The sequence below is a fragment of the Devosia sp. genome (assembly GCF_014860165.1).
In the GTDB taxonomy this organism is placed as follows: Bacteria; Pseudomonadota; Alphaproteobacteria; order Rhizobiales; family Devosiaceae; genus Devosia.
Genome location: NZ_JACZKG010000009.1, coordinates 55086 through 105716, shown reverse-complemented (window position 1 = coordinate 105716; position 50631 = coordinate 55086). Strand labels below are relative to the sequence as shown.

Annotated in this window: 52 protein-coding genes and 1 riboswitch (1 of these 53 cut by a window edge); of the genes, 28 read left to right on the top strand and 24 right to left on the bottom strand. The window is 64.6% G+C overall.

Annotation, left to right across the window (positions count from 1 at the left end):
• Positions 1-1841, bottom strand: a 1841-nt coding sequence (locus IH615_RS02225) for a DUF2207 domain-containing protein (RefSeq protein ID WP_291359451.1), incomplete at its 3' end; no start/stop codon positions are given.
• A 180-nt stretch (positions 1842-2021) separates the two neighbouring features.
• Positions 2022-2582 carry a LemA family protein gene (locus tag IH615_RS02220; RefSeq protein WP_291359449.1) on the bottom strand — a complete coding sequence of 187 codons (561 nt, stop codon included), beginning with the start codon at positions 2580-2582 and terminating at the stop codon, positions 2022-2024.
• 306 nt (positions 2583-2888) lie between these two features.
• Between IH615_RS02220 and rnk the strand changes: the two genes are divergently transcribed.
• Positions 2889-3296 carry a nucleoside diphosphate kinase regulator gene (gene rnk, locus IH615_RS02215; RefSeq protein WP_291359447.1) on the top strand — a complete coding sequence of 136 codons (408 nt, stop codon included), beginning with the start codon at positions 2889-2891 and terminating at the stop codon, positions 3294-3296.
• Between the two features lie 18 nt (positions 3297-3314).
• Here rnk and IH615_RS02210 read toward each other — a convergent pair whose 3' ends face one another.
• Genes IH615_RS02210 through IH615_RS02195 form a run of 4 tightly spaced genes read right to left on the bottom strand, consistent with a single transcriptional unit; the run spans position 3315 to position 6198 of the window.
• Complete coding sequence (locus IH615_RS02210; RefSeq protein WP_291359446.1) at positions 3315-4238, bottom strand: glycine--tRNA ligase subunit alpha; 924 nt, start codon at positions 4236-4238, stop codon at positions 3315-3317.
• Between the two features lie 53 nt (positions 4239-4291).
• Positions 4292-4525 (bottom strand): hypothetical protein, encoded by a 234-nt coding sequence (locus tag IH615_RS02205; protein ID WP_291359445.1) that lies wholly within the window; start codon positions 4523-4525, stop codon positions 4292-4294.
• Entirely contained in the window at positions 4522-5364 is an 843-nt protein-coding gene (locus IH615_RS02200) for a S49 family peptidase (protein WP_291359444.1), read from the bottom strand. The genes IH615_RS02205 and IH615_RS02200 overlap by 4 nt, the downstream gene beginning before the upstream one ends.
• A 48-nt stretch (positions 5365-5412) precedes the next feature.
• The gene (locus IH615_RS02195; protein WP_291359443.1) at positions 5413-6198 is read right to left on the bottom strand and encodes a methyltransferase; all 786 of its coding nucleotides are present in this window, start codon (positions 6196-6198) and stop codon (positions 5413-5415) included.
• Between the two features lie 113 nt (positions 6199-6311).
• Here IH615_RS02195 and IH615_RS02190 point away from each other — a divergent pair, with 113 nt between their 5' ends.
• On the top strand, positions 6312-7307 hold the full coding sequence (locus tag IH615_RS02190; RefSeq protein WP_291359462.1) for a polyprenyl synthetase family protein: 996 nt from the start codon (positions 6312-6314) through the stop codon (positions 7305-7307).
• A 178-nt stretch (positions 7308-7485) separates the two neighbouring features.
• Here IH615_RS02190 and IH615_RS02185 read toward each other — a convergent pair whose 3' ends face one another.
• The 3 genes from IH615_RS02185 to IH615_RS02175 form a co-directional block, all read right to left on the bottom strand.
• A complete protein-coding gene (locus IH615_RS02185) occupies positions 7486-8361 on the bottom strand; it encodes a 4-(cytidine 5'-diphospho)-2-C-methyl-D-erythritol kinase (protein ID WP_291359442.1) in 876 nt (291 codons plus the stop codon).
• Between the two features lie 4 nt (positions 8362-8365).
• Positions 8366-10108 carry a tetratricopeptide repeat protein gene (locus tag IH615_RS02180; RefSeq protein ID WP_291359441.1) on the bottom strand — a complete coding sequence of 581 codons (1743 nt, stop codon included), beginning with the start codon at positions 10106-10108 and terminating at the stop codon, positions 8366-8368.
• 104 nt (positions 10109-10212) lie between these two features.
• On the bottom strand, positions 10213-11874 hold the full coding sequence (locus tag IH615_RS02175; protein ID WP_366484670.1) for an electron transfer flavoprotein-ubiquinone oxidoreductase: 1662 nt from the start codon (positions 11872-11874) through the stop codon (positions 10213-10215).
• Between the two features lie 115 nt (positions 11875-11989).
• Here IH615_RS02175 and IH615_RS02170 point away from each other — a divergent pair, with 115 nt between their 5' ends.
• From IH615_RS02170 to IH615_RS02145, 6 genes are all read left to right on the top strand, one after another.
• Positions 11990-12796, top strand: coding sequence for a uracil-DNA glycosylase (locus IH615_RS02170; RefSeq protein WP_291359440.1), 807 nt, complete (start codon positions 11990-11992; stop codon positions 12794-12796).
• A gap of 181 nt (positions 12797-12977) precedes the next feature.
• Positions 12978-14303, top strand: coding sequence for an MFS transporter (locus IH615_RS02165; RefSeq protein WP_291359438.1), 1326 nt, complete (start codon positions 12978-12980; stop codon positions 14301-14303).
• Positions 14281-14817, top strand: coding sequence for a molybdenum cofactor biosynthesis protein B (moaB, locus tag IH615_RS02160; RefSeq protein ID WP_291359436.1), 537 nt, complete (start codon positions 14281-14283; stop codon positions 14815-14817). The genes IH615_RS02165 and moaB overlap by 23 nt, the downstream gene beginning before the upstream one ends.
• Positions 14818-14940: 123 nt before the next feature.
• Positions 14941-15405: a hypothetical protein gene (locus IH615_RS02155; protein ID WP_291359435.1), complete on the top strand. Its 465-nt coding sequence runs from the start codon at positions 14941-14943 to the stop codon at positions 15403-15405.
• Entirely contained in the window at positions 15405-15629 is a 225-nt protein-coding gene (locus IH615_RS02150) for a helix-turn-helix transcriptional regulator (protein WP_291359434.1), read from the top strand. The genes IH615_RS02155 and IH615_RS02150 overlap by 1 nt, the downstream gene beginning before the upstream one ends.
• 87 nt (positions 15630-15716) lie before the next feature.
• The gene (locus tag IH615_RS02145) at positions 15717-16706 is read left to right on the top strand and encodes an NAD(P)-dependent alcohol dehydrogenase (protein WP_291359433.1); all 990 of its coding nucleotides are present in this window, start codon (positions 15717-15719) and stop codon (positions 16704-16706) included.
• A gap of 36 nt (positions 16707-16742) precedes the next feature.
• Here IH615_RS02145 and IH615_RS02140 read toward each other — a convergent pair whose 3' ends face one another.
• Positions 16743-18224 (bottom strand): MDR family MFS transporter, encoded by a 1482-nt coding sequence (locus tag IH615_RS02140; RefSeq protein WP_291359432.1) that lies wholly within the window; start codon positions 18222-18224, stop codon positions 16743-16745.
• Between the two features lie 448 nt (positions 18225-18672).
• On the opposite strand from IH615_RS02140, the gene IH615_RS02135 reads away from it, so the two are divergent.
• A complete protein-coding gene (locus IH615_RS02135; protein ID WP_291359430.1) occupies positions 18673-19821 on the top strand; it encodes a PA0069 family radical SAM protein in 1149 nt (382 codons plus the stop codon).
• 63 nt (positions 19822-19884) lie between these two features.
• Here IH615_RS02135 and IH615_RS02130 read toward each other — a convergent pair whose 3' ends face one another.
• Together IH615_RS02130 and IH615_RS02125 are read right to left on the bottom strand one after the other, a co-directional pair.
• Positions 19885-20586 (bottom strand): HAD-IA family hydrolase, encoded by a 702-nt coding sequence (locus IH615_RS02130; protein ID WP_291359429.1) that lies wholly within the window; start codon positions 20584-20586, stop codon positions 19885-19887.
• A gap of 59 nt (positions 20587-20645) precedes the next feature.
• Positions 20646-21248 (bottom strand): hypothetical protein, encoded by a 603-nt coding sequence (locus tag IH615_RS02125; RefSeq protein WP_291359427.1) that lies wholly within the window; start codon positions 21246-21248, stop codon positions 20646-20648.
• 100 nt (positions 21249-21348) lie between these two features.
• Between IH615_RS02125 and IH615_RS02120 the strand changes: the two genes are divergently transcribed.
• The 3 genes from IH615_RS02120 to IH615_RS02110 all read left to right on the top strand — a co-directional run bounded on the left by IH615_RS02120 (position 21349) and on the right by IH615_RS02110 (position 23725).
• Positions 21349-21702 (top strand): DUF4180 domain-containing protein, encoded by a 354-nt coding sequence (locus IH615_RS02120; RefSeq protein WP_291359426.1) that lies wholly within the window; start codon positions 21349-21351, stop codon positions 21700-21702.
• Between the two features lie 45 nt (positions 21703-21747).
• On the top strand, positions 21748-22410 hold the full coding sequence (locus IH615_RS02115; protein ID WP_291359425.1) for a ribonuclease HII: 663 nt from the start codon (positions 21748-21750) through the stop codon (positions 22408-22410).
• A gap of 181 nt (positions 22411-22591) precedes the next feature.
• Complete coding sequence (locus IH615_RS02110) at positions 22592-23725, top strand: site-specific DNA-methyltransferase (protein WP_291359424.1); 1134 nt, start codon at positions 22592-22594, stop codon at positions 23723-23725.
• A 96-nt stretch (positions 23726-23821) separates the two neighbouring features.
• Here IH615_RS02110 and IH615_RS02105 read toward each other — a convergent pair whose 3' ends face one another.
• Together IH615_RS02105 and IH615_RS02100 are read right to left on the bottom strand one after the other, a co-directional pair.
• The gene (locus IH615_RS02105) at positions 23822-24283 is read right to left on the bottom strand and encodes a GyrI-like domain-containing protein (protein ID WP_291359422.1); all 462 of its coding nucleotides are present in this window, start codon (positions 24281-24283) and stop codon (positions 23822-23824) included.
• 138 nt (positions 24284-24421) lie between these two features.
• A complete protein-coding gene (locus IH615_RS02100; protein WP_291359460.1) occupies positions 24422-24895 on the bottom strand; it encodes a VOC family protein in 474 nt (157 codons plus the stop codon).
• A gap of 236 nt (positions 24896-25131) precedes the next feature.
• Between IH615_RS02100 and IH615_RS02095 the strand changes: the two genes are divergently transcribed.
• A complete protein-coding gene (locus IH615_RS02095; protein WP_291359421.1) occupies positions 25132-26301 on the top strand; it encodes a GGDEF domain-containing protein in 1170 nt (389 codons plus the stop codon).
• Between the two features lie 4 nt (positions 26302-26305).
• Here the strand turns inward: IH615_RS02095 and dapA are convergent, their stop codons facing one another.
• Positions 26306-27205 (bottom strand): 4-hydroxy-tetrahydrodipicolinate synthase, encoded by a 900-nt coding sequence (dapA, locus tag IH615_RS02090; protein WP_291359420.1) that lies wholly within the window; start codon positions 27203-27205, stop codon positions 26306-26308.
• Positions 27206-27404: 199 nt separating this feature from the next.
• On the bottom strand, positions 27405-28460 hold the full coding sequence (mutY, locus tag IH615_RS02085; protein WP_291359419.1) for an A/G-specific adenine glycosylase: 1056 nt from the start codon (positions 28458-28460) through the stop codon (positions 27405-27407).
• A 213-nt stretch (positions 28461-28673) separates the two neighbouring features.
• Between mutY and IH615_RS02080 the strand changes: the two genes are divergently transcribed.
• The 14 genes from IH615_RS02080 (at position 28674) to gcvPB (ending at position 42786) form a co-directional block, all read left to right on the top strand.
• Positions 28674-29183, top strand: a complete 510-nt coding sequence (locus tag IH615_RS02080) for a DciA family protein (protein ID WP_291359418.1) — start codon at positions 28674-28676, stop codon at positions 29181-29183.
• Between the two features lie 113 nt (positions 29184-29296).
• Complete coding sequence (locus tag IH615_RS02075) at positions 29297-30076, top strand: thioredoxin domain-containing protein (RefSeq protein ID WP_291359417.1); 780 nt, start codon at positions 29297-29299, stop codon at positions 30074-30076.
• A 36-nt stretch (positions 30077-30112) separates the two neighbouring features.
• Entirely contained in the window at positions 30113-33568 is a 3456-nt protein-coding gene (locus IH615_RS02070; protein WP_291359416.1) for an AAA family ATPase, read from the top strand.
• Positions 33569-33669: 101 nt separating this feature from the next.
• Positions 33670-34668: an HWE histidine kinase domain-containing protein gene (locus IH615_RS02065; protein WP_291359415.1), complete on the top strand. Its 999-nt coding sequence runs from the start codon at positions 33670-33672 to the stop codon at positions 34666-34668.
• 258 nt (positions 34669-34926) lie between these two features.
• Positions 34927-35316: an AtpZ/AtpI family protein gene (locus tag IH615_RS02060; RefSeq protein ID WP_291359414.1), complete on the top strand. Its 390-nt coding sequence runs from the start codon at positions 34927-34929 to the stop codon at positions 35314-35316.
• 21 nt (positions 35317-35337) lie between these two features.
• Positions 35338-36114, top strand: a complete 777-nt coding sequence (locus tag IH615_RS02055) for a F0F1 ATP synthase subunit A (RefSeq protein ID WP_291359413.1) — start codon at positions 35338-35340, stop codon at positions 36112-36114.
• Positions 36115-36180: 66 nt separating this feature from the next.
• Entirely contained in the window at positions 36181-36408 is a 228-nt protein-coding gene (locus tag IH615_RS02050; protein WP_035087599.1) for a F0F1 ATP synthase subunit C, read from the top strand.
• 98 nt (positions 36409-36506) lie between these two features.
• Positions 36507-37136 (top strand): F0F1 ATP synthase subunit B, encoded by a 630-nt coding sequence (locus IH615_RS02045; protein WP_291359411.1) that lies wholly within the window; start codon positions 36507-36509, stop codon positions 37134-37136.
• Between the two features lie 6 nt (positions 37137-37142).
• Positions 37143-37628, top strand: coding sequence for an ATP F0F1 synthase subunit B (locus IH615_RS02040; RefSeq protein WP_291359410.1), 486 nt, complete (start codon positions 37143-37145; stop codon positions 37626-37628).
• Between the two features lie 125 nt (positions 37629-37753).
• Positions 37754-37996, top strand: coding sequence for a hypothetical protein (locus IH615_RS02035; protein ID WP_291359409.1), 243 nt, complete (start codon positions 37754-37756; stop codon positions 37994-37996).
• Positions 37997-38093: 97 nt separating this feature from the next.
• A riboswitch (glycine riboswitch) is annotated at positions 38094-38181 on the top strand.
• Between the two features lie 155 nt (positions 38182-38336).
• Positions 38337-39506: a glycine cleavage system aminomethyltransferase GcvT gene (gene gcvT, locus IH615_RS02030; protein WP_291359408.1), complete on the top strand. Its 1170-nt coding sequence runs from the start codon at positions 38337-38339 to the stop codon at positions 39504-39506.
• A gap of 11 nt (positions 39507-39517) precedes the next feature.
• Positions 39518-39883, top strand: a complete 366-nt coding sequence (gene gcvH, locus IH615_RS02025; protein WP_291359407.1) for a glycine cleavage system protein GcvH — start codon at positions 39518-39520, stop codon at positions 39881-39883.
• 9 nt (positions 39884-39892) lie between these two features.
• The gene (gene gcvPA, locus IH615_RS02020; RefSeq protein WP_291359406.1) at positions 39893-41236 is read left to right on the top strand and encodes an aminomethyl-transferring glycine dehydrogenase subunit GcvPA; all 1344 of its coding nucleotides are present in this window, start codon (positions 39893-39895) and stop codon (positions 41234-41236) included.
• Positions 41233-42786, top strand: a complete 1554-nt coding sequence (gene gcvPB, locus IH615_RS02015) for an aminomethyl-transferring glycine dehydrogenase subunit GcvPB (RefSeq protein ID WP_291359405.1) — start codon at positions 41233-41235, stop codon at positions 42784-42786. The genes gcvPA and gcvPB overlap by 4 nt, the downstream gene beginning before the upstream one ends.
• Before the next feature lie 115 nt (positions 42787-42901).
• Here the strand turns inward: gcvPB and IH615_RS02010 are convergent, their stop codons facing one another.
• From IH615_RS02010 to IH615_RS02000, 3 genes are all read right to left on the bottom strand, one after another.
• Positions 42902-43489, bottom strand: a complete 588-nt coding sequence (locus IH615_RS02010; RefSeq protein WP_291359404.1) for a hypothetical protein — start codon at positions 43487-43489, stop codon at positions 42902-42904.
• Positions 43486-44007 carry a peroxiredoxin gene (locus IH615_RS02005; RefSeq protein ID WP_291359459.1) on the bottom strand — a complete coding sequence of 174 codons (522 nt, stop codon included), beginning with the start codon at positions 44005-44007 and terminating at the stop codon, positions 43486-43488. The genes IH615_RS02010 and IH615_RS02005 overlap by 4 nt, the downstream gene beginning before the upstream one ends.
• 122 nt (positions 44008-44129) lie before the next feature.
• A complete protein-coding gene (locus IH615_RS02000; RefSeq protein WP_291359403.1) occupies positions 44130-44945 on the bottom strand; it encodes a protein-disulfide reductase DsbD domain-containing protein in 816 nt (271 codons plus the stop codon).
• Between the two features lie 121 nt (positions 44946-45066).
• On the opposite strand from IH615_RS02000, the gene IH615_RS01995 reads away from it, so the two are divergent.
• A complete protein-coding gene (locus IH615_RS01995) occupies positions 45067-45642 on the top strand; it encodes a YqgE/AlgH family protein (protein WP_291359402.1) in 576 nt (191 codons plus the stop codon).
• Positions 45643-45751: 109 nt separating this feature from the next.
• On the opposite strand, the gene IH615_RS01990 is transcribed toward IH615_RS01995, so the two are convergent.
• From IH615_RS01990 to IH615_RS01970, 5 genes are all read right to left on the bottom strand, one after another.
• The gene (locus IH615_RS01990; RefSeq protein ID WP_291359401.1) at positions 45752-48631 is read right to left on the bottom strand and encodes an EAL domain-containing protein; all 2880 of its coding nucleotides are present in this window, start codon (positions 48629-48631) and stop codon (positions 45752-45754) included.
• Between the two features lie 174 nt (positions 48632-48805).
• Positions 48806-49237 carry a DUF1284 domain-containing protein gene (locus IH615_RS01985; RefSeq protein ID WP_291359400.1) on the bottom strand — a complete coding sequence of 144 codons (432 nt, stop codon included), beginning with the start codon at positions 49235-49237 and terminating at the stop codon, positions 48806-48808.
• Positions 49234-49806, bottom strand: coding sequence for a biotin transporter BioY (locus tag IH615_RS01980; protein ID WP_291359399.1), 573 nt, complete (start codon positions 49804-49806; stop codon positions 49234-49236). The genes IH615_RS01985 and IH615_RS01980 overlap by 4 nt, the downstream gene beginning before the upstream one ends.
• Positions 49807-49880: 74 nt before the next feature.
• Complete coding sequence (locus IH615_RS01975) at positions 49881-50549, bottom strand: GntR family transcriptional regulator (RefSeq protein WP_291359398.1); 669 nt, start codon at positions 50547-50549, stop codon at positions 49881-49883.
• A gap of 40 nt (positions 50550-50589) precedes the next feature.
• Positions 50590-50631, bottom strand: the 3' portion of a protein-coding gene (locus IH615_RS01970; RefSeq protein WP_291359397.1) for a GNAT family protein. 567 nt of this gene lie beyond the right edge of the window; 42 of the gene's 609 nt are visible here — the last part of the coding sequence; its start codon lies off the right edge, out of view; its stop codon occupies positions 50590-50592.

The window sequence follows — 50631 nt, the reverse complement described above, 5'->3', positions numbered from 1 at the left end:
GAACTGGCCTGCACCGGTTGAGCCGCCACCATGGCAGCCGTCATGCTTGCCGCGGCAGCGCTGACAGCGGTGGTCATGTTCGACGCAACCCGGCCGGCCGAGGCCGTCGAGCCTCGATACCAGCTCGGGGAATAGGTGTCGCCCGTGACATCGCTCACCGCATGGCGGGCCAATTCGGCCTCGAAATGCTGGCTCCACGGCTTTTCGACACCCAGAGCGATGGCATAGGGCAGCAGCCGCTCGAAGCGCGTTGCCGTCATCGGCGGCGCCTCGGTCATGTTCATGCGATTCTTCTCGGCGGTCTCGAGATAGAGTTTCAGCCCATCGATCTGGTCCATCACCTTGCGCCCCTGCAGGGTCGGGGCGCGCATCAATACGGCGAAAACGATGGTCACGACGACAATGGAGACCGCCGCGATGGAAGCCACGTTGATCGAAATCGCGGTGAGGCTGTCGAGGACGAAGCCGAGAAGGTTGAAGCTGAGGACGGCGACCCAGATGGCCCCGACGATGCCCGGCACGAAGCGCCCCTTGAGGCCCTTGCTGGCCACGCCACTCAGCGTGGCCAGGACGATGCCGACCGCGATGGAGCCGATGAGCCAGATGGGGTCGAGGATTTCGGTGAAGCCCATGCCGCCCAGCAGCAGGATGGCCAGGGCGAAGCCCAGCACCGAGTAGCCGGTATTGTTCTTGAACCAGAGCGCCCGGTTCTCGGTTTCGATGGCGCTGGTAAACTCAGCGCGCCGCTTCTGCAAGGCCGGTCCATTGGTCTTGTCGATGACCGTGGTTTTCTTGGTCTGCAGATAGCTGAAGATGATGTTTTCGCTGCTCGACAGTGGCTCGTCGGGCTGCTTGCCTGTCGTCTTGATGCGAAGCGAGCCCGAGCTGTTGTCGATGGTCACCAGACCCTTGACGCCAAGATCGAAAATCGCCGCCGTCAGGGCTGTCCAGCCCAGGTCGCCAAAACCCCATTTGTGGATGTAGTGGGTCAGCGGCGGGGAGAAACCCTTGGGCGCGTGGAACAGGGGAATGATGGTGCCCTTTTCCGGATCGCGGCCGACGCGAAACCAGGCCAGGGCATTGTAGGCCACAGCCAGCAGTGCCGCGAGGAGCGGGATGATCGTCTCGCGCAGGTCCGACATCTGCTGCATGATCGCGGCAAAGCCGGTGGGATAGGCAATCACGCCCTTGTTGAAGGCCACCGCGATGGTCATGCCCTCGCCCGCGCCCAGCGCCCGACTGGCGCGAAAGGTCGCCGATGTCTCCGATGTCCGCTTGATCGAAACGGCCTGTTCGGTCGAGCCGGCCGCGCCGGTATAGCCGACAAGGTCGGAAATCACGGCGCCATCGGGCAACTTGACGGTGGCACGAGCCGCCAGGATCGGGAACACCCAGTAATTGCCGGTGGCGTTCCAGTAGAGTTCGTCGTGGTCTTCGAATGCCCGCGCCATGCGCGTCATGGTGTAGCGGATGATGTAGCGATGGACGCCGTAGTCGAGGAAGTAATCGGGGTTGCCGATCCAGATGCGCTGGAAATTGCCCATGCGCTCGACGCGGTACATCTCCTGGTCGCCATCGCGGGTGACGCCGGCCACGTCGAGGCCCGGGCGCACCTTGCCGCCATCGCTGCCCAGCATCACCACCGGGATGTCCCGATAGATGCCGCGACGGATCTCGCTCCCCTCGGCATTGACCTCAATGGTCTCGGTGACCTGCACGGAGCCATCGGTGTTGAGGATGACATCGGAGGTGAAGGAGCGGATTTCCTCGCGCGCGGTGGCGGGGAAAGCGAGCACGAGACCGACAAGGACGCCAAGGAGAATTGCGAATGTGCGTTTCATGGCCAGTTGCCCTGCATCGGGGCTCCCATCACCCCCTCCCAGCCTCCCCCATCAAGGGGGAGGTGCGACGCAGTGGGTGTGGCTGGATGGTGCCCAAAACTCTGAACGACACCTCCCCCTTGACGGGGGAGGCTGGGAAGGGGTGGGGCAACAGGCTCGATGCCTGCCGCGTTCGCCCCGCTAGTTGAACTTCACGCTCGGCACGGCGCGGTCGGCTTCGTTCTCGAGCTCGAAATACTGCGCCTTCTGGAAGCCGAAGGGGCCGGCGATGAAGTTGGACGGGACCGATTCGACCATGACGTTAAGGTTGCGCACCGCGCCATTGTAGTAGCGGCGCGCCATCTGGATTTCCTCTTCCACGGTCTGCAGGGCAGCCTGGAATTCGAGGAAGGTCGTGTTGGCCTTGAGGTCCGGATAGGCCTCAGCGGTGGCGATCAGCCGGCCCAGGGCGGACGAGAGCTGGCCTTCGGCCGCGGCGCGCTGCTCGGGGGTGCCGTTGGCGGCGGCGGTGGCGGCAGCGCGGGCATTGGTCACCGCTTCGAGCGTCTCGCGCTCGTGGCTCATATAGCCCTTCACGGTTTCCATGAGGTTGGGAATCAGATCGGTGCGGCGCTTGAGCTGCACGTCGATGCCCGACCAGCCCTCCTCTACCATCTGCCGGTTCTTGACCAGCCCGTTATAGAGCGCGACGGCATAGAAGGCGGCCACGACGACAAGGCCAAGGATGATCCAACCGATCATGTGCGTTTACTCCCCGAGCGCACCAGAATTGGGCGGACATTGGCACTGTCGCGATTGGCGCGCAATGGGCGGTGACTTGCGTTGGCGTGCTTCCATCACTACGTTCACAGCCATGAGCAGAACCGTCGCACTTTGGCTGGAAAACCCCCTGTCGGGATCGCAGCCCTAAGCATGCCCGCCGCGCCGGCGCCTGCTTAGGGTAGGCGCGCCGCAATCTGCCGCGCAATTTGGCGCATCATCCAACATCATTCATTCGCCGACCCGGCGCGCATGAGGCGCGACGACGGCCATACGAGAACACACATCATGACCAATACCATTCACAACGACCTCAATCCCGAGATCGTGCTGGGCGCGGCGGATCACCGCCAGCTCAACGTCCTGGCCATGGCCGGGCTTACCCACACGCCGGACCAGTCCGATGACCTGCTCTACGAACTCGAGCGTGCCCGCGTCGTCGAGGACGGCCATGTGCCAGACGACATAGTACGCATGGGCTCTACCGTCCACTATCGGACCGATAGCGGCCAGGAGCCCGTGGTTACGCTGGTCTATCCTGTCGACGCCGACATTGCCCAGGGTCGCATCTCGGTGCTGACGCCCGTGGGCACGGCGCTGATCGGCCTGCGCGTCGGCCAATCCATCACCTGGCGCGACCGGGCGCATAAGCGGCACATGCTGACCGTGCTGGCCGTGACACAGCCAGGCAACTGACCTGGGAGACGGGGCGAGTTACTCCGCCCCGCCGCCTGCGGTCTGCAGCCAGGCTTCGCCGCAGCTCTTGGCGAGTTCGCGGATGCGCAGGATGTAGCTCTGCCGCTCGGTGACCGAGATGACGCCGCGGGCGTCGAGCAGGTTGAAGTTGTGGCTGGCCTTGACGACCTGCTCATAGGCGGGAATGGCCATGGTCTGGCGATTGCCTTCGGCGCCCTTGGCGAGGATGGCCCGGCATTCCTTCTCGGCATCGGCAAAGTGCCGGAACAGGATTTCGGTGTCCGCGGCCTCGAAATTGTACTTGGACTGCTCCTGCTCGTTCTGCAGAAACACGTCGCCATAGGTGACCTTGTCGTCGCCGTCGCGGCCGTTGAAGTTGAGGTCGTAGACGTTCTCGACGCCCTGCACATACATGGCGAGGCGTTCGAGCCCGTAGGTGATTTCACCGGGCACGGGGGAGCATTCGAAGCCGGCCACCTGCTGGAAATAGGTGAACTGGCTGACTTCCATGCCGTCGCACCAGCATTCCCAGCCCAGGCCCCAGGCGCCCAGCGTCGGGCTTTCCCAGTCGTCTTCGACGAAGCGGATATCGTGCACGCTGGCATCGAGCCCGATCGCGGCGAGCGACTGGAGGTAGAGGTCCTGGATGTTGTCGGGCGATGGCTTGAGGATCACCTGGAACTGGTAATAGTGCTGCAGGCGATTAGGGTTCTCGCCATAGCGGCCGTCCTTGGGCCGGCGGCTGGGCTGCACATAGGCGGCCTTCCACGGCTTGGGTCCCAGGGCGCGCAGGGTGGTGGCGGTGTGAAACGTGCCGGCGCCCATCTGCATGTCATAGGGCTGCAGGATGACGCAACCCTGCTCCGCCCAGAAATTCTGCAGCGTCAGGATCAGACCCTGGAAGGAATTCCTGGGGTCCATGTGGGCGGGGCGATTGGTCATCTGGCAGTCCCTGATATCAGGGGACAATCCTCTAGTTTGGCCGCCCCTTGGGGTCAACGGCGTTTGTCGTCGTCTCCGGGGCGGTAGGTGCCGTCCTCGTCGCGCTTGAGGTCGATGACGCCGGGCTGAGCGCGTTCGCGCAGGTCGCGCTCCCGGCGCAGGCGCCTGGCCTCTTCGTCGTCGGCCTTGAACTGGCCAGTCCAGTCGCGCCAGATCTTGCGTACCCCCAGCCAGATGGCGATGCCGATGATGGCGAAGACCAGGACCCTGAGGAGAATGCCGGTCACAGCCCAAACCTCGCCCAGAGCGCACGATCCTCGATGGTGGCGCTGATGTCGCTGCCGAGGGAGGCGGCAAAGCCGAGGCGCGGCAGGCCGAACCAGCTGCGCCTGGGCTCGATCACCTTGAGGTTCAGATGCGGGCCGTAGCGGGTGTGGAGGGTCTCGTGCAGATCGCCGACGGCGTCAGCAAGGCCGAGCTCGACGCCGCGCATGCCGGTCCACCATTCGCCGGTAAACAGGGTTTCGTCCGCACCATTGAGACGTTCCCCACGCCGCTTTTTCACCACGTCGATGAACACGTTATGAATGTCGGTTTCGACCTGCTTGATGCGTTCGATATCGCTCTTTTTTTCGGGCAGGAAGGGGTCAAGCGTCGACTTGTTGTTGCCGGCGGTGTGCACGCGCCGCTCGATGCCGAGTTTCTCCAGCGCACCGACGAAGCCGAAGCCGGCCATGATGACGCCGATGGAGCCAATGATGGAAGATGGGTCGACGATGATCTCGTCACCGGCCACGGCGATGAAGTAGCCACCCGAGGCGGCGGCGTCCTCGACAAAGACCAGTACGGGCTTGTGATGCTCCTCGGCCAGGTCGCGGATGCGCTTGGCGATGAGGCGGCTCTGCACCGGCGAGCCGCCGGGCGAATTGACGATGATGGCGACAACCGGCGCGGCCTTGATTGCGAAGGCGCGCTGCAGCAGCGGGGCGACGGTGGCGATATTGAGCCGGCCCTGGCGCTGTTCGGCGGCGATGACGCCATGCAGGCGCACCACGGGAATGGTGGTCCTGCCGAGGCCCGTCAGGCGCTGCAGCCAGTTTCGCTTCGGCGTGGTCAGGTCGGCCATACCAGATCCTTGTTGTTGCGCGCCAGATTTAGGGCGGTCCGGCGCCGATTACCAGACGAGCCGCGCGGTCCCACGAAAGATTGCGTCGAACTCCGATCGGAAGGCGCGACCCTCGGCCTCGTGCAGGGCGCGACTGGCCAGCAGCGTCAGTGGTGCGCGCGAGCCCTTGATGCCGCGCACCAGCACGCGGTTTGCCGCTTCGCCCGGCCGCGGGGTCAGCGGCAGCACGGTGATGGCGCCGAAGCGTTTGACGAAACCCGCCAGCAAGGGCGCGAGGCTGGGCGCCGGATAGATGAAGATCACCTCGCTGCCTGCGGCGGCAGCGCCGGCCGCTGTCTTGATCCACAGGTCCAGGGCCGATGCGTCCATGTGCCGGGCACCGGCCCGACCAGCATCGGCTGCCAGCGTACCGCCGCCATCAGCGAAGAAGGGCGGATTGGCAATGACGCTGTCGAAACCATTATCGACGATGCCCGCCGCTCGCCGCTCGGCGGCGGGACCGACGACATCAGCGGTGACGACATTGGCGCGACCGGCGAGGCCATTGTGGTCGACGTTGGCCTTGGCGAGCTCGACCATTTCCGCATTCTGCTCGGCCAAGGTGGCCGTTCGGCCGGGATTCTGAACCAGGGCAACCAGGGCGGCGGTGCCCACGCCAGAGCCCAGGTCGAGCAGCGAGTTGCGGGTCTCCGCCACGGCGGCGCCGAGTAGCACGCTATCGAGGCCGGCGCGAAAACCCTGGGCGGGCTGCGACAGAGTGAGCCGCCCGCCCAAAAAGGCATCGCGCGTTACCGATTGGTGTTTTACAAAGGCTTTTGGCTGGTCTAGGGACATCGCACCCCGAAGGCCGGTTCGGCGCGACCATACATGGCCAGGTGCCGCAGGCTCAACCAGATTTGCCCGAGGCGGCAAACGAGGACGGAATAGCAGTGTCAGTTCTGACGCAGATGAAAGAAGCGCCGGCGGCCAATCCGATCGAGCGGCTGCTTGAGGCGACCGCGCCTGATATGGCCAAGGTCAATGAGCTGATCCTGAGCCGCGCCGATTCCCATGTCGAAATGGTGCCCGAACTCGCCCGCTACCTCATCGAGAGCGGCGGCAAGCGCTTGCGGCCCATGCTGACCGTGGCGGCCGCCCAACTCTTCGGGCGGGGCAAGGGCAGCGCCATCAATTTCGCCGCCGCCGTCGAATTCATGCACAATGCAACCCTGCTCCACGACGACGTGGTCGATGAGAGCGACATGCGCCGGGGCAAACCGGCTGCCCGCATGGTCTGGGGCAACAAGGCCTCCATCCTGGTGGGCGATTTCCTGCTAGGCCAGGCCTTCATGATGATGGTGGAAACCGGCGATATCGGCGCGCTGGGCGTATTGTCCGCCGCCTCTGCCGTGATGGCGGAAGGCGAAGTGTTCCAGTTGGCCAAGACCGGCGACCTAACCACGACGCCGGCCGACTATGCCGAAGTCATCCGCGCCAAGACCGCCGTGCTGTTCGAGGCGGCCTGCGAAGTCGGCGCCATGTCTGGCGGCGCTGATGCCAATGGCCGTGCGGCGCTGGCGCGGTATGGGCTTGAACTTGGCAATGCGTTCCAGCTGGTGGACGATGCCCTGGATTATGGTGGGCAGGCCGGCACGCTGGGCAAGAATACCGGCGACGACCTGCGCGAAGGCAAGATGACCCTGCCGGTGATCCTGGCGCTGTCCGACGGCACAGAGGCCGAGCGCGCCACGATCACGGCGGCGTTGGGCGATGCCGAGGCGAGCGCCGAGCAGGTGGCCGCGGTGGTCGCCATCATGGAGCGCCACAAGACGCTGGCGCGCACGCTCGATCAGGCGCATGCCCATGCCCGCGCGGCCCAGCAGGCGCTTGAAGCGCTGCCGGTTTCGGACATGCGGGCGCTGCTGGCCGATGTGGTCGAATTCAGCGTGCTGCGGGCTTACTAGCGCCGGGCGGGAACACCAGGTCAACCAAGTACTGGATCGTCACCCTCGGGCTCTGTACTGACCGAACGATCCTCAAGTGAAGAGCCCTCGGGTCAAGCCCGAGGGTGACCGGCGGTGGGCGGGGCAAGGCCCCCTCACCCGGCGCTACGCGCCGACCTTTCCCCCGTGTAGAAGCACGCTAGGGCAAAATCAGTGGCGCCGCGGCCACCCAGTGGTCGGGATGCCCGGCACGCATCACCTGCGCGGCCTGATGGGCCTGACCGGCTGAGCCGAAGAGGCCGAACACCGTCGCACCCGAGCCCGACATGCGTGCGAGCATGCAGCCCTGCGTTTCGGCCAGTTGTGCGACGATGTCGCCGATGATGGGCACCAGTTTCACCGCTGGCGGCTGCAGGTCGTTGCGGGTTTCGGCGAGCCAGAGCCCCAGTTGCGCCGGCCGGGTCAGCGGCGAGGGCAATTCGGGCAAGGGGTAATTGTCGTGGGCGCGCAGGCGCCGGAACACGTCGGCGGTGGCCAGCGGGATCATGGGATTGACCAGGACAATATGGAGCGCCGGAAATTCCGGCAGCGGCGCCAGCACTTCGCCGACGCCACGGGCGACCAGCGGCATCGACACCAGGCATGCCGGCACGTCGGCGCCGAGCCCCGCCGCCATATCGGCCAGTTCGGCCATGGCGATGGGCCGGCTGGATAGGCCTGCCATCAGCCGCAAGGCTGCGGCGGCGTCAGCCGAGCCGCCACCGATACCGGCCGCCACCGGCAGGTTCTTAGTCAGATGCAGGGCCATGCCGGTTTCGACCGCGTCGGACCAGCGGGCGCGGAATGCCGCGACGGCGCGGGAGACCAGATTGGTCTCGCCAAGGCCCAGGGCCCTGGCAAAGGGGCCGCCGACCGTGAGCGAGTCGACGCTGGCGGGCACGGCTTCTAGTTCATCCGCCACATCGGCGAAGACGACCAGGCTTTCGAGGTCGTGATAGCCGTCGTCACGCCGCCGCGTGACATGCAGCGCTAGGTTGACCTTGGCCGGGGCGTGCTGAACTGTCGGTTCAACCATCCCGCTATTCGGTCGCGTTGGCTTCGGTTAGTCCCTCGGCGAGCTTGGCCGCCACGCGCTCCTTGACGTTGCCGACCTCATCAACGGAAGCGGCGACGTTCCACTGGAACCTGGCTTCAAGCTTGCGCCCGGCGCGCCAATAGGCGTCGCCCAGATGGTCGTTGATCTCGGCATCGTTGGGGCGCAGCAGCACCGCCTGTTCGAGCGTGGTCACGGCTTCGTCGATGCGGCCAAGCTTGTAGAAGGCCCAGCCGAGCGAATCGACGATGTAGCCGTCCTGCGGCTGCGCCGCGACGGCCTTCTCGATCATTTCGAGGGCCGGCTCCAGATGCATGTCCTGGTCGATCCAGCTATAGCCGAGATAGTTCAGGACCGCCGGCTGTTCCGGATTGAGCTCCAGAGCCTTGAGGAAATCGGCTTCGGCCTTGGGCCACTCCTTGGCCCGCTCATAAGCGATGCCGCGCACATAGTAGAAGCGCCAATCGGACGGGCTCTCGCCGCCGGTCAGCTCAAGCGCCCTGGTATAGGTCGCAGCGGCTTCGACATATTGCTCGTCATAGCGCAGCAGGTCGCCCAGCACGGAGATCGCGTCGAGATCATCGGGGCGGCTGGTGACGACATTGTTGAGCCGCCGCAGCGCTTCCGCGCGATCGCCGGCCACGTCCAGATTTTGGGCCACCCGCACGACGGCCGTTGGCTTCATTGGCGAGGTGGTGGGCACTGCCTCGTAGATGCCGTTGGCGGCCTCGTGCTGACTGGCTGCATCAAGCAACTGTCCCAGGGCCACGGCGATGACATCGGCGGAGGGATCGAGATAAAGGCCCATGCGCAGGAAGACCAGCGAGAGATCGAGACTGCCGTCGCGCGACAGCGCCACGCCGATGCCATGGAACATTTCGGCCGCGCCGACCTGCACATTGGAGGCGAAGATGCCAGGGCGCTGTCCGGCCTCGATCTGCTCTTTGACGATGGTCACGACGGGGTGGGTCAGGCCCTGGTCCTCGAACTGGGCTATGATGTCACGAGCTTCGTCAAACCGTCCGGCATTGCCCAACACGCGGGCATAGACCTCGACAATGCGGGCAACATAGGGCTCAGCATCGAAGGCGCGGCCGGCCAGCTCGATCGCCTTGTCGGTGTCACCTGAGGCCTCGGCCATCAGGGCGCGGTGAAACACCAGGAAATCCTCGAGCCCGGACTGACCCAGTTCATCGAGCACGGCTTCTGCCTCGTCCGTACGGTTGTCGCCCACCAGAGCCCAGGCGCGCAGGATGCCGGCGGTGATGCCGGTGAAGCTGTCCTGGCCGATCGCGCTCAGCATCTGCTCGGCGGCACCATAGCGGCGCTCCTTCAGCGCTTCGGTGGCGACGACGAGTTCGGCCAGCTCATTGGCGGGGTCCAGGTCCAGCAAATGCTTGGCGGTCGATGCCGCCTGGCCGATCTGCCCATCGGCTGCGTAGGCGATGAAGGAACGCTCGACCAGAACTGGATTGTCCCAGCCCGCCTGTGCCGCCTGGGCAAAGTAGCGCGCGGCCTCGTCGGTGCGCAGATCGTGCAGCGCCTGCTGGCCGGCCATATAGGCGCCAGTGACGCTGGTCCGGAACACCGGCAGCAGATCGAGCATGGCCAGGGGGTCGGTTTGCGCAGTTTGCGCGGACTGGGCCGCGTGCGTCGCATGAACGGCGGTTGCCGAAAGCAACACGGCAAAAAGAGCCGGGCGCGCGATGCGGGTCAGAATCGATGTCACGAGGCTGGTTACTCCTTGGCCTTTCCGGCCGTTCTGGCGGCGAAGATTGTCCGTTTTGGGACTGCGCCGCAAGGGCGCGCGCCATAGCGTGATCCCGGCCGAATTCACATACCGTTGTAGTTGGGTCCGCTGCCGCCTTCGGGTGGTACCCAGGTGATGTTCTGCGCCGGATCCTTGATGTCACATGTCTTGCAGTGCACGCAGTTGGCGGCGTGGATGCGGAACACCGGGGTGCCGCCTTCCTCGGCCATTTCATAGACGCCGGCCGGGCAATAGAGCGGCGCGGGCTCGCCAAATGTGGGCAGGTTGTCGCGCACCGGCACCTGGGCGTCGGCGAGGCGCAGGTGCACCGGCTGGTCCTCGTCGTGGGCCAGGTTGGCCAGATAGACGGACGAGGCACGGTCAAAGGTCAGCGTGCCATCGGGCTTTGCGTAGCGGCGGGCCGGCAGCGTGTCCATGGGCTTGAGCCCCTGAAAATCGGGCTTGCCATGGTGCAGCGTGCCCAGCAGCGAGCGGCGCAGGATGGCGGAGGTCCAGAGCTCCACGCCGCCGGCCAGCGCACCTAGCATGGTGCCGAGCCTGGTCCAGAGGGGCTTGACGTTGCGGACGGCCTGCAACTCGGACGAGATGCCAGTCGCCATGATGCGGTGGCCGAAATCGGCAATCAGGTCATGCTGGCGGCCCTTGCCGATGGCGTCGGCCACCGCGTCGGCGGCGCCGATCCCGGAGAGGATAGCGTTGTGGATGGCTTTGAGACGGGGGGCATTCATGAAGCCGGCGGCGCAGCCGATCAGGCCGCCGCCGGGGAAAGCCAGCGTGGGTATCGACTGCCAGCCCCCGGCGGTGACGGCGCGCGCGCCGTAGCTGATGCGGATGGCGCCTTCGAGCAGCGGCGCCACCGACTTGTGGGTCTTGAAGCGCTGAAACTCGTCGAAGGGGGAGAGCGTGGGGTCCTGGTAGTCGAGATAGGTCACGAGGCCCACATAGAGCTTGCGATCCTCGGCGTGGTAGACGAAGCCGCCGCCTGATGTGGCATTGTCGAGGGGGAAGCCGAGATAGTGGTCCACCCTGCCCTTTTCATGCCGGTCCGCCTGGATTTCCCAGACTTCCTTGATGCCCAGGCCATATTTCTGCGGCTCGCGCTCGAGGGCATGGCTGGCGATGACCTGCTTGGCCAGCGATCCGCGCGCGCCTTCGGCGATGAGCGTGTATTTGGCTTCGAGCGCGATGCCTTCGGCGAAGCCCGGCTTGGGGTTGCCGTCGTAGTCACGGCCGAGATCGCCGGTGATGATGCCGCGGATCGGGCCGTTGCCCGAGCTCAACACGTCCACGGCAGCGGTCATGGGAAAGATATCGACGCCCAGTTCGGCCGCCTGTTCGCCGAGCCAGCGCACCAGGTTACCCAGGCTCACAATGACGCCATTTGGCGTCTTGAGCTGGGGCGGCATCAGCAGGTGTGGCAGGGCGAAATCGTGGTTCTCGGTCAGCAGGTGGTAGGTGTCCCTGGTGACATCGGGGCCCACCGGGGCGCCTTTGAGGCGCCAGTCTGGAATCAGCGCGTCGAGCCCAACAGGGTCCATCACCGCGCCCGAGAGAATATGCCCGCCCAGCTCGGCGGACTTTTCCACCACGGTGACCGATATTTCGGGATGGCGCTGCTTGATGCGAATAGCCGCCGCGAGACCAGACGGACCCGCGCCGACGATCAGCACGTCGGTCGAAAGGGTTTCGCGCGAGCCGGCCTCTGCCATATAGGAATGCCTCACCGTCGGTTCATGGTGGTCGCGCTGTCGGCCAGAAAACCGGTACCCACTTTTTCTGACAGCGCTCCGGAGACGCAGCGGCTGGCCGCGCCAAACGGGCTGTGACATAACAGAGAACATGTCTCAAGATCGACCGCTAAATCACGACGAAATGCTCGCCGTGCTCGATTGGTATCGGGCCGCGGGCGTGGACATCGCCGTGGGCGAGGAGCCGGTGGATCGCTTCGCGCAGCGGGTGCCGCCGCGGGTCACGCCGCCGCCGGTCGCCGCTAGCCAGGGCGCGATGGAGCCGGCGGCCGAAATGCCCATGCTGGGCGGCGATCCATCGGAAGCGCGCAGCCTTGCCGGTTCCGCCCGCACACTCGATGAATTGCAGGCGATCCTGGGCGCCTATGACGGCTGCGGCCTCAAGTTGCGCGCCACCCAGCTGGTCTTTGCCGATGGCAATCCCGAAGCCGAGATCATGCTGATCGGCGAGGCGCCAGGCGCCGAAGAGGACCGGCAGGGCAAGCCATTCGTCGGCAAATCCGGGCAATTGCTCGATCGCATGCTCGCGGCCATCGGGCTCGACCGCAGCAAGGTCTATATCGCCAATACCGTGCCGTGGCGGCCGCCTGGCAATCGCACGCCGACACCCGAAGAAATGGCGCTGTGCCTGCCGTTCCTGCATCGGCAGGTGGAGTTGGTCGCGCCCAGGCTGGTGATGACGCTGGGTGGCCCGGCCATGCAGACGGTGTTTTCCACCACCGCCGGCATCATCAAGATGCGCGGCAAGTGGTCTGATGTCACCATCGGCAACCATGGAGTGGCGGCCATACCGACGCTGCATCCGGCCTATCTGCTTCGCAACCCGGCTGCCAAGCAGCAGGCCTGGCGCGACATGCTCAGTCTCAAGCTGAAGATGGTGGAACTGGGGCTGGGCTAGAGCTAGCCCCCAATCACTGCGTCATTCCCGCGAAGGCGGGAATTCACTCTTCAATCGCGACTTCACCAGGAATGGACCCGCATTCGCGGGAATGACGTGGTGGATGATCCTGCTTCGCCGCGCTATGGTCACCGTTGCGTGATTTGCAACGCGCTTCCGATCCAGCACAGCCGAAAGCGTCATGGCCTCCGTTATCAAGATCTATGCCCTGTTCCTGGGTTCCGCGCTGCTCATGTTCGGCGGCGGGCTGCAGGGGTTGCTGCTGTCGGTGCGTGGCGCCGAGGAGAATTTTTCGCTGCTGGCGCTGGGCCTGATCGGCACCGGCTGGTCGGTGGGGTTCGTGGCCGGGTCGATCACCGTGCCGCTGGTGGTGCGCAAGGTCGGCCATATTCGCGCCTTCTCGGTGATGGCGGCCATCGGCACCATCACCATCCTGCTCAACCTGCTGTGGATCAACGATATCAGCTGGATCCTGCTGCGGGCGCTCAGCGGCTTCTGCTTTGCCGGCGCCGCCATGATCGTCGAGAGCTGGCTCAACGAAGTGGCCGAGAACAAGAGCCGCGGCACGATCTTTTCGATCTATGTGACCATCAACATGGCCGCCTCCACCCTGGGGCAGGTCGCCATGTCGATCACCGGCACGGCCGGCTATGTGCCCTTCGTGCTGGGTGCCATCAGCTTCATCTGCGCGGTGCTGCCCACTGCCCTCACCTCGAGCCCACAGCCGCGGCCGCTCTCGTCGGCCAAGATCGATGTGGGCCTGCTCTATCGCACCTCGCCGGTGGCCGCGATCGCCGCCTTTTCGGTCGGCATGGCCAATGGCGCTTTCGGTACGCTGGCGCCGGTCTATGGCTATGAGCAGGGGCTCGATTCGGGTGGTATCGCCCTGCTGTTTGCCATTGCCGCCATTCTCGGCGCCGTGGCGCAGATCCCCTTCGGGCGCCTGTCCGACCGGATCGATCGACGGCTGGTGCTGATCGGGCTCTCAGGCTTCGCGGCCGTGGTCGGAGCGCTCACGGCCATCATCAATCCGGGACCCAACTGGATGATGTTCGTGCTGTTTGCGGCCTATGGATTTGCCGCCAACCCGATCTATGCCGTGGCCGTGGCCCATGCCAACGACTTTGCCAAGGATGGCGACTTCGCCAAGATTGCCGGCGGCATGCTGCTGATTCTGGGCGTTGGCCTCGCCATCGGCCCGGCCGTGGCCTCTGTCATAATGGGCGCCTGGTCGCCGGTGGGCCTGTTCATTGTCACGGCTTCGTTTCACGGCGCGCTGGCGATCACGGCCTTTCTGCGCATGCGCGTCCGCAAGAGCGTCGACGCGGAACACCGCGCCCCGTTCCAGCCGATGGGCAATGACAAGCAGGTGACGCCGGAATCCATTGTGCTCGATCCGCGGGCTGATAGTGATAGCCCCGAGATGCGGGTGGACGAAGAGCCCGTTCCCGAAGAACTGGCAACGCAGAATGAGGACAGGCGCGATGTTCAAGACGGCACGATTTGAAGACCGGGCATTCAAGCCGCTCGCCATCGCCGTCATCGCCGTTTCCGACACGCGCACGCTCGAAACCGATACCGGCGGCGCGCTGCTCAAGTCATTGCTGGAAGCCGATGGCCATACCTGCGCCGAACGCGTCGTAGTGCGCGACGATATCCAGCTCATCCGCCAGGCCGTGCAGGGTTTTGTCGCCGACCCCAAGGTCGACGTGATCCTCACTACCGGCGGCACCGGCTTTTCCGGCCGCGACGTGACGCCGGAGGCGGTGGAGCCGCTGTTCGACAAGCGGATGGAAGGCTTTTCGGTGCTGTTCCACCAGTATTCGGCCACGACAGTGGGCACCAGCTCGCTCCAGTCGCGGGCCACGGCGGGACTGATCGGCACGACCTTCGTGTTCTGCCTGCCCGGCTCGCGCGGCGCCTGCCGCGACGCCTGGGAGGGCATCCTCACCCATCAGCTCGACTACCGCCACAAGCCCTGCAACTTCGTCGAACTGATGCCGCGCCTGGACGAGCGGTAGAGACCGACCGCCGTCCCCTATCGCAAGCGACGTTACAAATTTCGCCCATCATGTATATTATTCTTTACATGGTGCAAAAAATTCTCCATATAGCGTCACATATCTTAGGCGCAGGAGAGCGTGATGTCGTTTCGGGAGAAGATTGCGTGGATCGCCGTGCTGACCACGCTGGCCGTCTGGATCTACTATTTCGCGGCCTTCTGGATCGACGTGTTCGGCCGCCAGCTCGACGGCAACCAGGTGCTGACGCGCTTCCTCATCTGCATGGGCATTTCGCTGGTCGTTATGATCGGCCTCAACATCGCGACCGGGGTCATGACGCCCAAGAATATCGATACGCCGCCCGATGAACTCGAGCGCCAGATCGAAGCGCGCGCCGACCGCATCGGCTTCAAGCTGCTGGAGGCGCTGGTGCCGCTCGGACTGATCGGCGGCCTGTTGGCCACCGACACAATCCGCAGCGCCTTCCCCGCCGACCCGGCCGGCAGCGTGGCGCTGATTTTCGCCAACGGGATTCTCATGGCCTTCGTTTTGACCGAAGTGGTGCGCGAGACGGTGCATATCGTCTCGTTCCGGATGACCGCGTAATGGCCCCTCCCCCGATCAGCAACAGCATCCGCCGGTTGCGCTTCGACCATGGCGAGATGACCCAGCAGGAGCTGGCCGACAGGATCGGCATGACCCGGCAGACGGTCGCCGCCATCGAGCAGAACAAATATTCGCCGTCCCTCGAAGCCGCGTTCCGCATCGCGGAGGTCTTCGAGGTCGAAATTGGCCAGGTCTTCCAGTGGAAGAAGGCCGCCGCCGAATAGCAGAGCCTATCCCGACCAACTGACGACACGGCCCCGACACCGTCGCGGGCTGCGGGCAAACTCATGCCCAAAACAAGGAACCGAAACATGAAAACCGCCGTACAGACTGCCTATGGTGCCCCCAGCGTCGTGGTTATCCGCGACACGCCCAAGCCCGTTCCCAATGACAATGAAGTGTTGGTCAAGGTGATGGCCACCACCGTCACATCAGGGGATAGCCGCATGCGGGCCTTCCGCATCCCCGCCGCCTTCTGGCTGCCGGCCCGCCTGTTCATGGGCATCAACAGGCCGCGCAAGGCGGTGCTGGGGGCAGAGTTCGCCGGAACAGTCGAAGCGGTCGGCAAGAGCGTTACCCGCTTCAAGTCCGGCGACCGGGCGTTCGGTCTCAACGTTTACGGCTGTCACGCCGAATACAAGGTGCTGCCGGAAGATGCGGGAATCGCGACAATGCCTGATAGCCTGGGCTTCGACGAGGCGGCCGCCATTCCCTTCGGGGCCCTGACGGCACAGTTTTTCCTGCGCCTGGCCAACATCACTCCCGGGCAGCATGTGCTGGTCAATGGAGCGTCCGGCGCAGTCGGCGCATTCGCGGTGCAGCTCGCCAGGCATTATGGCGCCCATGTCACCGGGGTGTGCAGCAGCGATAATGCCGTGCTGGTACGAGACCTGGGCGCCGAGACGGTCATCGACTATCGGACCACGGACTTCGCCCGCTCCGGGCAGCTTTATGACGTGATCATTGATACCGTCGGCAATGTCACGCTGGGGTGCTTCCGACGGGCCACCCCGGCGACGGGAATCCTGCTGGCAGTGGATGGCGGTGGAACGGCCTTCGTCCGCGCCCTGTGGACCAAGTTCGTCGGCACCCGCAAGGTCCTCGCCACAGTGTCGGCAGACCGGCAGGCCGATCTGGAGACGGTGCGAGACCTGGTCGCCGCCGGCACGCTGCGCCCGACGATCGACAGCCGCGTCGCCTTCGCGGACATTGTTCAGGCCCATGCAAGGGCGGACAGCCGCCGCAAGCGGGGCGCAGTGGTCGTCAGAGTGGCGGAGCCGTTGGCCATCGCTGCAGCCTGATAGAAAAACGGCGCCCCGCAGGGCGCCGTTTGTTGCTTAGTGGCCGTGGCTCATGCCGGGCGCTGCTTCGGGCTTGCGCACGAAGAAGGCGGTGACGATGGCAAAGAGCGAAATCACCGCGCCGATCAGGAAGGCCAGCTGAATGCCACCGGCCAGGGCACTGACCGACTCGACACCCTCGGCCTCCAGGCCCGCCGTCCGGATGGTCATCAGGGCGACGAACAGGGCGATGCCGGCGGCGCCTGCCACCTGCTGCACCGAGCCGAGAATGGCACTGCCATGGGAGTACATTTCCATGCGCACCGAACCCAAGGCGGCGGTAAACAGCGGCGTGAAGACCAGGGCCAGGCCGATACTGATGACGACATGGCCGGCCAGAATTGCCCAAACCGACGTGTTTTGATCCACCCGCGTCAGGGCCCACAGCACCACCGACACCAGAATAGTTCCGGGCACCAGCAGCTTGGTCGGCCCGATACGGTCATAGAGGCGGCCAACCGAGGGGGCCAGCAGGCCCATCAACAGGCCGCCGGGCAGCAGCAGCAGGCCGGTCTGCAGCGTATCGAGACCCAGCACGTTCTGGGTATAGATGGGCAGCAGGATGACCGTACCGAACAGGGCCATCATGGCGATGGCCATGGTCAGCACCGAAACGGTGTAGTTGCGCGACAGGAAGGTGCGCAGGTCCAGCAGCGCCTTGTCCTGCCGTGACAGCACGATCTGGCGCCAGATGAACACCGCCATGGCTACCACGCCCACCACCAGCGGCAGCCAGATCGGGAAGGATGCGCCGGCATGCTCGCCTTCGCCCAGGCTGGAGAGGCCATAGACGAGACCGCCAAAGCCCAGGGCCGACAGGATCACCGAGACGATGTCGAGGGGGGCGTAGCGGGGCGTCGTGACATTCTGCATCTTGCGGCTACCGACCGCCAGGGCCGCGATGGCGATGGGCAGCATGAGGATGAACATCCAGCGCCAATCCAGATTGGCCAGGATGAAACCGCCGATGGTGGGGCCAATGGCCGGCGCTACCGAGATGACGATGGAGATATTGCCCATGGTCTTGCCGCGCGACTCAGGCGGCACCAGGGTCATCACCGTCGTCATCAGCAGCGGCATCATGATCGCGGTACCGACCGCCTGGATGACGCGGCCAAAAATCAGCAGTTCGATTCCTGGCGAGGCGGCACAGATCAGCGTACCGGCGGTGAAGATCGACATGGCCAGCATGAAGACGGGGCGGGTGTTCAGGCGCTGCAGCAGAAAGCCGGTAATCGGAATGACAATGGCCATGGTGAGCAGGAAGGCCGCGGTCAACCATTGCGCTACATTGGGCAGCACCCCCAGGCTGTCCATAAGGGCCGGGATGGCCACGCTCATCATCGTCTCATTGAGAAAGACGACAAAGGTGGACCCCAGCAGCAAGGCGATGACCAGCCGATTACGGGCTGCGTCCGTCTGGCTGACCTGGGGCGTGCCGACCATTTCTGCGTCGAATGTCGTTGCGTCGGTACTCATGATTTTCCCTCAAACGTTTTGAATTGCGCTGTCACCGAGACGACGGGCGGCGTCGGATGATTTCGACGCCACCCTGGCAAGATTCTGCGACAAGGCATGTCAGCAGCGGCTTGGTTAAGTGTCAGCTTTAGTAATGCGGACCCTGTTGCGGGTCAATACTGAATTATTCGCTTAAGCAATTTTCGGCCTTAATACGGCCGCCTAAGCGGTCGGCCTGTTTAGGCCCGTCAGTGCCGGGCGTCCATCCGTGAAAACGCAAATCCGGGTTGCGAAATCGCGTTTCGACCTCTTCAACGGGAGGCGAGACATTCCCATATGTGTCCCGGCGACATGCGCCGCGCGTTCTCCTCCACCGGGTTCGTTCTTGTTTTGTTCTGTCTGAGCTGCTACATCTTCAGACGTTCCGTGGTCACGATTCGACCCCGGTGCGCCCGGCAGGAGATGTCCCATGGCCCTCTATCAGGCCCCGTCTTTCGAAGCATTGGAAAAGCTCAGCCGCAGCCGCGACGCCGATCTGGCGCGGCGCGAACTGCTTGATCCCGACCGCATCCGCGGGCGCGGGGCGCAGTCCAACCATACCGGTCGCTTCGAGAAACAGACGCGCGAAGGGTTCGACGACGGCTGGGACAATGTCGAGCCGCTATCGATCTTCCAGACGGTGGAGCATATCGAACGCGCCAAGACCATCATCACGACCAATGACAGCCCCGATATCGGCTTCGAGCGTTCGATCAACGCCTATCGCGGCTGCGAGCACGGCTGCTCATACTGTTTTGCCCGGCCGACCCACGCCTTTCTTGGCCACTCGGCCGGCATCGAGTTCGAGCGCGACATCTATGTCAAGGTGAACGCAGTCGAAGCTTTGCGCGCCGAGATCGGCGCCAAGGGCTACAAGGTCAAGCCGATCGCCATGGGCACCAATACCGACCCGTACCAGCCCGCCGAGCGCAAGCACAAGCTGACGCGCGGCATTCTGGAAGTGATGCTCGAAACGCGCCATCCGGTGATGATCACCACCAAGTCGGCGCTGATCATCCGCGACCTCGATATTCTCACGGAACTGGCCAAGCTCGGGCTAGTCAAGGTCGCCCTGTCGATGACCTCGATGGATCACAAGCTCAGCCGCAAGATGGAGCCGCGCGCCTCTTCCCCGGCTCGGCGGCTCGAGGCCATCAGGCTGCTCAGCGAAGCGGGCGTGCCCACGGCTGTCTTCGCTTCGCCGATGATCCCGGCCATCAACGACATGGAGCTCGAGCGCATCCTTGACGCCGCGGCGGCACAGGGGGCCAGCAGCGCCGCCATGATCCTGCTGCGCCTGCCGGGCGAAGTGCGCGACGTGTTCCGCGAGTGGTTGCTGCGGCATTTTCCCGACCGAGTGCGCCATGTGCTGGCGCTGGTGCGCGACACGCGTGGCGGCAAGGATTATGACTCGCGCTGGGGCACCCGCATGACCGGTGAAGGCCCATATGCCACCCTATTGCGCCAGCGCTTCGACAAGGCGCGCGAGCGCTATGGGCTGGACACCAAGCTGCCGGGGCTCCGCAACGACCTGTTCGTGGCGCCGCGGCTGGAAGAGCGGCAGATGAGCTTGTTTTAGAACGCGGAAACTTCGGCTCTTGCACCCTGTCCCGTCGCGGGAGAAGGCAATGGGGCCACAACCTCAGCGCGCATCCTCTAGGGGTGCGGTGGAAACCTCGACCCGCCCGCGGATGAATTCAAGCAGGTCCGACTCATCATAGCCAGCCGCAGACATCACCGCCCCGGCCGCCACCAAATCCTCATGGGCCAGCGATGTCCTGATCCCTATGGTGGCAATCCCTGCCGCAGTGGCTGAGGCGATGCCGGTGCGCGAATCTTCGAAGGCGACCGAGACATCGGCGCGCGCACCGAGCAGGCGCAGGCCTTCGAGATAGGGCAGCGGATGTGGCTTGCCGTGCGGCAGGTCTGCGCCGATCACCACCGTCTTGAAGCGATGCCGGATGCCCAGGCCATCGAGGATGAGGTCAGCATTGGCGCGCGGCGCATTGGTCACCGCAGCCATGGGCAGGCCGGCGGCATCGGCCAGATCAAGCAGGGCAAACAGGCCGGGCACCGCATGGATCGCGGTGCGTGCCAGTTCGCGGAACATGGCTTCCTTGCCATCGAGCACCGCCATGCCGTCCGCCGTCGACAGGTGCGGCACGAAGCGCGCCGCGATGGCCACATTGGCCAGCCCCTGCAGCTCGCGCGAAAAGCGCGCCTTGTCGAATACGTGGCCATAGGGCGCGAAAGTGCGGTTGAACGCCTCCAGGTGCAGTGGATCGGTGTCGGCCAGGGTGCCATCGATATCGAAGAGCAGCGCGGCGCCGGGAACGGGCTTCATGAGGTATCCGGGGTGAGAGCGGCGCGAAGTCACATCAAAAGCAGTGGCGCGTCAACCGACTAGTACTGCGCCACCCGGCGCGCATAGGTCGACATGAAGTCGATGGAGGCCGTCACGCCGCGCAGTGACAACCAGACGTCCTTGCTGGCCTCCGTGCCGCCGGTCAGCGGCACTGACATGAGCAGCGAATTGCGCTCCTTCATCCGCTGCAGCAGCGCTGCCTTGCGCTGGGGATCGACGACGAAGAACTGGTTGACCGTATTGTAGCGGGTCTCGAGATCGGTCGAGAAATCGAAGGTCTCGGGCGCCTCGCCGCCAAAGGCCAGGACCAGAGGCCGACTGGCATCGGCCTCGACGCCGTCGGCGGCGACGGTGATGGCTACGTCGAGTTCGCCGTTGAGCCGATTGCGGAAGATGGTGAGCTTGTAGGCCGGCAGATTGGCGCTGTTCAGTTCCTGGCTGCCAGTGCTGGCGAAACAGGAAAAGCCGTAGTAATCGCTGGCGTCCTCATTGATCACGTCAGGACAGGCGGCGAGCCAATCGCGGTGATATTCCCGCCATTCGCCGAAAGGATGGTGAAAGGGTGCTGCCGCTGCCGGCAGGGATGCCGCGACGAGAGTTATGACGAGAGTTATAAAGACGCTGCCAATTCTGGCGATCATCGAGGATGCTTTCCGCTGCTGCCCCCAGCAGGCTCGTATATAGCAGGCCCGCACCGACATTACAGTCATGTGGTCGATCGATTTGGAAAAGGAGAACGCGATGACGATCACGACGCATAACGGGATGGCGCTGCTCGAACTCGATGCCGCCGGACCGCTGCTGGCCACCGAGCAGGATGCCGTCGATCTGATCGGGGAAACCTATGGCACCGATGCCGATATCATCGTGGTGCCGCTGGCCCGGCTCGATCCGCAGTTCCTCGAACTGCGCAGCGGCATTGCCGGCGTCTTTTTCCAGAAGTTGCAGAACTACCAGAAGCGCCTCGTGGTGCTCGGCGACATCGCCGCGGAAGTCGCGGCCAGCAAGTCACTGCATGATTTCGTCCACGAGACCAACCGGATCGGCAATCACCTCTTCGTCCCTGACCGTGAGACCCTACTGGCGCGGCTGTGATCTTGATAGCGTTGACTTGCCCGGCGCGAGGACGATGCTGGCGGCATGCTGTTCGATTCGCCCATCCAGACCGAGCCCGACTATAGTCACGAGCGCCAGCTGCTGGCGCGTGGGGCACGTGTCGTCGCTGGGGTGGACGAGGCCGGGCGCGGCCCGCTGGCGGGTCCCGTCGTGGTTTCGGCCGTGGTGCTCGATGCGCGCGCCATCCCGCCCGGGCTCAACGATTCCAAGAAGCTGACCGAGGAGCAGCGGGAGCTGCTGTTCGGCCAGGTCATGGCCACCGCCCTCGCCGTGTCGGTGGTGGTCGCCCCGCCCTCGATCATTCTCAGCCGCAATATCCGCGGCGCAACCCTTTGGGGCATGGCCCAGGCGGCCAGCAGCCTCAGCCTCCGGCCGGACCGGGTATTGATCGATGGCCGCGACGTACCGATGGGACTGCCCTGCGAAGGGCTGGCGCTGATCGGCGGCGACGGTCGCAGCGTCTCGATCGCCGCCGCGTCCATCGTCGCCAAGGTCACGCGAGACCGCATGTGTCGCATCATGGATTGCGACGCGCCGCATTTCGGCTTTGCCGGCCACAAGGGCTATTCGACGCCCCAGCATATGCGGGCGCTGGTGGAACACGGTCCCTGCCGGCACCATCGCGAGGAATTCGCGCCAGTGGCGGAGGCCTGGGAGCGGGTGCGGGGCCTGGTGCAGGTGGCCTGAAGGCGGAAGCTTCAATCCGCGCCTGCCCTTCCCATCCACGCGGTGGTTTGAAGAGTCCGGCGCAGCTGCACGACTGCTCTGAACCACCCCCCCTCTTAACCTCCCGCTAACCCCTTGCGAACGCTCCATTAACTCTGGCGCGCTATAACCGTCTCGTTAGTACTGCGTTAGGGTTAAGTGTATGTTGCGTACCGCGCGTACGGCCGTTCAGGCCGCTGCGGAGGAGGCACCGCGCCTCCCGATCGATACCATCCTTGTGGGCGATTGCATCGACCACATGAATGCCCTGCCGGCCGGCTCGGTTGATCTCATTTTTGCGGACCCGCCTTATAACCTGCAGCTTGATCAGGGCCTGACCCGGCCCGATCAGAGCAAGGTTGATGCGGTCGATGACGATTGGGACAAGTTCGACAGCTTTGCCCATTACGACGCCTTTACCCGCGCCTGGCTCAAGGCGGCGCGGCGCGTGCTCAAGCCTGACGGGGCCTTGTGGGTCATTGGCAGCTACCACAACATTTTCCGCGTCGGGACGGCGCTCCAGGATCTCGATTTCTGGATGCTGAACGACATCGTGTGGCGCAAGGCCAATCCGATGCCCAACTTCCGCGGCACCCGTTTCACCAATGCGCATGAGACCCTGATCTGGGCCGCCAAGAGCCAGAAGAGCCGCGTCACCTTCAATTACGAGGCGATGAAGCTGGCCAATGACGACACGCAGATGCGCAGCGACTGGCTGTTTCCGATCTGCACCGGCGCCGAACGCCTAAAGGACGAGGCCGACGACAAGGTACATCCGACCCAAAAGCCGGAAGCTCTGCTGTTCCGCATCCTCAACGCGACCACCAAGCCCGGCGACGTGGTGCTCGACCCCTTTTTCGGCACCGGCACGACCGGCGCCGTGGCGCGCAAGCTGGGTCGCCATTTCATCGGCATCGAGCGGGAACAGACCTATATCAACGCGGCGCTCAAGCGCATTGCCGGCATCCGGCCCGGCGTGTTCGAGGCGCTGCAATCGGTGACGCCCAAGCGCAAGGAAACCCGGATCCCCTTCGGTTCGCTGATCGAGCAGGGACTTATTGATCCGGGCACGCAACTCTTCGACTTAACGAAACGTTACTTTGCCATGGTTCGTGCAGACGGCTCGCTGGTCTCCGGTTCCCATCAGGGCTCCATCCACAAGGTGGGCGCCTTGGTTCAAGGCGCCGAAGCATGCAACGGCTGGACCTTCTGGCACCACGAACAGAACGGGCAGGTTAGCCCGATAGACGACCTTCGCACGGGCATCCGTGCAAAACTTGATTTGCTTTCTGCCTGATCCTGACCTCCAATCTCGTCTCAGGCTCAACTAATGGCCGCTGGTTTGCCCCAGCGGCCTTTTTGTTTGCCCGGGCCGCGCCCACAACTGCTTGCCTTACGCCACCGGCCAGATGACCTCTGTCTTGATCTTCTGCGGAGGGGTATCGGGCGGGCTGTAATAGGCTTCCCACATATCCTCGGCAGCGGTCAGCCCGCGGGCCTTTATCGCTTCGGTCATGGCATTATAGGTCGTCACCACCGTGTCGTAGGGCCCCATATGGACCGCCTTCATATTGCGGCCAGAGGGTGTTTCCCCGATTTCGAGGCCCGCCGCGCGCAGTTTCTCGGCTTCGTCCGGGCGCGCCGGATAGCCGAGCTGGAAGGTCGTGCTCTTTTCGTCATAGGCGACGTAGTGGCACATCGGCGGTCCCGCCATCCTGGCCTTGACCTGGCTGAACGCAGCGTCCAGCTGCCCGAAGCCCTGCCCCATGGCCTGGGCGATGTCGGCCATGGGCGTGCTGATGGTGATGTAGGCGAAGGGGTCGGGCTTGAGGGTAACGACCGGAAATTCGGGCATGGGGCGCTCCTGGGCTGGTGCACCCATTCTGCGTCCGAAAGGCGAGCCGCAAATTGATCCAGATCATTTTGGGCCCGCCCCCCGTCGCGCCCGTGCGCCAAAAATGCAGGCGATTGGCGGCTCGCGGCGCAAAGCCGGTCAGCCCCGCCGGGCGGCCTCGATGGCTGCGATGTCGATCTTGTTCATGGTCATCATCGCCTCGAAGGCGCGCTTTGCTTCGGCGCCGCCGGCCACCATCGCCTCGCTCAGGGCGCGCGGCGTGATCTGCCAGGACACGCCCCACTTGTCCTTGCACCAGCCGCAGGCACTCTCTCGCCCGCCATTGCCGACGATGGCGTTCCAGTAGCGGTCGGTCTCCTCCTGATCGTCGGTGGCGACCTGGAACGAAAACGCTTCGCTCTGCCTGAATTCGGGTCCGCCATTCAGGCCCAAGCAGGGAATGCCGAGGACGGTGAATTCAACTGTCAGCACGTCGCCCTGTTTGCCCGAGGGATTATCGCCGGGCGCCGTCCTGACGGCGTCGACCGTGCTATCGGGAAAAGTCGCCGCATAGAAACGGGCAGCGGCCTCAGCGTCCTTGTCGTACCATATGCAGATCGTGTTCTTGGCGATTGCCATTGCAGGTCCTTTCGTCTTCGCAGAGAGGTTAACGGCGCCCACACCGAGGTCAAATGCGCTCGTGTGGCCGGACGTTCCGATGCAGGTGCCTCAAGCAAGAACCTGCCGCCCCCGCCTCATACCTGCTTAACGATACTCCACGCCCCACCCCGCCTTCCAGGCGCGCGGAAGTGCGGTGTTAACCCGCGCCCGTCCAGCATGGTGCAGCTTCACGCGCGAGGAACGCCGCCGTGACCACATTGGTCGGCCTCAACATCGTCATTGCCAGCATGCTGGGCCTGCTGGCGCTGCTCTGTGCGGTCGCCAGCCTGGCTTTGCGACGCAATGTGCCGCTGGCCTGGCTGGCCGGCGCATTGTCTGTCGGTACCGTGCAGACGCTGTTCCTGACCTTCGCGCCCGGCACGGTTCTCGAATTCATCTCCGCCATGGCGCTGGCGCCATTCGGTTTCTGGCTGGCGAACAATACCATTCATGCGCTGAAGGACGAGAAGCGCTGGCGGCGCGCGTTTCTGACCGGCTTTGTCGGATTGTGCGCGGGCGCGGTAGCTTTGCTGGTGCTGGGAGCGCCCTTCTTCTACCAGGTCCTGTTCGTGCAGCTCGCCTGTACCCTGGCCATGCTCGATGCAGCATTGCGGATCGTGAGCCGGATGAAGTGGTGGCGCGTGCTCGATGTCTTACTGCTGCTTGCCGTCGGCACCCTGACGCTGGTGAGGCTGGCGAGGCTGCCGCTGCTGGTCTGGTATTTCGGCTTCGACGTCGACTTTGCCTCGTTCAACGGCTCCGCTCTCGAGCTGGGTTTGCTGGCGCTGGAAAGCCTCGTCACCCTGGGAATCATCACCCTGGTGATCTCATCGATCATTGCCGACACCATTGCCACGTTCCAGCAGCAGTCCGAGCGCGACGGCCTCACAGGCCTGCTCAATCGCCGCGCCGTCGATGCGATGGCATCTCAGCCCGGCCCGGCGGGCGGAGCAGTCATTTTCTGCGATATCGATCACTTCAAGCAGGTCAATGACCGCTATGGCCACCAGGCCGGGGACGCAGTGATCCAGGCCTTTGCCGCGATCATCGAGCGCACGGGCCATCACGCCGCGCGCATCGGCGGCGAGGAGTTTGCCCTGTTGCTGCCGGGTGCCGGTGCCGCGCAGGCACAGGGCCTAGCGGAAATGATCCGCGTCCGTTTCAATGACATGATCCACCACGCGCTCGCAGCCGATGCGCGGCTGAGCGCCAGCTTCGGAATCGCAGAATACGCGGCCAACGAAACGCCGGCCGGCGCCTTTGTGCGCGCCGACGCAGCACTCTATCGGGCCAAGGAGGCGGGCCGGAACCGCGTTGAGACCTGCCCGGAAGCGGAGCGGCCGGCCCGCCCGGCCACCAGGCGGATGCAGTCCGTCTGAGCCGTTAGGCAGCCGGATCGGCCATTGCCCGTTCGATCCTCTCCGCCAATCCGGCGCTCACCGGCACCATTGGCAGCCGCATTTCCGGGCTGTCGATCAGGCCCGACCGCCACAGCCAGTGCTTGATGGCAGCAGGGCTGGGCTCGGCGAACAGCAGGCGGGGGATATCAGCGAGACGCTGCCAGTCGGCGAGTGCGCCCTGCTGGTCATTGGCCAGCATCTTGCTGCGTACAGCGGCGAAAGCCGCAGTGTGGACGTGGGCGGAGGTGAGGATGGCGCCGTCGGCGCCTTGGGTCAGCGCCGAATAATAGAATGGGTCCTCGCCGGTCAGCACGACGAAATCGTCCGGCTTCTGGCGCACCAGGTCGAACGACTGCGACGGATCGGCGCAGCAATCCTTGACGCCGACAATGTTGGCGCGCTCGGCCAGGCGCAGCATGGTCTCGTTGCCCAGATTGACGCCTGTCCGGTAGGGGATGTTGTAGATGAGGATCGGCTTGTCGGTGCTGTCGGCCAGTGCCGAGAAATGCAGGAACAGGCCCTGCTGCGATGGCCGTGTGTAATAGGGACAGGCGATCAGGTAGCCGTCCATGCCCCATGCCGCCGTCCGCATCATCGTCTTGATCAGCTTGCGCGTGTCGCTGCCCGACAGGCCGAGATAGACCGGCATGGCCCTGCCCGTTTCGGCAAGTGCGGCCCGCGTTACCGCCACCAGCCGCTCGGCCTCATCGTCGTCCAGCGCCATGCCCTCGCCGGTGGTGGCGCCGAGGATAAGGCCGTCTATCGCCCCGGCGGCATAATGGGTGACGAGCCGGCGCAGCGACACCTCGTCGAGAGTGCCATCGCGGAATGGGGTGATGAGGGGCAGCCACAGGCCATGCAGGGCTGAGGGGTTGATTTCCATGAGTCGTCTCCTTTGGGCCGGAGACGGGGCGCGCACGCGAAATAATTCCCGTCGAAACCGGCGGGGTCAATCTGATCCGAGTGCTTGCTAAATCCTGCGCGCGACGACCATCAGCCCCTATGCGGGGGCTTTTTTCGAGCTGTTGAGCTTGGCGCTGCGAGTGGTCATGCCGCCAAATTCGGGCACGGATAGCGGCTTGTCAACCGGCTTGATCCAACCCGGCAGCCGCCAGCACCTTGCGGAACAGGGTGGGCAGTGCCTCGCCGGCCAGCGAGGTCTTTGCTGCCCACCAGCCGGCATCAAGGCTCGCAGCATCGACCACCGCCGACCACACTTCCAGTTCCAGCCGGAAATGGGTGAAGACATGCACCACCTGGCCGCGGTGGCGCCAGTCGCCAGTGGCCGGATAGTTGGCGTTGGCCAGCTCGGCCGACCAGGCCGATCCTGGCACTTCGGTCATGCCGCCGAGCAGGCCTTTGGCCGGGCGGCTCTGGAGATAAACGTCGCCATCGGCGTCGAGCATCACATAGGCGTGGCCCTTGCGCACCGGGCGCTCCACCTTGGTGGGTTTGAGCGGATAGGTGGTGGGATCGCCTGCCTTGGTGGCGAGGCATCCGGGCTGGATCGGGCAGAGCATGCAGAGCGCCGCGCGTGGCGCGCAGATCGTCGCGCCCAAATCCATCATCGCCTGCGCGAAGTCCCCCGCCCTTGATGGGACTGAAGCCTGCAGGGCCGCGCGCAGCTCGTCCTTGGCCTCGCGCACCGGCACCGCCAGCGCATGGTAGCGCGCCAGCACCCGGTCGAGGTTGCCATCGAGCACGGCCACAGGTTCGTCAAAGCAGATCGCTGCTATGGCGGCGCTAGTATAGGCGCCCACCCCCGGCAGGGTCTGCAGGCCTGAGGACGTCTGCGGAAAGACGCCGCCATGCTGCTCGACGACGGCCTGGGCGCAGGCATGGAGGTTACGGGCTCGGGCATAATAACCCAGCCCGGCCCATTCCTTGAGCACGCTGTCGAGCGGCGCGGCAGCGAGATCGTGGACGGTCGGCCACAGGCTGGTGAAGCGCAGGAAGTAGTTTTTGACCGCCGCCACCGTGGTCTGCTGCAGCATCACCTCGCTCAACCAGACGCGATAGGGATCGGGCCTGATGCCACGCGCCCGGTTGGCGGGCGAGACGCGCCAGGGCAGGTCGCGCGCATGGCGGTCGTACCAGGCGAGCACGGCCGGAGCGTCGATGGGAGCGGGAACAAGCATGGCAAGGAGATAGCGTCGCCTCGGCGCGCCGGGCAAGCGCCATGCACCACCTTGGCAATCAACACTTGCGTCATTCCCGCGAAGGCGGGAATCCACACTTTCGCCGGCGCCGGGCCACGAATGGATTCCCGCCTTCGCGGGAATGACGCCGTTGATTGGGCCTGGGGCTCAAGGCGCCTTGCTTGCCGGCAGCCCGAGCGCTACTCCACTCCCATGGCCAAGGACGATCTTCCCGAACCGAAACGCCGCAACCGGACGATTGTTATCGCCGATGTGCTCAGTGGCGCGCTCGATCCGGTACTCAAGAAGCGCGGCTTTGCCAGTCGGGACATCATCACGCATTGGGCGGTGATGGCACCCAAGCCCTATGACGAGGTCGCCATTCCCGACAAGCTGACCTGGCCGCGCGGCGAGCGCAGCGCCGAGGGGGCGACCCTGCTGCTGCGCTGCGTACCCGGCCATGCGCTGGCCATCGCTCATGAGGGGCCCAAGATAGCGGCCGCCATCAATCGCTATTTCGGTTTCGTGCTGGTCGGGGCTGTCAGGTTGTCGGCAGAGCCGTTCACCCCCGGTTCAGGGCAAAAGGCGCAAAACCCCGATCAACCGAGCCAGAGCGTTATCGCAAAGGTCGGGGCCCAGGTGGCCGAAGTGGCAGATGATGATCTGAGGGAAGCGTTGCGGACATTGGGTCACGCGCTATCCAGCAGATCGGGGCGAAAGTAGCCTGCCATGCGACAATGTAACGGGACCGTTCACGTCGGGTTGATGATCTTGCCCACTTGCCCACACATTTGCCCCGTGTAGTGTCGCGCACATCAAAAACAGGAGCGTTAGAAGTGAAATTCACCCGCCGTGACACCCTTATCCTGGCCGCTGCCGCATCGGCTCTGAGCCTCTGCGGGGTCGCGACCGCCAGCGCTGCCGAAGGCGACGTGATCGATGTGGCCAAGCTGATGGCTCCGGCAGGTGGCGTCGCGGATCATGTGCAGGGCAGCGAAACCGCGCCCGTCACGGTCATCGAATATGCCTCGCCGACCTGCCCGCATTGCGCGACTTTCTCCAATGATGTGCTGCCCGCTTTCATCGAAGCCTATGTCGATACCGGCAAGGTGAAGCTGATTACGCGCCCCTTTGTGCGCAACGTGCTTGACGCCGCCGTGTTCATGCTGGCCGAGGCTTCTGGCCCGACCAACTATCACAACGTGGTCTCGACCTATTTCAAGACCCAGAATACCTGGGCCACGTCGCAGACGCCGCGTGACGCCATCCTCGAAATCGCCAAGCAGCTGGGCTTTACCCAGGAAACTTTCGACGCTGCATTGACGAATCAGGAGCTGTTCACCGGGATGGAAGCCTTGCGCGAGCAGGCGCTCAGTGAATTTGGTCTTTCAGGCACCCCGACATTCTATGTCAATGGCAAGACGCTTACCGGTGACAAGACACTCGAGCAGCTCGCCGCTGAGATCGATCCGCTCATCCCTGCCGATTTCGTTGCCACGACGCCGGCCGCAGCTGCTCCTGCTGCCACCGACGCAATGGCACCCGCAGCGGACGCAATGGCTCCGGCGGCCGATGCCATGGCACCGGCTGAGCCGGCTGCAACTCCTGCGCAATAACCCGACCTCCGGCAGCGCTGCCCTGGTGGCGCTGCCATGAAGTTCTCCCGCCTCAGGCTGCATGGCTTCAAGTCCTTCTCCGACGAGACCACGCTGGTCATGGAGCCGGGGCTGACGGGCATTGTCGGGCCCAATGGGTGTGGCAAGTCGAATCTGGTTGAGGCGATGCGCTGGGTGATGGGCGAAAGCTCGTACAAGGCCATGCGCGCCTCGGGCATGGACGATGTGATCTTCTCCGGCTCCGGCAATCGCCCGGCCCGCAATTCGGCCGAAGTCACGCTCATCCTCGACAATTCCGATCGCACGGCACCTGCCGCGCTCAACCATGCCGATATTCTCGAAGTCACCCGCCGCATCGAGCGCGAGGCGGGTTCGGTCTATCGCGTCAATGGCAAGGAAGTGCGCGCCCGCGACGTGCAATTGCTGTTTGCCGATGCCTCGACGGGCGCCCATTCGCCGGCCATGGTGCGGCAGGGGCAGATCGGCGAGCTGATTGCCGCCAAGCCGACCGCCCGCCGGGCGCTGCTCGAAGAGGCCGCCGGCATTTCAGGGCTGCATTCCCGCCGCCACGAGGCCGAGTTGCGCCTGCGCGCCGCCGAGGCCAATCTCGAACGGGTCGATGACATCATCGCCCAGGTCGAGACCCAGCTCGAAACCCTCAAGCGCCAGGCTCGCCTCGCCACCCGCTATCGGTCGCTGTCGGGCGACATCCGCCGCGCCGAGGCGACTCTCTTCCATATTCGTTGGGTCGCGGCGCGCTTCGCCGAGAAGGAAACCGAGGCGCATCAGGCCGTGCTGATCCGCGAACTGGCCGATGCCACCCATCTGGAACTGCAGGCGCAGAAGAAGCTCGAAGCGGCCGACGCGGCCCTGCAGCCCCTGCGGGATCGCGAGGCGGTGACCGGCGCGGTCTTGCAGCGCTACACGATCCTCTCCGAACAGCTTGCGGAGGAAGCGCGCCGCGCCAGCCAGCGCCGGGCGGAACTGGAGGATCGCATCCGCCAGCTTGCCGCCGATGGCGTGCGCGAGCGGGAATTGGTCAGCGAAGCGGAAGCCACGCTCGCCGCCTATGCCGAGGAAACGGCACAGCTGGCCGCGGAAGGCGAGGCGGCACAGGCCGATTTCGACCGCGCCCGCGCGGAGGCCGAAACGGCGCGCCTTGCGGTGACAGAGGCGGAAGGCGAGGCCCGCGCCGCCGCCGATGTGCTAGCACAGGTTCGCGCCCGCCGCGCCCAGGCGACGCGGTCGGCGCAGGACGCCGCCATGCGCATCCAGCGGCTGACCCACCAGGTCGCCGAAGTCGAGCGGGAGGCGCAAACCGTCGCCGCCAGCCTCGACGCCGACGAGACCCTTGCCCTCAAGCGCGCCGCGCTGGTCGCGGCCCAGGCCCGCACGGCGGAAGCCGAGCAACATGCCGCCATCGCGGATGAGGCCACGGCCGCCGCGCAAGGCAAGCTCGATGCCGCCCGTCCGCGCCTCGCCGAAATCGAGGCCGCGCTCAATCGCCTGGAAGCCGAGGCAGCCACGCTGGGCAAGATGCTCAATGTCGGCGCCAGCCTGTGGCCGGCCATCGTTGACCAGCTCAAGGTTGCCCCCGGCTATGAGACCGCCCTTGGCGCGGCGCTGGGCGACGATCTCGAAGCCAGTTCCGATGCTGGCGCGCCGATGCATTGGTCAGTTCCGGTCGACCATTCCGACGATGCCGCCCTGCCCCAGGGCGCCGAGCCGCTCAGCCGCTATGTCACCGGCAGCCCCCTGCTCAAGCGCCGGCTCGACCAGATCGGCCTCATCGACGCCGCCGATGGCCCGGGGCTGATGCATGCGCTCAAGCCCGGCCAGCGCCTGGTCACCTCGGATGGCGCCCTGTGGCGCTGGGACGGATTCGTGTCCGCAGCCGATGCACCCAGCCCTGCGGCGCAGCGCCTCGCGCAACGCAACCGCCTTGCCGAGCTCGACGAGGAAATCGCCCGCGCCAAGGGCGAGCGCAATGGATGGAAGCGCGACGTGGACGCACTGGCCGCGGCGCTCGACACGGCCCGTCAGGACGAGCGCAGCAAGCGCGAGGCCTGGCGCGCGGCGCAGCACGCCATCGGCGCCGCCCAATCCGAGGTCGACAAGGCGCAGCGCGCCATCGGTGATCTCACCACCCGCCAGTCGGCGCTCGAAGAGGCCCGCGTTCGTCTCGCTTCCAGCCTCAGCGAGGCCGAGGCGATCAGGGCCGATGCGGAGCGGGCGCTGGTCGAGGCCGGCAGCGAAGACGAGGCTGCCGGGCTCGCCGAAGCCCGCCAGTCGGTTCTCACCGCGGCGCGCGATCGGGCCGATCAGGCCCGGCTCAAGCTCGGCAGCTTCGAGACGGCGGCGCGCATGCGCGAAAGTCGCCTCGGCCAGCTCGAACGCGATGCGCAGAGCTGGCAGCGCCGCCGCGATGGTGCCCTGGCGCAGCTCTCGACGCTGGACCAGCGCAGCGCAGAAGTCAGCGCCCAGCTCGCCAGCGTCACCGAGACGCCTGACGGTTTCACGGCCCGCCGTGCCCAGCTCGACGACCAGATCGAGGTCGCACGGACCGAGCACCAGGCGGCCGGCGACAATCTCAACGTGGCCCAATCGGGCTATCGCGAGGCCGACAAGGCGCTGAAGGCCGCCAGCGATATCTTGGCCAATGCGCGAATCGAGCTGACCCGCATCGAGGAGCGCATCAAGGGCTTCATCGCCCAGCGCCAGCAGATCGAGCGCCAGATCGAGGAAACGCTGGATATTCCGGCGAGCAAGACGCTCGAGGCCTCCGGTATCAGGGCCGAGGAGCCCCTGCCCTCCGAGGCCGCTACCGAACAGCGGGTCGACCGGCTCAAGGCCGAGCGCGAGCGGCTGGGCGGGGTAAACCTGTCGGCCGAGAAGGAAGCCGTGGAGGTCCAGGAAAAGCTCGATCTCATGGTCAAGGACAAGAATGACCTGATCGAGGCCATCGCCAAGCTGCGCCAGGGGATTCAGTCGCTCAATCGCGAGGGCCGGGCCCGGCTCAATGAGGCCTTCGTCAAGGTCAACGCGCATTTCCAGGAGCTGTTCACCACACTTTTCGGCGGCGGCACGGCCGAACTGAGCTTTGTCGAAAGCGACGATCCGCTCGAAGCGGGCCTCGAAATCATCGCCCGGCCGCCCGGCAAGAAGCCGCAGACCATGACGCTGCTCTCAGGCGGCGAACAGGCGCTCACCGCCATGAGCCTGATCTTTGCAGTGTTCCTGACCAATCCGGCGCCGATCTGTGTGCTCGACGAAGTCGATGCCCCGCTCGACGACGCCAATGTCGAGCGCTTCTGCAACCTGCTCGATTCCATGCGCCAGCGCACCAATACGCGGTTCATGGTCATCACCCACAACCCCATCACCATGAGCCGGGTGGATCGCCTGTTCGGCGTCACCATGGCTGAGCGCGGCGTGAGCCAGCTGGTATCGGTGGACCTGACGACGGCAGAAAGCTTCCGCGAGGCGAGCTAGTTCGCCAGCTGCGGCCGACCCGCTTCACATTGATGGCCCTTTGGCGCCGGTTGGCTGGCGCAAGCCGTTGCTTTCTGCCAAAGCATAGTGACGGAGACACTATGCCGCTCAAAGACGACAGCCATCCCCTGTGGGAACCCAAGCGCCTCCAGCGAGCACTTCACGCGGCCGGCGTCGCCTTGTGGTCATGGAACGTGGAAACCGATCTGCTCATCATGGACGAACAGGGCTTTGAGCTCTGGGGGCTGGAGCATTCCGCCAAGGTGACGTTCGAAGACCTTTCGTCTCGCATCCATCCGGCCGATCGTGAACGGGTGCGGGCTGCCTTCACGGCGACGCGGGCTATCGTCGGGTCGTACGAGATCGACTTCAGGATATTGCTCGGCGAGACGATAAGGTGGATCTCGGCGCGCGGCCTGGGGAATGACGAGGGTTTGGAAAGGGGCTGGATATCGGGCGTCTTCCTCGATGTCACCGGACGCAAACAGGCCGAAGAGGGCCACGAACTGCTCGCTGGCGAAATGAGCCACCGCGTCAAGAACCTGCTGGCCATCGCCGCCGGCCTCACCACCCTGACGTCACGTTCCGCCGCCACGGTCGCCGATATGGCTCATGAGCTGACACAGCGGCTGATGGCCCTGGATCGGGCGCATGACCTTGTCCGCCCGCTGCCCGGCAATCAGGGGCACGCCGCGCTGCTCGGCGACCTGATCGCAGTGCTCCTGGCGCCTTATGACGATACGGGAGCCTTTAGCGGCCGTATCCGGGTCGCTGTGCCCCGAATGGGTATCGGCGAAAAGTCGGCAACCACCCTGGCGCTGGTCATACACGAGCTGGCCACGAACTCCCTGAAATATGGAGCGCTGTCCACGGAGTCGGGCATGCTCGACATCTCGGGCATCTCCAGCGAAGAGGACGTCGTGATCACCTGGACTGAGCGCGGCGGCCCTTCTGTGGCGCCCCCAGCCGACGAAGGCTATGGCAGCAAGTTGCTCAGCCGCAGCGTCGCCGGCCAGTTGGGAGGCTCGATCAAGACCGATTGGTCCGAAGAGGGCATCATCGTCACCCTGACCATGGCGCCGCGCAGGTTATCGACCTGACGCGAAGGCTCATGGCCGCCGACATAGGCCTGAACATGCCTTTGCGCGACAGAATCCCCGCATGCTCGCACCGACTTCGCCACGATCGCTTGTGGACAGCATGCCGCACCCCTGCGACAAGCTGATTTCCCTTTAAATAACAAATACTTACAGTCGGTAAGGTTGTCTTGACACTCTCAGACCCCGCCACTATGTTGCGCGCGACTAAAAGGGCGCCCCGGAAACTCCGGGAAAAAGCCGGCCGAGGGGAGCGAGCGGATGGCAAAACCGCAAGATACCGAAGGTCAGCCGGACAGCGCCAAAGGGGTGACGCGCGATCTTGCATCGCGCATCGCCTCGGCCAAGCGGGAACGCGATATCGAGGACAACAGAGCCTCGGCTGACGCTTCCCCGGAGATGAGCGGTATGGCGCGCGGCATGCGCATCGGTACCGAGTTCATCGCTGCGATCCTGGTGGGGGCCGTGATCGGCTATCTCATCGATCTTGGCCTGGGAACCAGCCCTTGGGGCTTGCTCATCATGCTGATGGTGGGCTTCGCCGCTGGAATACTCAATGTCACCCGCGTGGTGGCGCAAATGAATGCCGCTTCGCCTCCCCCGCCGGGGTCCGATCTGGGACCTGACGTGGAAGACGAGACAGACAAATGATGACGCTTAGAGGGCTCTATCTTGGCCGGTACTGATCCGATCCACCAATTCGTCATCCAGGACATCTTCAAGCTGTTCACCCTTGGCGGCGACGGCACCGAAGGGTCGGGTACCACATTCGCCTTCACCAATTCCTCGCTGTTCATGGTCGCCACCGTCGCGATCATCTCGCTCTATCTGATCCTGTCGACCGGCTCGAAGAGCGTGATCCCCGGCCGCGCGCAGCTTGTATCCGAGCTGATGTACGAGTTCGTGGCCAATATGGTGCGAAGTGCCGCCGGCAGCGCGGGCATGAAGTTCTTCCCGCTGGTGTTCAGCCTCTTCACCTTCATCTTCGTGGCCAACATGCTGGGCATGGTGCCGTATTTCTTCACGGTCACCAGCCACATCATCGTCACCTTCGCGCTGTCGATGCTGGTCTTCCTGACCGTGGTGATCTACGGCTTCGTCAAGAACGGCCCGAAATTCCTCAAGCTGTTCGTGCCCTCGGGCGTGCCTGGCTACATCCTTCCCATCGTGGCGCCGATCGAGTTCATCTCGTTTATGAGCCGCCCGATCTCGCTCTCCGTGCGTCTGTTCGGCAATATCCTGGCCGGCCACATCACGCTCAAAGTCTTCACCGGCTTCATCGTCACCATGAGCAGCCTGGGTTTCCTCGGCATTCTTGGTTCGGCGCTGCCGCTGATCATGGCCATTGCGCTCACTGGCCTCGAATTTCTCGTCGGTGCCGTTCAGGCTTACGTCTTCGCCGTCCTGACCTGCATGTATCTCAACGACGCGATCCACCCGTCTCACTAATCTACCAGTCACGGCGGGACGTTCCGCCAGAACCCCCGCTTAAAAGTCGCTTGAAAGGACTAAAAAATGGAAGCTGAAGCCGCAAAGTTCATCGGTGCCGGTATTGCTTGTTTCGGTATGGCCGGCGCCGCCATTGGCGTGGCCAACATCTTCGGCAACTTCCTGTCGGGCGCCCTGCGCAACCCGTCGGCTGCTCCGAGCCAGTTCTCGAACCTGATCTTCGGCTTCGCCGTGACCGAAGCTCTGGGCATCTTCTCGTTCCTGGTTGCCCTGATCCTGCTGTTCGTCGCCTAATAGCGGCAACGCACACGATTTTCCGCAGCCGGGCTCGTCTCGGCTGCGTGCATTCTCCGGCTTACGCCGGCTGACCGGATTTAACGGGACCTCACCTGATGGTAACGCAAGCCTACGCCCAAGAAGCGGCTGCACCGGCCGAAGAGCACGTCGAGGCGCCAGCCACCGACGCTGTTCATGCCGATCCGACCGCCGATACCCACGCCACGACCGAGGCCCATGCGGGCGAGGATCATGGCTCAGGCGTGTTCCCGCCCTTCGATCCGGCGACATTCCCGTCGCAGCTCTTGTGGCTCGCCATCACGTTTGGCGCCCTCTATCTGCTGATGAGCCGCGTGGCCCTGCCCCGCATCGGCGGCATCCTCGCCAACCGCAAGGCCATCATCGATGCCGATCTTGCGGCAGCCGATGCCTCGCGCCAGAAGACCGACGCCGCCATCGCCGCCTATGAGGCTGCGCTGGCCGCCGCCAAGTCCAAGGCCCAGGGCATTGCCAATGAAAGCCGCGAGGCAATCCAGGCAGATCTCGCTGCCAAGCGCAGCGCCGTCGAGGCCGATCTCACCGCCAAGGTAACGGCGGCCGAGGCCCGCATTTCGGCGACCAAGGCGGAAGCCTTGACCCATGTCGACGAGATCGCCACCGAGACGGCGCAGACCGTCGTGACCCAACTCGTGGGCGACGTTTCGGCTGACAGCGTTCGCGCTGCGGTCGCCAAGGCCAAGGAGTAAGCCGCCATGGAATGGATGGATAACAGCTTCTACGCCACCGTCGCGCTCGTCATCTTCGTGGCGATGACGCTCTATTTCGGCATCCCCAAGATTGTCGGCAAGATGCTCGACGGCCAGATCAAGAAGATCGCCGACGACCTGGCCGAAGCCAAGAAGCTGCGCGAGGAAGCCGCTGCCCTGCTCGTCGAATATGAGCAGAAGCGCGTTGCCGCCGAAGCCGAGGCCGAAGGCATCATCGCCGCCGCCAAGGAAGAAGCCACCCGCCTGACTGCCGAAGCCCAGGTTTCGCTCAACGACCTCGTCACCCGCCGCACCAAGGCGGTGGAAGACAAGATCGCCCAGGCCGAGGCCCAGGCCGTCGCCGAGGTGCGCGCCCGCTCGGCCGATGTCGCCATCGAGGCGGCTCGCCTGGTGCTGACCGACGAAATGAACCGCAAGGGCGGCGCCGTCGTCGACAAGGCCATTGCCGACGTGGGCAACCGCCTGAACTGAGGTTCGAGGTAGCCAGAATTTCCAGGGCGGGCAGTTGTGTCCGCCCTTTTCGTTTGCGTTAAGCCCAATTTGCGACAGACGGGCCTGCAAGTTGAACGTTGTCGTAGAGCTTTTCGGGGTAGCAGATGCTCACCAATATTATTGACCACCGCAGCCGGCCGTATCGGTGGGCCGCAATCAGCGCAATAATAGAAGCCACGTCCCATGACAATTCAGTGGCAGACGCCGATCAGGCGATGCCTGGCGAGAATGATGTCGTGTACGACGAAATGGCGGAAGGCACTGTCGCCGAGGCTATCGCTTGGGCCAGCGAGTTTCCGGGTATGACCACGCTCTATCTCTATGATGCGGGCCAAGGCATCGCTTGAGCGGCGGAGCTGATTCCAACCGACCAGTAGACTACGGGGGTCTTTGGGGGAGAGTTCCAAACCCCGATTGACGCCCCCCAGATTCTCCACCATGGTGCCCCCGACTGCGGGAGAGACTGGATTTCTCCAGCGCCGAAGGAGCAACCGCCCCGGAAACTCTCAGGCAAACGGACCGCAGTCGGTCAACAACTCTGGAAAGCGGACCGGGTCACCGGTCCCACCGAAGGAGCAACCAGCGCTCAGCTGGGAAATCTCTCAGGTGTCGAGGACAGAGGGGGCACGGATTTCGCCGCAGGGCGAAGCTAGTCGTGCCGCCTTGTTCATTTTCCGGGATGTGTTGATGGCCGAAACCTCAGCCGATAACCTCAAGACCACACCGCTCTATGAGCGCCACGTCGCCGCGAATGGCCGCATGGTGCCGTTTGGCGGTTATAGCCTGCCGGTGCAATATCCCACCGGCATCATGAGCGAACACAAATGGACGCGCGAGCAGGCCGGCCTGTTCGATGTGAGCCATATGGGCCCGAGCTTCCTGACGCTCAACAATCCAAGCGGCGATGCCGAAGCCGACCATGCCGCCGTGGCCGCACTGGTCGAGCCGCTGATCTGCGGCGATATTGCCGGCCTCAAGCCGGGCAACATCCGCTACACGCTGCTGCTCAATGACAGGGGCGGCGCCATTGACGACCTGATGGTCGGCCGCTCGCCACTCTTTGGCGGGGCGCTCTATATCGTCGTCAATGCCGGCACCAAGGAAGGCGACTTCGCCCTCATTGAGGCAGCCGCTGGCGACAAGGCCAGGCTGATGCGGGCCGACGCCGACAATGCCCTGCTGGCGCTGCAGGGACCCGAGGCCGTCAATGTTATCGCCCAGATTGCACCGGACGCAGTCGAGCTGAGCTTCATGCAATATGCCCCGTTCGAATGGGGCGGTGAGCGACTGATCATCTCGCGCGCCGGCTATACCGGCGAGGACGGCTTCGAGATCCTTGTCTCCGCCGCCAATGCGCCAAAGCTATGGGATGCGCTGCTGGCCGATCCGCGCGTCAAGCCGATCGGTCTTGGCGCCCGCGACAGCCTGCGGCTCGAGGCCGGGCTGCCGCTCTATGGCCATGACCTCAACGAGACCATTTCCCCCACCGAGGCGGATCTGGGCTTTGCCGTGTCCAAGCGCCGACGCGAGGCCGCTGACTTTCCCGGCGCCGCGCGCATTCTCGCCGAGCGCGAGGGCAAGCTGAGCCGCATCCGCGTCGGCCTGATCGTTGAGGGCGCTCCAGCGCGCGAAGGCGCCGAGATCCTCGACGCCTCCGGCGCGGCTATTGGCGTGGTCACCAGCGGGGGCTTCGCGCCGTCCCTGGGCAAGGCCATTGCGCTCGGCTTCGTGCCGCCTGCGCATGCCGCGCAGGGCACAAGACTCCAGGTGTCGGTCCGTGGCCGCGCCCAACCGGCCGAGGTGGTCCCTACCCCCTTCGTGCCCCATCGTTATTTCCGCAAGCTCAAAGCCAGTTGAGAGGCCCCGCCATGACCACCAAGTTCACCCCTGACCATGAATATATCCGCGTCGAGGGTTCGACCGGCATTGTCGGCATCACGCCCTATGCGCAGGAAGCGCTGGGCGACATCGTCTTTGTGGAGCTGCCCAGCGTGGGCAAGGTGCTCAAGAAGGGCGACGAGGCCGCCGTCGTGGAATCGGTCAAGGCCGCCTCGGAAATCTACGCGCCGGTGTCCGGCACGGTGACCGAGGTCAACGACGCCCTTACCGGCAATCCCGGCCTGATCAATTCCGATCCGGAGGCTGCTGGCTGGATCTACAAGATCGCCATTGCCGATGCCGGCGAGATCGACAGCCTGCTCGATTCCGACGCCTATGCCGAGCTGACCCTTTAAGAGTATCCCATGCGCTACCTCCCCCATTCCGACCACGAGCGCGCCGAAATGCTCGGCGTTATCGGCGCGACCGATATCGATGCCCTGTTCAGCGCCGTGCCCAAGAGCGCGCTGAAAACCTTCGATCTCGGCCTGCCCGCCCACAGCCCGGAGTTTCTCGTCGAAGCGCATATGAAGGCGCTGGCGGCAAAGAACCATGCGGGCGCCGATGGCCCGTTCTTCGTCGGCGCGGGCGCCTATCGCCACCATGTGCCGGCAACGGTGGACCACCTGATCCAACGCTCGGAATGGCTCACGGCCTATACGCCCTACCAGCCGGAGATCTCGCAGGGCACCCTGCAGATGCTGTTCGAGTTCCAGACCCAGGTGGCCAAGCTCACCGGCATGGATGTGGCGAACGCCTCGCTCTATGACGGCTCGACCGGCACGGCCGAAGCGGTGCTGATGGCGCGGCGCCTGACGCGCCGCAACAAGGTCGTGCTTTCGGGGGGCCTGCATCCGCATTACCGCGACGTGGTCCGCGCCTATCTCAAGGACGATGCCGATCTTGAATGCCTCTCGGCCTCGCCGGAAGGCCAGGGCGACATTCTCGACCATATCGACGAGCAGACCGCCGCCATCGTCGTGCAGACGCCGGACTTCTACGGTCACCTGCGCAACATCAAGACCGCCGCCGACGCCGCCCATGCCAAGGGCGCGCTGCTGATCGTGGTCATCACTGAAGTCGTGTCGCTCGGCCTGCTCGAAGCGCCCGGCGCGCTCGGCGCCGATATCGTGGTGGCGGAAGGCCAGTCGATCGGCAATGCGCTGAACTTTGGCGGGCCCTATCTGGGCCTCATGGCGACACGGAAAGAGTTCATCCGCCAGATGCCCGGGCGCCTCTGCGGCGAAACAGTCGATGCCGAGGGCCAGCGCGGCTTCGTGCTGACGCTGTCGACCCGCGAGCAGCATATCCGCCGCGAGAAGGCGACGAGCAATATCTGCACCAATTCGGGGCTCTGTGCGCTGGCCTTCTCGATCCACATGGGCCTGCTCGGCGAAGCCGGCTTCACCCGCCTCGCCCGCCTCAACCATGCCAATGCCTGCAAGCTGGCCGATGCGCTGGCTGCTGTTAATGGCGTTGAGGTGCTCAACAGCACCTTCTTCAACGAAATGACCATTCGCACCAGCCTGCCTGCCGCAGCGCTGATTGAGCGGCTGGCGCAGCGCGGCATCCTTGCCGGCGTACCGGTCAGCCGGCTGGAGCCAACCGACGCCAGTATCGCCAACCTGATCGTGCTGGCCGCCACCGAACTCACCACCGATGCCGATATCGCTGCGCTCTGCGCCGCTCTTTCGGAGGAACTGAAATGAGCATGAACAATCAGGGCCGCCCTACCGGTACCGGGAGCATCGGCTCCGGCTTCACCTCGACCTCCGGCTCCGCCCTCCTGCCCAATGAGCCGCTGCTATTCGAAATCGGCGATACCGAGCATTCCGGTGTCGACCTGCCCGACGTCGAGATTTCGACCAGCCGACTGGGCGGTTTCGAGCGCAAGATGCCGCTTGATCTGGCTGGCCTCACCGAGCCCGAGGCGATGCGCCACTATGTGCGCCTCAGCCGCCTCAACCACTCGATCGACAGCGGCATGTATCCGCTGGGCTCGTGCACGATGAAGCACAATCCGCGGCTCAACGAGAAGATGGCCCGCCTGCCCGGTTTCTCAGACATCCACCCCCTGCAGCCGGTCTCGACTGTGCAGGGCGCGCTGGAAATGATGAACCAGCTTTCGCACTGGCTGATGACCCTGACCAATACAGCTGCTGTGGCGCTGACGCCCAAGGCCGGCGCCCATGGCGAGCTGCTGGGCATGATGGCCATCAAGGCGGCGCAGGACGCTGCCGGACAGAGCCATCGCAGGATCGTGCTGGTGCCAGAAAGTGCGCATGGCACGAACCCCGCCACCGCGGCGTTCCTGGGCTATTCGGTGAAGCCGATTCCGGCGCGTGACGATGGGACGGTGGACGTGCAGGCGGTCAAGAATGCGCTGTCACCCGACGTGGCGGCCATCATGCTGACCAATCCCAATACCTGCGGGCTGTTCGAGCCCCAGGTGATCGAGATTGCCGAGGCCGTGCATGCGGCCGGGGCGTTCTTCTACTGTGATGGCGCCAATTTCAACGCCATCATGGGTGTTGTCCGTCCGGGCGACCTGGGCATCGACGCCATGCATATTAACCTGCACAAGACCTTCTCGACGCCGCATGGCGGCGGCGGTCCGGGCGCGGGTCCCGTGGTGCTGTCCGCGGCGCTGGCGCCCTTCGCCCCGGTGCCGTTTGTCCGCAAGGGCAGCAATGGCCTCGACCTGGTCGAGCATGCCGAAGGCGGCGCGCTGGGCCGCATCACCGCCTTCCAGGGCCAGATGGGCATGTATGTGAGGGCACTGACCTACATGCTCAGCCATGGCGGCGATGGCCTGGCGCAGGCGGCGCAGGATGCGGTGCTCAATGCCAACTATATCAAGGCGCGCCTGCAGCACGTGTTCTCGGTGCCGTTCGGCGACTATCCGACCATGCATGAGGCGCTGTTCGACGACAGTTTCCTCGCCGGCACCGGCGTCACCACGCTCGATTTTGCCAAGGCGCTGATCGACGAGGGCTTCCACCCCATGACCATGTATTTCCCGCTGGTCGTGCATGGCGCCATGCTGATCGAGCCGACCGAGAGCGAGAGCAAGCAGACGCTGGACCATTTCTGCGATGTGATGGAAGAGCTCGCCCTCGACGCCAAGGCCGGCAACAAGGAACGGTTCACCTCAGCCCCGCTCAAGGCGCCGCGCCGCCGGCTGGATGAGACAAGGGCAGCGCGCTCACCGATCCTCAAGTGGGAACGGCCGGACGAGGCGCTGAAGGCGGCGGAGTAGTCGTCATACCGCCTCACAAGCACTGAGCGGCACCGACTGCGATTGCAGCGCGCTAAGGAAAGAAAGCCCGCGGAGTTATCCGCGGGCCCTTGAACTCAGCGATACTGTGCCAACTTCACCCACGCGTATCGAAACCCACCCAGATGGTGATTTCCTCGCCGCCCAGATAGGGAATGGCGACGTTTTCGATGACCTTGACGAATTCGGCTGAACGCGCCGGTGCTGCGATGGCGACCGGCATGGTGTATTTCTCGGAAAACACGGCCTGGCCGTCACGTTCGACCGCGAAGCGGATGGGGGCGTTGACGCTGGTCTGGTTGCCGGCGGGGCCAAGCAGCACGCGGCCGACGACACCCATATTGACCGTGATCAGCCCGTTGGACACCACGCAATTGCGCGAGGTCTCGTCGATGACGCCCTGATATTGCAGGGACTTGGCATCGCCGACGCGGCCATTGCCATAGTAGAACATGGCCTCGCTGCCCGGCCGGATGCGGATGGGCGGACATTCAGTGGCGATGGCGGGCAGCGCGCTGGTCTGCGCCTGGGCGACCGCCGCCGGGGTGGCGGTGGCGTTCTGCAATTGCTGGTTCTGCGCCGCATTGCCGCCGCCGAACAGACCGCCCATGGAGCAACCGGCCAGCATGGTCGCGGCGGCGCCAGCGGCCGACAGGCGCAGCATCAGGGAAAAGGGCTGGTTCATGGGGCGGTCTCCTGACGCAGAGGCTGGCTTTTGGCGACTTCGAGCGCCATGAGAATGGCGGGAGCGCCACTGGCGTTGACGCCGGGTGCATCCTCGACGAAGACGGCGTCGACAATGCCGTCACGGATCAGCAGGGCCGAGCGCGCAAAACGCTTGCCCATGCCTGAGCCGGAAAAATCCTTGGCAAGCCCGAGGGCCTCGGCCAGTTCGGCATTGCCGTCGGCGATGAAATCGATGGTGCCGAGCGCACCGGAGGCCTCAGCCCAGGCTTTCATCACGTGATGGTCGTTGACCGAGGCGCACACGATGCGATCGACGCCTGCGGCCTTCAGCTTGGCGTCATTGGCCAGGAAGCCCGGCAGGTGATTAACGTGGCAGGTGGGCGTGAAGGCGCCGGGAACGGTGAATAGCACCACCAGTCCGGTGCCGAGAATGGTGTCGCTGGTTGTGTCCGTAGCGCCGTCGGCGCCGATGAGTTTAACCCGCACAGACGGGACCGGACTGCCGCGATCGATCATAGACGGATATGCCTCATGCATTTGGCCCCCTGATGGGGCCAGTCTTCAGTCTCAAGTGCAATCGGGATAAGCGGCTTTGGCGCCGCCGACAAGGCCTAATGCCCCTTTCCCCCTCGCACCGTTCAGTGGGCCTCCGGCACCTTCACGGTGCGCTTGACCTCGAAAGCACCCATGCCCGTCAGGAATGTGAGCCGGACGGACTGGTTTTCCAAGGCCAATTCGTCGGCTTTGCCCAAGATAGGGATGAGCACTAGGTTTGGTTCCGGGCTTTTTTGCGGCGTGCCGAACAGCGGCTCGCCGCTGTCGGTCGCGGCGATCAGCGAGGCCGGATCGAGGTCGGGATCGCCCACGTGAACGGCCAGCATCCCGGCGTCGCGCCAGAACTCGACATTGCCGATCGGCTGAGGGTCGCCCTGCCACTCCATCGGCGTTGTGGCCAGCGCCTGACGGATGCGCAGGCCATTGGGACGGTCCGGTTCGGCATCGTCCAGCGACAGCGAAAAGCTGGCCTGCGCGGGGACACAGATATCGGAGCAGACGCCCAGCATGGCGCTCAGCTCCAGCTGGGGTGTGCCCGGCTCCACCGTCAGCTCAACCGGCAGGATTGTAGGGCCGAAATAGGCGTAGTCGAGATAGTCGGCCGTCTGGTGGCGTGTCGGATAGGGCCAGAGAATCTGGTGGTCGAGCACGCCGGTCGACCCGGCAAAATCCAGATCCGTGAGCAGGCCCGTATCCCCGGGGACGCGCCAATAGGTCTTGTTGGTCTCGGGCATGTCGATTTCGAGCCCGACCAGCGTCGTGCCATTGCTCTTGAGCTGTCCGGTGCTGATCAGCCGCAGCTTCACGCCGGGGGCGACCTCCTGCCATGGCGTCTCGCCCGCCTGAGCGGGGACGGCGAGCAGGACAAGAGTGAGGGCGGCAACGAGAATTGGACGCATGGGGAAAGCCATTAGCGCAGGATCGGGTTTAGAAATAGCTGACGGTTCATCATGCCTTCGTGAACCAGATGCGCGGGCACCGTAACTTGGCAGGAGCGCCGACCATGCCTACAATTGAGCCATGAACTCACTTGAAGGACAATTCCTAGTGGCGATGCCCGACATGGGCGACGAGCGCTTCGCCGAAAGCGTCATCCTGATTGTCGGTCACGGCGACGAAGGAGCCATGGGGCTGGTGGTCAATCACGAGCTGGCCAATCTGCGCTTTGCCGATATTCTAGACGAACTCGACCTGGGCGATCCTGACGCCGTCATTCGCCTGCCCGACTCGATCCGGCAGCGCGCGGTGATGCGGGGCGGTCCGGTGGAGAAGGGGCGCGGCTTCGTGCTGCACTCGTCCGATTACCAAAGCGGCAATACCTATCCGGTGACGCCAGGCGTGTCGCTGACGGCTACCCTCGATGTCCTGAAGGCCATGGCGTTCGGGCCTGCGCCACACTCGTCGCTATTCGTGCTCGGCTGCTGCGGCTGGAGTGCAGGTCAGCTTGAGGACGAGATCGGCAACAATGGGTGGCTTACCGCGCCATTCAGTCCCGCGCTGGTGTTCGAGACACCGGTGGAAGAACGCTACGAAGCGGCGCTGGCCAGCCTTCACATCACCAGGGCGACGCTGAGCCCCGATGCGGGGCATGCCTGAGGAATTCTTTGGGTCGGGTGGGAGGCCTTCGCCCCGCACTTCACCCTCAAAGGCCCCCTCACCCGGCGCTATGCGCCGACCTCTCCCCCAAGAGAGAGGTGAGAAAACCCTACCGCCCCAGCTGCGCCGCGAGCTTCTTGCCCAGCTCAGCCCCCGTCATCGCCGCGCCAAAGGCGAAACCCTGGGCATAACGGCAGTTGAGCTGGCGCAGCCGCTCGATTTCATCGAGCGTTTCCACGCCCTCGGCGATCACCATCAGGTCGAGATCGGCAGCGAGTGACATAACGGCCCTGATGATCGGCCCCTGGGTCTGGGCCATGCCGTTGGCCTCGCCCATCTTCACGAAGGCGGCCGGTATCTTGATGGTATCGAACGGGAAGCGGTGCAGATAGCTCAGCGAGGAATGGCCGGTGCCAAAATCGTCCAGCGCCAGACCCAGTCCCAGATTGCGCAGCGCCTGCAGCATATAAGCGGAATGTTCCGGATTGGTCATCACCTGGCTCTCGGTGATTTCCAGCTTGAGGTGGCTGGCCAGGTCCTTGTCCTGGCTGACCAGGCTCCGCATGTCGTTGAGCAGCGTCTCGGTCGCCAGTTGGGTCGGTGACAGGTTCACCGAAATGAAGAAGTCCTCCGGGAGGCCAAAGGCGATCATCCAGTCCTTGGCCTGGGCCGCCGATTGCTCGAAAGCCAGCCGCCCGAGCTTTTCGATCTGGCCTGATCGTTCGGCCAAGGGCACGAATTCGTCGGGGTTGACCACGCCGCGCGTCGGATGAATCCAGCGCATCAGCGCCTCGGCGCCGGCAATCTGGCCGGTCTGGATATCGGTCACGGGCTGGAACTGCACATGCAGTTCGCCCTGCTTCATGCCGCGTTCGAGGTCTTCCTCGCTGGCGCGGTTATAGGCGGCGATGGAGCGGGCCGAGGCGCGATAGGCCTCGATGCGGTCACCGCCCAGGCGCTTGGCGTAATACATGGCCAGTTCGGCGTCGCGCAGCACGTCGGCGGCGGTGGCCGGATTGCTGTCATAGATGGTGACGCCGATCGAGGCAGAGAGAGACAGGTCACGGTCGCCGAAATTGAACGGCGCCTTGAGCGCCTTGCGGATCTGTTCGGCCGTCTCGGCGATCTTGCCGGCGGCCTGCTCGGAGGCAAGGATCACCGCGAACTGGTCGCCGGTTACACGGGCGACCGTATCGAGCGGCCGCATGATGCGGGCTATGCGGCGCGAGACGGCGAGGAGCACGGAATCGGCCGCCGAGTGGCCGATGCGTTCTTCCAGTTCCATGAAGCGGTCGATGTCGATGAGGAATACCGCCGGCTTGGTGCCACCCGGCGTGCGGGCCCGGACCAAAGCGCGTTCGAGCCGGTCGAGAAAGAGCTGGCGGTTGGGCAGGCCGGTCAGGCTGTCATGCACCGCATCATGCAGCAGGCGTTCGCGGGCTGCCCGGTCCTCGGTGACGTCCTGCAGCGTGCCGACAATACGGTTGACCTGGCCATCGCCGCCCAGCACCGGCTTTACCCGCATGCGGAAGCTGCGATAGCTGCCATCGTGGCCGGCGATGCGCATATCGGCCGAAACCTTGCCGCGGCGCAGTTCGACCAGTGTGTCGAAGGCGGTGCGGAAACGGTCGCGGTCATCAGGGTGGACGCGGTCGAGCCAGCGCTTGATGGCGCCGCGCAGGGCGCCGCGCTTTTCGCCCAGGCGCGTCGCCAGTTCGTCGCTCACCGAAACACGGTCGCGCTCGATATTCCAGTCAAAGACGAAGTCACCCGAGCCGGTCAGCGCCAGCGCGCGCCGCTCGACCTCACTGAGCGTGCCGATGGACACCTGCCCCTCGGAAAAGGCGTGCTGCACCGCCGTAAAGCCCAGCAGCATGACGATGAGCACGAGGCCACCCCCGACGGCCGGCTGAGCGACGTCATTGGAGACCTGTCCGGTGACCACCAGCCACGAATAGAACAGCCACGAGATCAGGATGATCCAGGTCGGCACCAGCAGCACGGCCCGGTCATAGCCGCGCAGCGCCAGCAGCAGGATCAGGAAGAAACCCGACACGCCCAGCAGCGCCAGCACCAGCCGCGCAATGGTGGCAGCGATGGCGGGCTGGAAGAAGGCGAAGGCAAACAGCGCCAGGAACAAGGCCGCCAGACCGAGGGCGAGATGGATGAAGCGCAGGTGCCAGCGATGGAGGTTCAGGTAGATGAACAGGAAGCCCGCCAAGGTCGTGGCGATGCCCGCCTCCGCTGCGGCGCGCAGCGGCTGCATGCCGCCTGCCGGCAGGCCGAGCACACGGCCGAGCACACCAAAGTCGATCAACAGGTAGATCAGCACCGCCCAGGCAAAGGCCGCCGTCGCCGGGAAGATGCCGCGCCCCTTGACCACGAACATGATGGTGAGGAACACCGCGGCCAGCGATGCGACGCCCAGCACCACGCCGCGGAACAGGGTGAAGGAGTTCACATAATCGCGGTAGGCGTTAGGCTGCCACAGATAGAGCTCGGGCAGTTGCTGGCCCGACAATTCGGCAACGAAGGTCACCGTCGCGCCGGGGTCGAGCGTCACTTCGAAGACATCGGCTTCGCTGTCTGTGAGGCGGACCGGGCGGATGCCGGCACTGGGCGTGAGCGCGGTCAGGCGATCATCGCCCAGGTCGGGCTGGAAGATACCGGAGCCAGGCAGCCGGAAGAAGGGCGCCACGAGCAGGCGCTCGATCTGCTGGTCGCTCTCGTTGCGCAGCGCGAAGAGCGCGAAGTTGGGATTGGTCCCCTGCCCGGTGGCCAGGACTTCGATGCGGCGGATGATGCCATCCTCGCCGGGCGCGGTGGAGAGTTGCACACGCCCGTTGGTGCCCGGCTGGGTCTCGATGACGTCGGACAGATTGACGGCGTTGACGTCCTCGGGGACCGAGATGACTTCGAAGGCGGCGGCGGGAGCAAGAGCGGCCAGCGCGAACGCAAGACACATCGCGAGTGCAAAGAGGTGACGCATCAGTGGCGATTATATCCTGCGGTAGGCTTCATTGTGGCAGCGTTCCGGCGGGAGCATGCAAACGCAGCCGAGTGCAGGAACGGCATCCTCTTGGCGGGAGCGCCCTTTGGTAGCGGGGATTGACGCTTGCGACAAGGCTAGCGGCCTGTTGCCAAATAGCAACGCCTTGCCGTGTCAGTCGCCTTGCAGCTGCAGCGCGGCACCGGGATAGCCCGCCCCGGCGACCTTATCGCACAGGGCCGCCCATTCGCAGCCATTGCAGGCGGCGCGGGTTTGTCCCTGGCTGAAGCCCTCCCGGAAGCGGGTCAGCATGGCAGTATCGAGGCTGAACTCGCGATCCAGATCAACTGCTGCGCCAAGGAGGCTCTGCACCGCATCGCGCGCAAGCCAATCACGCTCGCCCACGCTGTCATTGTAGCAATGGGCGCTGGCGATATGCTGGATCGGCGCGCAGATATCGTCGGGGCCATCCACCAGCCGGATCGGCGCGCGCCGCGACAGCCGCGCGACCACGCCGCCATAGTTCTCGACGAAGGCAGGGGTATATCCCCTGCCCACATAGGTCAGCATGCACAACAGGTGATGTGCGCGCAGGCGAACGGTCATGCCTTGGCGCGGCGATGGAGCAAGGCCAGGGCCGCAGCGCCGAGTACCGACTTCAGTACTGCGCCGACAATAAACGGCGCAACGCCGTGGATGAGCGCCGCTTCGGCGCCGATCATCACCGCCAGCCAGGCGCCACCCAGCGCCAGGCAAGCTACATTGCCCGCCAGCGCCGCCAGGAAGGCAAGCACGGGTCGGCTGCCGTTCCAGCCACGTTCGGCCAGCCAGCCCACAAGGGCGCCGCAAACGGGGAAGGCAAACAGGTAGCCACCGGTCGCGCCAAGGAAATGGGCAGCGCCGGAGGCGCCGCCGGCCAGAACGGGCAGGCCGAGGGCTCCCTCGATCAACCAGGCGACAATGGTGAGGCCACCCAGGCGCCAGCCGTAGAGTGCGCCCACCAGCATGACGGCAAAGGTCTGCATGGTCATGGGCACGGGCACCATCGGAACCTCGACATAGGACGAGGCGGCCAGCAGCAGAGTGCCCAACGCCAAGGCTGCGAGCTGCCAGGGCAGGGAACGTTCCTCGACGCGGAGCGGGCTGTAGGAAAGGGTAGCATTCGGTTGAGCCATTGATCGTCCTCAGCAATTATAGATAATTTTGTTCGGCAATCTACTAAGACTCGATAGAGGCGACCGTGCAAGCCCTAACCGACGATGTTGAACATCTTGCGGGTCTGGCCCGTGGCGGTCCGCACCGGACGCTGGCCGATCCAGCGGGCGTGGCGCCCCAGCACAGCGCAGGCCTCCTCGACATTGCCGGACCGCAACGCGGCAAGGATCGCCAGATGGTCATGGTCGGTGCGCACTTCCCAGGTCGAGCGCCAGGACGCGAAGAGAAACCGGGCACTCTTGGCATGCAGGTCATCGATGGCGGCAAGGAGCCGCGGCATGTTGCAGGGCGCGAGCAAGGTGCGATGGAACAGCCGATTGGCGGCTTCCCACATGGCGACGTCGGCCGAATTGTCGCCGGCTCGCGTCACGGCTTCCGCGCGATCGAGGATAGTCTTGGTCAGGTTCGGCGCCGCATGCTCCAACGCCAGCACTTCCAGCGCGGCACGCATTTCCGCCACCTCGCGCACTTCAGCCAGATCGAAGGCCGCGACCCGAACACCGCGCCTTGGTTCGCTGACCGCCAGCCCTTGCGCCTCCAGCCGCCGGAACGCCTCGCGGACCGGGACGTGACTGGCGTCAAATTCGGCAGCGACGTGGTCCTGACGCAGGCGGGAGCCCGGGTCGATGCTTCCGGCGATGATGCGCTCAGCCAAAACGCGGCTGATGCGTGCGGCGATGGTCTCAGCTTTGGGTTCGGGCATGATTTTATAGATAGTTTGGACGGCGTGGCCTGTCGAGCCACTAGAGGCTCCGGGAATAGCGGCCCATCTCGTACCGCTCCTT

Bases quoted from the DNA above. Each gene is read 5' to 3' on its own strand.
- IH615_RS02220 (WP_291359449.1), bottom strand. From the start codon at position 2,582: ATGATCGGTTGGATCATCCTTGGCCTTGTCGTCGTGGCCGCCTTCTAT.
- rnk (WP_291359447.1), top strand. From the start codon at position 2,889: ATGACCAATACCATTCACAACGACCTCAATCCCGAGATCGTGCTGGGC.
- IH615_RS02210 (WP_291359446.1), bottom strand. From the start codon at position 4,238: ATGACCAATCGCCCCGCCCACATGGACCCCAGGAATTCCTTCCAGGGT.
- IH615_RS02200 (WP_291359444.1), bottom strand. From the start codon at position 5,364: ATGGCCGACCTGACCACGCCGAAGCGAAACTGGCTGCAGCGCCTGACG.
- IH615_RS02195 (WP_291359443.1), bottom strand. From the start codon at position 6,198: ATGTCCCTAGACCAGCCAAAAGCCTTTGTAAAACACCAATCGGTAACG.
- IH615_RS02190 (WP_291359462.1), top strand. From the start codon at position 6,312: ATGAAAGAAGCGCCGGCGGCCAATCCGATCGAGCGGCTGCTTGAGGCG.
- IH615_RS02185 (WP_291359442.1), bottom strand. From the start codon at position 8,361: ATGGTTGAACCGACAGTTCAGCACGCCCCGGCCAAGGTCAACCTAGCG.
- IH615_RS02170 (WP_291359440.1), top strand. From the start codon at position 11,990: ATGTCTCAAGATCGACCGCTAAATCACGACGAAATGCTCGCCGTGCTC.
- IH615_RS02165 (WP_291359438.1), top strand. From the start codon at position 12,978: ATGGCCTCCGTTATCAAGATCTATGCCCTGTTCCTGGGTTCCGCGCTG.
- moaB (WP_291359436.1), top strand. From the start codon at position 14,281: ATGTTCAAGACGGCACGATTTGAAGACCGGGCATTCAAGCCGCTCGCC.
- IH615_RS02155 (WP_291359435.1), top strand. From the start codon at position 14,941: ATGTCGTTTCGGGAGAAGATTGCGTGGATCGCCGTGCTGACCACGCTG.
- IH615_RS02150 (WP_291359434.1), top strand. From the start codon at position 15,405: ATGGCCCCTCCCCCGATCAGCAACAGCATCCGCCGGTTGCGCTTCGAC.
- IH615_RS02145 (WP_291359433.1), top strand. From the start codon at position 15,717: ATGAAAACCGCCGTACAGACTGCCTATGGTGCCCCCAGCGTCGTGGTT.
- IH615_RS02140 (WP_291359432.1), bottom strand. From the start codon at position 18,224: ATGAGTACCGACGCAACGACATTCGACGCAGAAATGGTCGGCACGCCC.
- IH615_RS02135 (WP_291359430.1), top strand. From the start codon at position 18,673: ATGGCCCTCTATCAGGCCCCGTCTTTCGAAGCATTGGAAAAGCTCAGC.
- IH615_RS02130 (WP_291359429.1), bottom strand. From the start codon at position 20,586: ATGAAGCCCGTTCCCGGCGCCGCGCTGCTCTTCGATATCGATGGCACC.
- IH615_RS02125 (WP_291359427.1), bottom strand. From the start codon at position 21,248: ATGATCGCCAGAATTGGCAGCGTCTTTATAACTCTCGTCATAACTCTC.
- IH615_RS02120 (WP_291359426.1), top strand. From the start codon at position 21,349: ATGACGATCACGACGCATAACGGGATGGCGCTGCTCGAACTCGATGCC.
- IH615_RS02115 (WP_291359425.1), top strand. From the start codon at position 21,748: ATGCTGTTCGATTCGCCCATCCAGACCGAGCCCGACTATAGTCACGAG.
- IH615_RS02110 (WP_291359424.1), top strand. From the start codon at position 22,592: ATGTTGCGTACCGCGCGTACGGCCGTTCAGGCCGCTGCGGAGGAGGCA.
- IH615_RS02105 (WP_291359422.1), bottom strand. From the start codon at position 24,283: ATGCCCGAATTTCCGGTCGTTACCCTCAAGCCCGACCCCTTCGCCTAC.
- dapA (WP_291359420.1), bottom strand. From the start codon at position 27,205: ATGGAAATCAACCCCTCAGCCCTGCATGGCCTGTGGCTGCCCCTCATC.
- mutY (WP_291359419.1), bottom strand. From the start codon at position 28,460: ATGCTTGTTCCCGCTCCCATCGACGCTCCGGCCGTGCTCGCCTGGTAC.
- IH615_RS02080 (WP_291359418.1), top strand. From the start codon at position 28,674: ATGGCCAAGGACGATCTTCCCGAACCGAAACGCCGCAACCGGACGATT.
- IH615_RS02070 (WP_291359416.1), top strand. From the start codon at position 30,113: ATGAAGTTCTCCCGCCTCAGGCTGCATGGCTTCAAGTCCTTCTCCGAC.
- IH615_RS02065 (WP_291359415.1), top strand. From the start codon at position 33,670: ATGCCGCTCAAAGACGACAGCCATCCCCTGTGGGAACCCAAGCGCCTC.
- IH615_RS02060 (WP_291359414.1), top strand. From the start codon at position 34,927: ATGGCAAAACCGCAAGATACCGAAGGTCAGCCGGACAGCGCCAAAGGG.
- IH615_RS02050 (WP_035087599.1), top strand. From the start codon at position 36,181: ATGGAAGCTGAAGCCGCAAAGTTCATCGGTGCCGGTATTGCTTGTTTC.
- IH615_RS02045 (WP_291359411.1), top strand. From the start codon at position 36,507: ATGGTAACGCAAGCCTACGCCCAAGAAGCGGCTGCACCGGCCGAAGAG.
- IH615_RS02040 (WP_291359410.1), top strand. From the start codon at position 37,143: ATGGAATGGATGGATAACAGCTTCTACGCCACCGTCGCGCTCGTCATC.
- IH615_RS02035 (WP_291359409.1), top strand. From the start codon at position 37,754: ATGCTCACCAATATTATTGACCACCGCAGCCGGCCGTATCGGTGGGCC.
- gcvT (WP_291359408.1), top strand. From the start codon at position 38,337: ATGGCCGAAACCTCAGCCGATAACCTCAAGACCACACCGCTCTATGAG.
- gcvH (WP_291359407.1), top strand. From the start codon at position 39,518: ATGACCACCAAGTTCACCCCTGACCATGAATATATCCGCGTCGAGGGT.
- gcvPA (WP_291359406.1), top strand. From the start codon at position 39,893: ATGCGCTACCTCCCCCATTCCGACCACGAGCGCGCCGAAATGCTCGGC.
- gcvPB (WP_291359405.1), top strand. From the start codon at position 41,233: ATGAGCATGAACAATCAGGGCCGCCCTACCGGTACCGGGAGCATCGGC.
- IH615_RS02010 (WP_291359404.1), bottom strand. From the start codon at position 43,489: ATGAACCAGCCCTTTTCCCTGATGCTGCGCCTGTCGGCCGCTGGCGCC.
- IH615_RS02005 (WP_291359459.1), bottom strand. From the start codon at position 44,007: ATGATCGATCGCGGCAGTCCGGTCCCGTCTGTGCGGGTTAAACTCATC.
- IH615_RS02000 (WP_291359403.1), bottom strand. From the start codon at position 44,945: ATGCGTCCAATTCTCGTTGCCGCCCTCACTCTTGTCCTGCTCGCCGTC.
- IH615_RS01995 (WP_291359402.1), top strand. From the start codon at position 45,067: ATGAACTCACTTGAAGGACAATTCCTAGTGGCGATGCCCGACATGGGC.
- IH615_RS01990 (WP_291359401.1), bottom strand. From the start codon at position 48,631: ATGCGTCACCTCTTTGCACTCGCGATGTGTCTTGCGTTCGCGCTGGCC.
- IH615_RS01985 (WP_291359400.1), bottom strand. From the start codon at position 49,237: ATGACCGTTCGCCTGCGCGCACATCACCTGTTGTGCATGCTGACCTAT.
- IH615_RS01980 (WP_291359399.1), bottom strand. From the start codon at position 49,806: ATGGCTCAACCGAATGCTACCCTTTCCTACAGCCCGCTCCGCGTCGAG.
- IH615_RS01975 (WP_291359398.1), bottom strand. From the start codon at position 50,549: ATGCCCGAACCCAAAGCTGAGACCATCGCCGCACGCATCAGCCGCGTT.